General features: G+C 71.3%; 52 protein-coding genes and 1 pseudogene (1 of these 53 running past the window's edge). 32 read left to right on the plus strand and 21 right to left on the minus strand.

Annotated elements, in window-relative coordinates:
- The 3 genes from ACIQAC_RS27935 to ACIQAC_RS27945 form a co-directional block, all read right to left on the minus strand.
- Positions 1–424, minus strand: the 5' portion of a protein-coding gene (locus ACIQAC_RS27935; RefSeq protein WP_402195431.1) for a futalosine hydrolase. It extends 287 nt beyond the left edge of the window; the window shows 424 of its 711 coding nt (coding positions 1–424); the start codon lies at positions 422–424; its stop codon lies off the left edge, out of view.
- A gap of 14 nt (positions 425–438) precedes the next feature.
- Complete coding sequence (locus ACIQAC_RS27940) at positions 439–936, minus strand: DUF2771 domain-containing protein (protein ID WP_402195432.1); 498 nt, start codon at positions 934–936, stop codon at positions 439–441.
- A gap of 577 nt (positions 937–1513) precedes the next feature.
- Positions 1514–2938, minus strand: a complete 1425-nt coding sequence (locus ACIQAC_RS27945; protein ID WP_402195434.1) for an MFS transporter — start codon at positions 2936–2938, stop codon at positions 1514–1516.
- A 348-nt stretch (positions 2939–3286) separates the two neighbouring features.
- On the opposite strand from ACIQAC_RS27945, the gene ACIQAC_RS27950 reads away from it, so the two are divergent.
- Positions 3287–4213: a DUF3027 domain-containing protein gene (locus tag ACIQAC_RS27950; protein ID WP_402195435.1), complete on the plus strand. Its 927-nt coding sequence runs from the start codon at positions 3287–3289 to the stop codon at positions 4211–4213.
- Between the two features lie 219 nt (positions 4214–4432).
- Positions 4433–7558 carry a sacsin N-terminal ATP-binding-like domain-containing protein gene (locus tag ACIQAC_RS27955; RefSeq protein WP_402195436.1) on the plus strand — a complete coding sequence of 1042 codons (3126 nt, stop codon included), beginning with the start codon at positions 4433–4435 and terminating at the stop codon, positions 7556–7558.
- 40 nt (positions 7559–7598) lie between these two features.
- Here the strand turns inward: ACIQAC_RS27955 and ACIQAC_RS27960 are convergent, their stop codons facing one another.
- Positions 7599–7955 (minus strand): DUF6086 family protein, encoded by a 357-nt coding sequence (locus tag ACIQAC_RS27960; protein WP_402195438.1) that lies wholly within the window; start codon positions 7953–7955, stop codon positions 7599–7601.
- The gene (locus tag ACIQAC_RS27965) at positions 7952–8173 is read right to left on the minus strand and encodes a hypothetical protein (protein WP_402195440.1); all 222 of its coding nucleotides are present in this window, start codon (positions 8171–8173) and stop codon (positions 7952–7954) included. Before ACIQAC_RS27965 ends, ACIQAC_RS27960 begins: the two co-directional genes overlap by 4 nt.
- A gap of 138 nt (positions 8174–8311) precedes the next feature.
- Here ACIQAC_RS27965 and ACIQAC_RS27970 point away from each other — a divergent pair, with 138 nt between their 5' ends.
- Entirely contained in the window at positions 8312–9244 is a 933-nt protein-coding gene (locus ACIQAC_RS27970; RefSeq protein ID WP_402195443.1) for a hypothetical protein, read from the plus strand.
- Positions 9245–9370: 126 nt separating this feature from the next.
- On the opposite strand, the gene ACIQAC_RS27975 is transcribed toward ACIQAC_RS27970, so the two are convergent.
- Both ACIQAC_RS27975 and ACIQAC_RS27980 read right to left on the minus strand, forming a co-directional pair.
- The gene (locus tag ACIQAC_RS27975; protein ID WP_402195445.1) at positions 9371–11764 is read right to left on the minus strand and encodes an HAD-IC family P-type ATPase; all 2394 of its coding nucleotides are present in this window, start codon (positions 11762–11764) and stop codon (positions 9371–9373) included.
- A gap of 98 nt (positions 11765–11862) precedes the next feature.
- Positions 11863–12141, minus strand: a complete 279-nt coding sequence (locus ACIQAC_RS27980; protein WP_402195447.1) for a DUF2530 domain-containing protein — start codon at positions 12139–12141, stop codon at positions 11863–11865.
- 132 nt (positions 12142–12273) lie between these two features.
- On the opposite strand from ACIQAC_RS27980, the gene ACIQAC_RS27985 reads away from it, so the two are divergent.
- The gene (locus tag ACIQAC_RS27985; RefSeq protein WP_402195449.1) at positions 12274–13671 is read left to right on the plus strand and encodes an NCS2 family permease; all 1398 of its coding nucleotides are present in this window, start codon (positions 12274–12276) and stop codon (positions 13669–13671) included.
- Between the two features lie 91 nt (positions 13672–13762).
- Here the strand turns inward: ACIQAC_RS27985 and ACIQAC_RS27990 are convergent, their stop codons facing one another.
- Positions 13763–13945, minus strand: a complete 183-nt coding sequence (locus ACIQAC_RS27990) for a ribbon-helix-helix protein, CopG family (protein ID WP_402195451.1) — start codon at positions 13943–13945, stop codon at positions 13763–13765.
- Positions 13946–14100: 155 nt separating this feature from the next.
- Here ACIQAC_RS27990 and ACIQAC_RS27995 point away from each other — a divergent pair, with 155 nt between their 5' ends.
- Genes ACIQAC_RS27995 through thpR form a run of 3 tightly spaced genes read left to right on the plus strand, consistent with a single transcriptional unit; the run spans position 14101 to position 16609 of the window.
- Complete coding sequence (locus tag ACIQAC_RS27995; protein ID WP_402195454.1) at positions 14101–14538, plus strand: MarR family winged helix-turn-helix transcriptional regulator; 438 nt, start codon at positions 14101–14103, stop codon at positions 14536–14538.
- A 51-nt stretch (positions 14539–14589) separates the two neighbouring features.
- Complete coding sequence (locus ACIQAC_RS28000; protein WP_402195456.1) at positions 14590–15978, plus strand: MFS transporter; 1389 nt, start codon at positions 14590–14592, stop codon at positions 15976–15978.
- 58 nt (positions 15979–16036) lie between these two features.
- The gene (thpR, locus tag ACIQAC_RS28005; RefSeq protein ID WP_402195459.1) at positions 16037–16609 is read left to right on the plus strand and encodes an RNA 2',3'-cyclic phosphodiesterase; all 573 of its coding nucleotides are present in this window, start codon (positions 16037–16039) and stop codon (positions 16607–16609) included.
- A 159-nt stretch (positions 16610–16768) separates the two neighbouring features.
- Here thpR and ACIQAC_RS28010 read toward each other — a convergent pair whose 3' ends face one another.
- Positions 16769–17761, minus strand: coding sequence for an aldo/keto reductase (locus ACIQAC_RS28010; protein WP_402195461.1), 993 nt, complete (start codon positions 17759–17761; stop codon positions 16769–16771).
- A 53-nt stretch (positions 17762–17814) separates the two neighbouring features.
- Entirely contained in the window at positions 17815–18453 is a 639-nt protein-coding gene (locus ACIQAC_RS28015) for a 1,4-alpha-glucan branching protein (protein WP_402195463.1), read from the minus strand.
- A 213-nt stretch (positions 18454–18666) separates the two neighbouring features.
- On the opposite strand from ACIQAC_RS28015, the gene ACIQAC_RS28020 reads away from it, so the two are divergent.
- Together ACIQAC_RS28020 and ACIQAC_RS28025 are read left to right on the plus strand one after the other, a co-directional pair.
- Positions 18667–21237 carry a DUF6185 family protein gene (locus ACIQAC_RS28020; RefSeq protein WP_402195464.1) on the plus strand — a complete coding sequence of 857 codons (2571 nt, stop codon included), beginning with the start codon at positions 18667–18669 and terminating at the stop codon, positions 21235–21237.
- 88 nt (positions 21238–21325) lie between these two features.
- Entirely contained in the window at positions 21326–22066 is a 741-nt protein-coding gene (locus tag ACIQAC_RS28025) for an aminoglycoside adenylyltransferase domain-containing protein (RefSeq protein ID WP_402195466.1), read from the plus strand.
- A 57-nt stretch (positions 22067–22123) separates the two neighbouring features.
- Here the strand turns inward: ACIQAC_RS28025 and ACIQAC_RS28030 are convergent, their stop codons facing one another.
- Positions 22124–22807: an SGNH/GDSL hydrolase family protein gene (locus ACIQAC_RS28030; RefSeq protein WP_402195468.1), complete on the minus strand. Its 684-nt coding sequence runs from the start codon at positions 22805–22807 to the stop codon at positions 22124–22126.
- A gap of 156 nt (positions 22808–22963) precedes the next feature.
- On the opposite strand from ACIQAC_RS28030, the gene ACIQAC_RS28035 reads away from it, so the two are divergent.
- Positions 22964–23953 (plus strand): WD40 repeat domain-containing protein, encoded by a 990-nt coding sequence (locus ACIQAC_RS28035; protein WP_402195471.1) that lies wholly within the window; start codon positions 22964–22966, stop codon positions 23951–23953.
- Here ACIQAC_RS28035 and ACIQAC_RS28040 read toward each other — a convergent pair.
- Positions 23950–24777: a TetR/AcrR family transcriptional regulator gene (locus tag ACIQAC_RS28040; protein WP_402195472.1), complete on the minus strand. Its 828-nt coding sequence runs from the start codon at positions 24775–24777 to the stop codon at positions 23950–23952. The genes ACIQAC_RS28035 and ACIQAC_RS28040 overlap by 4 nt on opposite strands.
- Before the next feature lie 120 nt (positions 24778–24897).
- On the opposite strand from ACIQAC_RS28040, the gene ACIQAC_RS28045 reads away from it, so the two are divergent.
- A complete protein-coding gene (locus ACIQAC_RS28045; RefSeq protein ID WP_402195475.1) occupies positions 24898–25857 on the plus strand; it encodes an ATP-binding cassette domain-containing protein in 960 nt (319 codons plus the stop codon).
- Positions 25854–26675, plus strand: coding sequence for an ABC transporter permease (locus ACIQAC_RS28050; protein WP_402195476.1), 822 nt, complete (start codon positions 25854–25856; stop codon positions 26673–26675). Before ACIQAC_RS28045 ends, ACIQAC_RS28050 begins: the two co-directional genes overlap by 4 nt.
- On the opposite strand, the gene ACIQAC_RS28055 is transcribed toward ACIQAC_RS28050, so the two are convergent.
- Both ACIQAC_RS28055 and ACIQAC_RS28060 read right to left on the minus strand, forming a co-directional pair.
- Complete coding sequence (locus ACIQAC_RS28055) at positions 26665–27147, minus strand: hypothetical protein (protein ID WP_402195479.1); 483 nt, start codon at positions 27145–27147, stop codon at positions 26665–26667. The two genes, ACIQAC_RS28050 and ACIQAC_RS28055, sit on opposite strands and share 11 nt — an antisense overlap.
- Positions 27148–27208: 61 nt before the next feature.
- Positions 27209–27442 carry a DUF397 domain-containing protein gene (locus ACIQAC_RS28060; protein WP_402195481.1) on the minus strand — a complete coding sequence of 78 codons (234 nt, stop codon included), beginning with the start codon at positions 27440–27442 and terminating at the stop codon, positions 27209–27211.
- Positions 27443–27624: 182 nt separating this feature from the next.
- Here ACIQAC_RS28060 and ACIQAC_RS28065 point away from each other — a divergent pair, with 182 nt between their 5' ends.
- Positions 27625–28377: a DUF6879 family protein gene (locus tag ACIQAC_RS28065; RefSeq protein WP_402195482.1), complete on the plus strand. Its 753-nt coding sequence runs from the start codon at positions 27625–27627 to the stop codon at positions 28375–28377.
- Between the two features lie 18 nt (positions 28378–28395).
- A complete protein-coding gene (locus ACIQAC_RS28070; RefSeq protein WP_402195483.1) occupies positions 28396–29244 on the plus strand; it encodes a helix-turn-helix domain-containing protein in 849 nt (282 codons plus the stop codon).
- On the opposite strand, the gene ACIQAC_RS28075 is transcribed toward ACIQAC_RS28070, so the two are convergent.
- Together ACIQAC_RS28075 and ACIQAC_RS28080 are read right to left on the minus strand one after the other, a co-directional pair.
- Complete coding sequence (locus ACIQAC_RS28075) at positions 29234–29521, minus strand: hypothetical protein (RefSeq protein ID WP_402195485.1); 288 nt, start codon at positions 29519–29521, stop codon at positions 29234–29236. The two genes, ACIQAC_RS28070 and ACIQAC_RS28075, sit on opposite strands and share 11 nt — an antisense overlap.
- Positions 29502–29927, minus strand: a complete 426-nt coding sequence (locus tag ACIQAC_RS28080) for an ATP-binding protein (protein WP_402195486.1) — start codon at positions 29925–29927, stop codon at positions 29502–29504. Before ACIQAC_RS28080 ends, ACIQAC_RS28075 begins: the two co-directional genes overlap by 20 nt.
- Positions 29928–30100: 173 nt before the next feature.
- Between ACIQAC_RS28080 and ACIQAC_RS28085 the strand changes: the two genes are divergently transcribed.
- The 3 genes from ACIQAC_RS28085 to ACIQAC_RS28095 all read left to right on the plus strand — a co-directional run bounded on the left by ACIQAC_RS28085 (position 30101) and on the right by ACIQAC_RS28095 (position 31689).
- Positions 30101–30970: a helix-turn-helix domain-containing protein gene (locus tag ACIQAC_RS28085; protein ID WP_402195489.1), complete on the plus strand. Its 870-nt coding sequence runs from the start codon at positions 30101–30103 to the stop codon at positions 30968–30970.
- Positions 30967–31149, plus strand: a complete 183-nt coding sequence (locus ACIQAC_RS28090; RefSeq protein ID WP_402195491.1) for a DUF397 domain-containing protein — start codon at positions 30967–30969, stop codon at positions 31147–31149. Before ACIQAC_RS28085 ends, ACIQAC_RS28090 begins: the two co-directional genes overlap by 4 nt.
- Positions 31150–31323: 174 nt before the next feature.
- Positions 31324–31689 carry a hypothetical protein gene (locus tag ACIQAC_RS28095; protein ID WP_402195494.1) on the plus strand — a complete coding sequence of 122 codons (366 nt, stop codon included), beginning with the start codon at positions 31324–31326 and terminating at the stop codon, positions 31687–31689.
- Positions 31690–31750: 61 nt separating this feature from the next.
- On the opposite strand, the gene serC is transcribed toward ACIQAC_RS28095, so the two are convergent.
- Positions 31751–32869 (minus strand): phosphoserine transaminase, encoded by a 1119-nt coding sequence (serC, locus tag ACIQAC_RS28100; protein WP_402195495.1) that lies wholly within the window; start codon positions 32867–32869, stop codon positions 31751–31753.
- A 468-nt stretch (positions 32870–33337) separates the two neighbouring features.
- On the opposite strand from serC, the gene ACIQAC_RS28105 reads away from it, so the two are divergent.
- From ACIQAC_RS28105 to ACIQAC_RS28160, 12 genes and pseudogenes are all read left to right on the plus strand, one after another.
- A complete protein-coding gene (locus ACIQAC_RS28105) occupies positions 33338–36235 on the plus strand; it encodes an FAD-binding and (Fe-S)-binding domain-containing protein (RefSeq protein ID WP_402195497.1) in 2898 nt (965 codons plus the stop codon).
- 163 nt (positions 36236–36398) lie between these two features.
- A complete protein-coding gene (locus ACIQAC_RS28110; RefSeq protein WP_402195498.1) occupies positions 36399–37343 on the plus strand; it encodes an EamA family transporter in 945 nt (314 codons plus the stop codon).
- A 74-nt stretch (positions 37344–37417) separates the two neighbouring features.
- Positions 37418–37594, plus strand: a pseudogene (locus tag ACIQAC_RS28115) (type II toxin-antitoxin system RelE/ParE family toxin); the annotation flags it as partial.
- Positions 37591–37905: a multiprotein-bridging factor 1 family protein gene (locus ACIQAC_RS28120; protein ID WP_402195500.1), complete on the plus strand. Its 315-nt coding sequence runs from the start codon at positions 37591–37593 to the stop codon at positions 37903–37905. The pseudogene ACIQAC_RS28115 and the gene ACIQAC_RS28120, both read left to right, overlap by 4 nt.
- 178 nt (positions 37906–38083) lie before the next feature.
- Positions 38084–38878: a TIGR03084 family metal-binding protein gene (locus tag ACIQAC_RS28125; protein WP_402195502.1), complete on the plus strand. Its 795-nt coding sequence runs from the start codon at positions 38084–38086 to the stop codon at positions 38876–38878.
- Between the two features lie 100 nt (positions 38879–38978).
- Positions 38979–40724, plus strand: coding sequence for an acyclic terpene utilization AtuA family protein (locus ACIQAC_RS28130; RefSeq protein ID WP_402195505.1), 1746 nt, complete (start codon positions 38979–38981; stop codon positions 40722–40724).
- A complete protein-coding gene (locus tag ACIQAC_RS28135; RefSeq protein ID WP_402195507.1) occupies positions 40721–42319 on the plus strand; it encodes an acyl-CoA carboxylase subunit beta in 1599 nt (532 codons plus the stop codon). Before ACIQAC_RS28130 ends, ACIQAC_RS28135 begins: the two co-directional genes overlap by 4 nt.
- Positions 42320–42330: 11 nt before the next feature.
- Positions 42331–44178 (plus strand): acetyl/propionyl/methylcrotonyl-CoA carboxylase subunit alpha, encoded by a 1848-nt coding sequence (locus ACIQAC_RS28140; RefSeq protein WP_402195508.1) that lies wholly within the window; start codon positions 42331–42333, stop codon positions 44176–44178.
- Between the two features lie 44 nt (positions 44179–44222).
- Positions 44223–45380: an acyl-CoA dehydrogenase family protein gene (locus tag ACIQAC_RS28145; protein ID WP_402195511.1), complete on the plus strand. Its 1158-nt coding sequence runs from the start codon at positions 44223–44225 to the stop codon at positions 45378–45380.
- A 55-nt stretch (positions 45381–45435) separates the two neighbouring features.
- Positions 45436–47028 carry a 4-coumarate--CoA ligase family protein gene (locus ACIQAC_RS28150; protein ID WP_402195513.1) on the plus strand — a complete coding sequence of 531 codons (1593 nt, stop codon included), beginning with the start codon at positions 45436–45438 and terminating at the stop codon, positions 47026–47028.
- Positions 47025–47759: an enoyl-CoA hydratase family protein gene (locus tag ACIQAC_RS28155; protein ID WP_402195515.1), complete on the plus strand. Its 735-nt coding sequence runs from the start codon at positions 47025–47027 to the stop codon at positions 47757–47759. Before ACIQAC_RS28150 ends, ACIQAC_RS28155 begins: the two co-directional genes overlap by 4 nt.
- A 37-nt stretch (positions 47760–47796) precedes the next feature.
- A complete protein-coding gene (locus ACIQAC_RS28160) occupies positions 47797–48405 on the plus strand; it encodes a TetR/AcrR family transcriptional regulator (protein WP_402195518.1) in 609 nt (202 codons plus the stop codon).
- A 52-nt stretch (positions 48406–48457) separates the two neighbouring features.
- On the opposite strand, the gene pdxH is transcribed toward ACIQAC_RS28160, so the two are convergent.
- On the minus strand, positions 48458–49162 hold the full coding sequence (pdxH, locus tag ACIQAC_RS28165) for a pyridoxamine 5'-phosphate oxidase (RefSeq protein ID WP_402195521.1): 705 nt from the start codon (positions 49160–49162) through the stop codon (positions 48458–48460).
- A 266-nt stretch (positions 49163–49428) separates the two neighbouring features.
- Here pdxH and ACIQAC_RS28170 point away from each other — a divergent pair, with 266 nt between their 5' ends.
- Positions 49429–50529 (plus strand): citrate synthase 2, encoded by a 1101-nt coding sequence (locus tag ACIQAC_RS28170; protein ID WP_402195523.1) that lies wholly within the window; start codon positions 49429–49431, stop codon positions 50527–50529.
- A 325-nt stretch (positions 50530–50854) separates the two neighbouring features.
- On the opposite strand, the gene ACIQAC_RS28175 is transcribed toward ACIQAC_RS28170, so the two are convergent.
- The 3 genes from ACIQAC_RS28175 to ACIQAC_RS28185 form a co-directional block, all read right to left on the minus strand.
- Entirely contained in the window at positions 50855–52012 is a 1158-nt protein-coding gene (locus ACIQAC_RS28175) for an L-dopachrome tautomerase-related protein (protein WP_402195525.1), read from the minus strand.
- 71 nt (positions 52013–52083) lie between these two features.
- A complete protein-coding gene (locus tag ACIQAC_RS28180) occupies positions 52084–53037 on the minus strand; it encodes a zinc-dependent alcohol dehydrogenase family protein (protein ID WP_402195527.1) in 954 nt (317 codons plus the stop codon).
- A 47-nt stretch (positions 53038–53084) separates the two neighbouring features.
- Positions 53085–53975: a hypothetical protein gene (locus ACIQAC_RS28185; RefSeq protein ID WP_402195529.1), complete on the minus strand. Its 891-nt coding sequence runs from the start codon at positions 53973–53975 to the stop codon at positions 53085–53087.
- Between the two features lie 109 nt (positions 53976–54084).
- Between ACIQAC_RS28185 and ACIQAC_RS28190 the strand changes: the two genes are divergently transcribed.
- Both ACIQAC_RS28190 and ACIQAC_RS28195 read left to right on the plus strand, forming a co-directional pair.
- Entirely contained in the window at positions 54085–54675 is a 591-nt protein-coding gene (locus tag ACIQAC_RS28190) for a TetR family transcriptional regulator (protein ID WP_402195532.1), read from the plus strand.
- A 95-nt stretch (positions 54676–54770) separates the two neighbouring features.
- Entirely contained in the window at positions 54771–55616 is an 846-nt protein-coding gene (locus ACIQAC_RS28195) for a GNAT family N-acetyltransferase (RefSeq protein WP_402195534.1), read from the plus strand.
- Positions 55617–55652 lie beyond the last annotated feature (36 nt).

Consider the following 55652-nt stretch of genomic DNA (forward strand, 5'->3'; position numbering starts at 1 on the left):
GGGCGCCGGTCGCGGCGGCCACGGCGGCCACCAGGGCGGCGGGCGGCCGGTGGGTGACCGTACCGAAGCCCAGCTCGGTGACCGGCAGGAAACCGTCGGGTGTCTCGGCGCCCAGATCGGCCGCGGTGATCTCGTCGGCGACGACCAGCGAGCCGACGGGCGCCCCGGGTGCGAAACCGCCGCCGATACCGGCGCTGACCACCAGGTCGTACGGCCGGCCGGCGAGCGCCGCGGCGGTCAGCGCGGTCGCCGTGCAGGCGGCGGCGAGAGCGGGGCCGACACCGGCCGCGAGGAGATCCGGGCCGGCGGGGACGCGGTGCAGAGCCGTGGTGCCTGGGAGGGGGACCTCCGTCGCCGGGCCGGGGAACGCCCGTGCCACCGCGTCCCGTTCGGCGGGGACGGCGGTGGCCACCAGGACACGCACGGACGCGGACGTGGTCAGGCGTCCTTCTTCAGCTTGAACGACCACAGACCCGTGGTCTGTGTCTCGCCCTCCTTGATGGACACCGTGGTGGTGTTGCCGCTCGCGCCGTACTGCTCGTTGAAGAAGACGCTGCCCGGGATCGTCCGGTACGTCTTGGTGCTCTCGTCGGTCAGCGGCTGACCGTTCATCAGGATGGTCCAGCCCTTGTCCGCGATGTCGGGGTCGACGCCGAAGCGGACGGTCTCGTCCGGGTCCACGCTGATGGACTTGACGTCCTTGTCCTGCAAGCACTTCACCAGGTCGGCCGACTTCACGGCGTCGCCGTCGTTGTAGCAGGTCGCCTCGGCGTTGACCGAGTTCGAACCGACGGTGATCGTCGAGATCGGTGTCGGCTTGTCGCAGGCCGACAGGGCGAGCAGGCCGGCGGAGACGGCGCCGGCAGCGGCGGCGGCGCGGCGGCGGCGCACAGCGCGGTGCGCAGGAGCGGCGGCGCCGCGGGGCATCGTGGTCATGTCCGAAGGCTATCGGCCCGGACGCCGAACCACCCCAGCCGGGGTGCGCTGCGCGCGGCGATCCGGGTGTCCGCCTGCGGCTGGTGGGGGCTGGTCGCGCAGTTCCCCGCGCCCCTGGGGCGTTGCTGCCCGGCTGGGCGTCGGGGGAGCTTGGCGGGCTGTCCGGGTGCGGGCCCGTCGTGGCTTGTCGCGCAGTTCCCCGCGCCCCTGGGGTGTTGCTGCCCGGCTGGGCGTCGGGGGAGCCTGGCGGGCTGTCCGGGTGCGGGTCCGTCGTGGCTTGTCGCGCAGTTCCCCGCGCGCCTGGGGTGTTGCTGCCCGGCTGGGCGTCGGGGGAGCTTGGCGGGCTGTCCGGGTGCGGGTCCGTCGTGGCTTGTCGCGCAGTTCCCCGCGCCCCTGAGGTGGGTCACCTGGCAGCCGACCGAGCAGCAACCCCCTGGGGGCGCGGGGAACTGCGCGACCAGCCACGATGCACCCGCATGCTCACACGCCCCCGCACCAATCGATCAAGGGGCGCGGGGAACTGCGCGAACGGCCACGACGCGGCCGCACCCGCAGATGCACCCGCACCCGCGCCGACCTACTCCACCCGCGCCCGGCCACGGGCCCCGCGGCGGGCCGAGCCCAGCAGACCGCGCACCGTCGTCAGCCAACCCGTCGCCACGATCCCCGCGGCCACCGTCAGCCCCAACGGCCCGTTCAACGGCAGCGCAATCCCCACGGCCCCACCCAGCACCCACGCCACCTGCAACAACGTCTCCGACCGCGCGAACGCCGACGTCCGCACAGTCTCCGGCACGTCCCGCTGGATCAGCGCGTCCAGCGACAGCTTCGCCAGCGCCTGCGAGAACCCCGCCACCGCCGCCAGACACGTCACCAGGAACGCCCCGAAGAACACCGCCGCCACGATCGCCGCGCCCAGCACCACCGCCACCACCGTCACGATGATGATCTCCGGCCGGCGCGATCTCAGCCACGCCCCGACCGCCGTACCGATCGCGTTGCCCGCGCCCGCCGCCACCGCGACCATGCCCAGCGACACCGCCGCGCTCTGCCCGGTCAGCGGATGCTCGCGCAGCAGAAACGCCAGGAAGAAGATCAGGAAGCCGGAGAGACAGCGCAGGCCGGCGTTGGCGCCGAGCGCGTGGGTGACCGCCAGGCCGACCGTCCGCAGCCCCGGCCGCTTCACCGGCTTGAGATGCGGCCCGTGCAGATGATCCGCGTCCGCCGCGAGCAGCGCGGTGTCCTCGCCCTTCGCCGAGTCCACCTTCGGCGGCAGCGACAGCGACAGGAACATCCCCACGATGAAGATGGCGAACGCCCCGAACAGCGGCCAGCGCGGTCCGATCGCCTGTAGCCCCGCCGCGATCGGCGCGGCCACACCGGTGGCGAGAAGCCCACCCAGCGTCACCCGGGAGTTCGCCTTGACCAGCGAGAACTTCGGTGGCAGCAGCCGTGGCACCACCGCACTGCGGACCACGCCGTACGCCTTCGACGCCACCAGCACGCCGAGCGCCGCCGGATACAGCTCGATACTGCCGCTGATCACCGCGCCGGACAGCACCAGGGCGAGCATCGCCCGCGCCAGCATCGCGCACGACATCGCCAGCCGGCGGCCGTGCGGGATGCGGTCGAGCAGCGGGCCGATCACGGGCGCCAGCAGGGTGAACGGCGCCATGGTGATCGCCAGGTACAGGGCGACCCGGCCGCGCGCCTCGTCCGTGGGCACCGAGAAGAACACCGTGGACGCCAGCGCGACGGTGATCATGACATCGCCGGCGCCGTTCACCCCGTGCAGCTCGATCAGCTTGCCGAGGCCCGACTCGCCGGCGCCGTGCGCGTGGGTCGCCTTGCGGATGCCGCGGGCCGTCCCGGTCACCGGCAGATGCAGGGCACGCCCCACCGAGCGGACGGGTCCGCTCAACCGGCCCGAACCGCCACCTCGCCTGCCCCCTTTGACCCCACCGACCCCGGTGGCGCCCTGGGGCGACCTTGCGGCTGCCACGTCGTTCATAGTGCCCTGAGATGGGGGGTGGTAGTGCGGATCTGACGCGTATGGGTTTTTGCGGAGGGAGGTTTCCTGTTCTTTCCGACGTCATTCAGCGGCGGCGCGGAGCGCCGAAGAGAGCGCCGGTGTAGGCCAAGCGCCGACGAAGAGGTAGCGTGCGTAGCGCGCCGTGGCGAACGTTCTCGGCCGCGCTCCTCTCGGTCATCCCGCAGAATGGATGACGTAGGTGTGCCCGAGCGCGACAGGACACGGACGTCGACGCGGCCCGTTGGTCCGCTCCGTCCGCCGCCCCAACCGCCGGAGGCAGGCGCACTCGAGCGACGGCGTAGGAGAGAAGCGATACCTGTGAGCGCAGCGACAACGCGAAGCCGCACCCCCGACCGTCTGTGTGCCGAGGCCGTCGACCTCGCCCGTGGCGCCGCCGAGGAGGCCGCCGCGCCCGGGGTCGTCGGGGAGCACTCGGGCCTGGTGTCCGAGGGCGACCGGGTTGTCACGCACTACTTCGAGTGCAAGGAGCTCGGGTACCGCGGCTGGCGCTGGGCGGTGACCGTGGCCCGCGCCTCACGGGCGAAGTTCGTCACGCTCGACGAGGTCGTCCTGCTGCCCGGCGCGGACGCCCTGCTGGCACCCGAGTGGGTGCCCTGGAGCGAGCGGCTGCGCCCGGGTGACATGGGCCCCGGCGACCTGCTGCCCACCGACGCCGAGGACCTGCGGCTGGAGCCCGGCCTGTCCGGCGAGGACGAGCCGCCGCCGAACTCCGCGATCTCGGACGACATGGCCGAGCTGGTGGACGCGGAGGACGCCGAGGTCAGCGCCGGCACCCCCGCGCATCTGCCGGTAGTGCCGACGAGGGGTTCGATCGCCGCGGTCGCCGAGGAGCTCGGCATGCGCCGCGCCCGGGTGCTGTCCCGCTACGGACTCCATGTGGCCGCCGACCGCTGGGAGGACACGTACGGGCCGAAGACCCCCATGGCGCAGGCCGCCCCCGCCGCCTGTGTGAGCTGCGGCTTCCTGGTGGCGATCGGCGGCTCCCTGGGCCAGGCCTTCGGGGTGTGCGCGAACGAGTTCTCACCGGCCGACGGCCGGATGGTGTCGCTGGCGTACGGCTGCGGCGGTCACTCCGAGGCCGCGGTCATGCCCGCCCCGCCCCGTCCGGCCCCGCCGGTGATCGACGAGACCCGCGTGGACGACTTCCCGCTGCGCCCGGCCCGCGACTCCGGTTCCGTCCCGGAGACGTCCGACGAGGACACGGCGGAACTCGGCCACTCCTAGCCGGCCTCCTGACCAGTCTCCTGGCCACCACCTCCTGACCGACCTGCTGGCCACTTCCTGACCAGCCTCCTGACCGATCTCCTGGCCACCTCCTGACCGGCCTCCCGGCCGCCCCTCCCGGACCCCGTCCACGGGCCCGTTCCCGCCCCGGCCGGTGCCGGAACCCGGGGGCTTCCGCAGCGCGATACCTTCATCCTCACGCCGATGAGGAGAGTGAACGTGAGCAAGTTCGTGCGGCCGGCCGCCGAGGGGGCCGACCCGTTCGGGACGGCCCGGTTGCGACGTGGGGTTCTCGACGCGTGGGCCACCAGTCCGGCGCGGTTCCGGGAGGACGCCAACGCCGAGGAGGACCTGGTCCTCGGCGGTTACCGGGACCGGCTCGTCGTCGAGCTCGCGCAGAACGCCGCCGACGCGGCGGCCCGCGCCGGGGTGCCCGGCCGGCTCCGGCTCACCCTCCGCGACGGTGTGCTCGTCGCCGCCAACACCGGCGCCCCCCTGGACGCGGCCGGTGTCGAGTCGCTCTCGACCCTGCGCGCCTCCGCCAAACGGGACGCCGAGGAGGAGACCGGGACCGTCGGCCGGTTCGGCGTGGGCTTCTCCGCCGTCCTCGCCGTCACCGACGAACCCGCCGTGGTCGGCCGGCACGGCGGGGTGCGCTGGTCGCTCGCCGAGGCCCGCGACCTGGCGGCCGACGCCGCCCGCAACGCCCCCGGTCTCGGCGACGAGATCCGCCGGCGCGACGGCCATGTGCCGCTGCTGCGGCTGCCGTTCGCCGCCGAGGGCACCGCGCCCGACCCGTACGACACCGCCGTCATCCTGCCGCTGCGCGACACGGCCGCCGCCGATCTCACCGAACGGCTCCTCGCCTCCGTCGACGACGCCCTGCTGCTCGCCCTGCCGGGCCTGGCGGAGGTCGTCGTCGACGTCGGCGACCAGGCCCCGCGCACGCTGCGGCGCGGCACGGACGAGGACCTCACCGTCGTAGAGGACTCGCGGGACGGCACCACCCGCTGGCGTACCGTCGCCGCGCACGGGCCGCTCACGCCCGAGCTGCTGGCCGACCGGCCGGTCGAGGAGCGGCTTCGGCCGCACTGGTCGGTGACCTGGGCGGTGCCCGTGGACACCGACGGCACCCCCGCCGCACCCCGCACCAGCCCGGTGCTGCACGCCCCGACCCCCAGCGACGAACCGCTCGGCGTCCCCGCCCTGCTCATCGCGTCCTTCCCGCTGGACACCACCCGCCGCCACACCGCGCCCGGCCCGCTCACCGACTTCCTCGTGCAGCGCGCCGCCGACGCCTACGCCGAACTCCTCGCCGGCTGGCGGCCGGTGACGGACGGAATCATCGGCCTCGTCCCCGGCCCGCTCGGCAAGGGCGAACTGGACGGCGCCCTGCGCCAGGCCGTCCTCGACCGGCTGCCGCGCACCTCGTTCCTGCCGCCGGCCGTCCCGCCCGTCGTCGAGGACGACCCCGAGTCGCTGCGCCCGCGCGACGCCGAGGTCGTCGAGGGCGCGGGCGCCGACACCGTACGGGTCCTCGCGGAGGTCCTGCCGACCCTGCTCCCCGGCGGTCTGGAGCGCCGCGTGGAGCTGCGCACGCTGGGCGTGGCCCGGGTCCCGCTGACCGACGCGATCGACCGTCTCGCGGGCCTGGAGAAGGCCCCCGACTGGTGGCGGCGGCTCTACGACAGCCTCGCGGGCGTCGACCCCGACCGGCTCTCGGGGCTTCCGGTGCCGCTGGCCGACGGCCGTACGACGATCGGGCCCCGGCAGGTGCTGCTGCCGACCCCCGACGACGCCCGGATCGACCCGGAGACCCTCGCCCGGCTCGGTCTGAAGGTCGCCCACCCGGACGCCGCGCACCCGCTCCTGGAGAAGCTCGGCGCGCTGCCCGCGACGCCCCGCGCGGTCCTCACCACCCCCCAGGTCCGGGCAGCCGTAGCGGCCTCCCTCGACGACGACGGCGGCGCCAACTGGGAGGAGGAGGCCCCCGACGCGGAGGAGCTGGCGGACACCGTGCTGGCGCTGGTGCGGGACGCGGGCCTCGAACCCGGTGACGAGCCCTGGCTCGGCGCCCTCGCCCTGCCCGACGAGGACGGCGAACTCGCCCCCGCCGGTGAGCTGGTACTCCCCGGCAGCCCCTTCGCCGAGGTCATGCGGGAGGGTGAACTGGCCGCGGTCGACACCGAACTGGCCGAGCGTTACGGCGAACAGCCCCTCGCCGCCTGCGGAGTCCTGTCGACCTTCGCCCTGATCCGCGCCGCCGACGTCGTCCTCGACCCCGACGAACTGGAGCCCCGCGAGGGCGACTTCGCCGAGCCCGACGACGCAGGGCTGCTGGACGCCGTGGACGTGTGGTGCGAGGACATCCTCGACCGCTTCCCGGACACCCCGGTCCCGCCCGTCGCGACGGAACTCATCGCCGTACGCGATCTGGACCTGGTGGACGACGACAAGTGGCCCCAGGCCCTCGCCCTGCTCGCCCAGCCGCCCCTGCGCGACGCCCTCACCCAGCAGGTCCGCGTCCTGCTCCCGGACGGCACCCACGAGGTCGTACGCCCCTACACGGCATGGTGGCTCCGCGGAAACCCGGTCCTGGCCGGCCGCCGCCCGGCCGGCTTGCTGGCATCCGGTGGCGACCCCCTCCTCCGAGGCCTCTACGACGAGGCGGACGCCACCGGATTCGACGACGAACAGGTGCTGCGCGCACTGGGTGTCCGTACGTCGGTGGCGGCGCTGCTGGACGAACCGGGCGGCGCGGCCGAACTCCTTGACCGCCTGGCAGACCCGGACCGCGAGGTGACGGGCGCCCAACTGCACGCCCTTTACAGCGCCTTGGCCGACCTCGACCCGGAGCAGGTCACGTTGCCGGACGACCTGCGGGCGGTGGTGGACGGCGAGGCGGTCGTGGTGGACGCGTCCGAAGCGGTCGTGGTCGACTCCCCGGACCTCTTGCCCTTCACCGGCGGTGTGCCGTTGCTGCCCGTACGCCCCTCCCGCGCCGCCGAACTGGCGGAACTCTTCCAGGTCCGCCGCCTGAGCGAGTCCGTCACGGGTTCGGTGGACTCCCAGGGCACGGAACACGACGTACCGGACTCGGTCCGCGTCCTCCTGGGCGCGCGCACGCCCAAGTCCTACGTCGAACACGACGAACTGGTCGTGGACGGCACCGAAATCGACTGGCGCCTGACGGAAGACGGAATCCTCCACGCATCCACCCTGGAGGGCGTGGCAGCAGGCCTCGCCTGGGCCGCCCGCCAGTGGCCCCGCCGCTTCGAGGTGGCCGCACTCCTGGAGGACGCGTCCCGCACAGAGGAACTGGCCAGGGACCGCTGGTTCGACTGAGGGCGGTCCGGCGCAGTGGCTCGGCACCAGACCTGGTGTCTCAAGCCATCGACCGCGCGAGCGCGGCGACCTCCTTACCGAGTGCAGCCTCGTCCTGCGGTCGGAGTTCGACTGTGCCGCCTGCACGGTTCAGCAGGACGAGTGAGGTGGTCAGAACACCGTGCGCCAGACCCAGCAGAACTTCATTGCTGGTCGAGGAGAAGAGCTGGTACAGGCGTTCCACGAATTCCTGGAACACGGGTGGAGACACCTGGCAGCCGCCCTCCGGGCTCGCGGTGAGCCCGGACGGAATCCCGAGCATGTCGGCCGCACCGCGGGCGAGGGAGGCGTACAGCAGTCCGCTGTGGTGGCCCGCTTCCCACAGCGTCTCGTCGCCGTACGCGAAGGGGTAGCTCAATCTGCAATCTCCAGTCTGAGGTCGAGATCCGGATGGGCCCGCCGGAGTTCTTTGAACCGCTCTTGCAGCGCTGCCCGGAAGTGAGAATCCATCCCCGACGTCGTGAAACGGAAGCCGATGGGTGCGTTCTCGTAGCCCGGTAGAAGGCGGCGGCACTTGAGGTAGTTGGCCAGCTTCGCGTCGATGTGTTTGTTCGTCCAGGATCGCAATATCTTCATGAATGTGTACAACCATTCATCTCCGTCGCGCATCTGATCACATGAGCCAACAGGCTCCGTGATCATTTGGGCCCCGCGCGTGACCGCGCGCCTCTCGCTGCGCGACCGGGCGGGGCCCCATCTCCCTTGGGGAAACACATGCACAAGCGGGTCACTCTCGGCGTCGTCGTCAGCGGCGCCCTGGCCCTGTCTGCCCTCGCCGTCCCGGCCGCCCAGGCCAACGGTTCTTTCAGCCCGGAGGATCTCTCCAAGGTCACCCAGGCCGCGCGTGAAGCGTCCGCGAACGCCGACGGCAAGAGCGCGTTCCGTGCTGCCGCGGCCGACGAGCCCTACGCCCTGGACATCAAGTTCTCCGGGGTGAAGGTCAACAACGGCAAGCCGATCGTTGCCGGTGCGTCCGCGAAGGTCAGCGTGCCCGTCACGTACAAGGTGACGCACTCCGCTGACATCGACATCAAGGACGACCAGCTCTTCATCAACGTCGAGATCTACCGCGGTTCGTTCGCGGCCCCGACGAAGACTCTCTACGGTGACGACCTCCACACCTGCACCCGGGCCTCGTCGACCACCGCCAACTGCAAGGGGAAGATCGACGTCTACCCCGACATCGAACTGGTCAACGCCGACGCCACCAGCTGGAAGGGCGCCGGTTACGCCGTCGACCTGAACGGCGAGGACCCGCTCTCCGAGAACGTCGACTGGAGCAAGATCGGCTACGCCGAGCAGGACAAGGTCACCACCACCAAGCTCCAGCGCCTCTCCAAGCTCACCGTCAACGCCGCCCCCGAGCCCGTGAAGAAGGGCAAGACCATCACGGTCACCGGGAAGCTGACGCGGGCCAACTGGGAGACCAACAAGTACGCCGGGTACGCCACGCAGCCCGTCAAGCTTCAGTTCCGTAAGAAGAGCGCCAGCACCTACACCACGGTCAAGACCATCAAGACCAACTCCAAGGGTGACCTGAAGACCACCGTGAAGGCGACCCAGGACGGGTACTTCCGCTACAGCTTCGCGGGTACGACGAGCACGCCGGCGGTCGCCGCCGCGGGTGACTACGTCGACGTGAAGTAGGGGGCCGGAGAAAGGGGGACCTGCGGGGCCTTCGTGGCTGGTCGCGCAGTTCCCCGCGCCCCTGGGTGGGTTTCCTTGGCCTGCGTCAGCAGTCCCGGTCCCAAACTCCGCGCCCCAACCCCCGCCCTACGCCGGGAACCTGCGGTCCACCAACCGCCACAGGATCTCCAGTACCGCTGATGCCGCCGCCGCGATGCCCACCGCTATCCACGGCATCGTCGTGCCGACCAGTTTTAGGGCGAAGAAGTTCTGGAGCCAGGGGACTGCGAGGACCAGGACGAAGGAGCCGGCCATTGCGGCCACCAGGGCGATACGCCACCAGGTGTACGGGCGGGCGATGATCGCCAGTACCCACATCGCGATGAGGAAGAGCGTCAGGGTCGCCGCGCTCGTCTCCGCGTCCAGCGCGCCCGCGCCCGTGTAGTGGTGCCGGGCGATCAGGTACGTCGTGAAGGTCGCCACCGCTGCCAGGACTCCGCCCGGGATCGAGTAACGCATCACCCGGCGGACGAAGTTCGGCTTCGCTCGTTCCTTGTTCGGGGCCAGCGCGAGGAAGAACGCCGGGATGCCGATCGTCAGGGTGGACAGCAGCGTCAGGTGGCGGGGGAGGAACGGGTACTCCACCTGCCAGCAGACCACCAGGACGGCCAGGAGGACCGAGTAGACGGTCTTGACCAGGAACAGCGTCGCCACCCGCGTGATGTTGCCGATGACCCTGCGGCCCTCCGCCACCACCGACGGCAGCGTCGCGAAGCTGTTGTTCAGCAGCACGATCTGCGCCACCGCCCGGGTCGCCTCCGAGCCGGAGCCCATCGCCACGCCGATGTCGGCGTCCTTCAGCGCCAGGACGTCGTTCACACCGTCGCCCGTCATCGCGACCGTGTGCCCACGGGACTGCAACGCGCCCACCATGTCCCGCTTCTGCTGCGGAGTGACCCGGCCGAAGACCGTTCCGTCGTCCAGGGCGGACGCCATCTCGTCGCGCTCGGCAGGGAGTTGGCGGGCGTCCACCACCGCGCCTGTCAGACCCAGTTTCCCGGCCACCGCGCCCACCGACACCGCGTTGTCGCCCGAGATCACCTTGGCGTGCACGTCCTGCTCGGCGAAGTAGCGGAGGGTGTCGGCGGCGTCGGGGCGCAGTCGTTGTTCCAGCACGACGAGGGCGGTGGGGCGGGCGCCGACCGTGACCTCGGTGTGGTCCAGGTCGTGGGCCGCGCGGGCCAGCAGGAGCACCCGCAGGCCCTGTTCGTTCAGGCGGTCCGTCTCCTCCAGGGCCGGGTCGTCCGCCGGGAGCAGGACGTCGGGCGCGCCCAGCAGCCACGTACTGCTCTCGCCGTCCGGCTCGCTGAAGGACGCCCCGCTGTACTTGCGGGCCGAGGAGAACGGCAGCGACTCCGTGCAGCGCCACTCCTCGCTGTCCGGATACGCGGCGATGATCGCCTGGAGGGAGGCGTTGGGCCGCGGGTCGGACTCGCCGAGGGCGCCGAGCACCTTGCGTACGTACGTCTCGTCGTTGCCGTCGAGGGGGCGCAGCTCGGTGACGTCCATGCCGCCCTCGGTGAGGGTGCCGGTCTTGTCCAGGCAGACCGTGTCGACGCGGGCCAGGCCCTCGATGGCGGGGAGTTCCTGCACGAGGCACTGTTTCCGGCCAAGGCGGATGACGCCGATCGCGAAGGCCACGGAGGTCAGCAGGACCAGGCCCTCGGGGACCATCGGGACGATGCCGCCGACGGTGCGGGCGACGGAGTCCTTGAAGTCGTTCTCCTTGACCACCAGTTGGCTGATGATCAGGCCGATCGCGGTCGGGACCATCATCCACGTCACGTACTTCAGGATCGTGGAGATGCCCGTACGCAGCTCCGAGTGGACCAGCGTGAAGCGGGACGCCTCCTCGGCGAGCTGTGCCGCGTACGCCTCCCGCCCCACCTTGGTCGCCTGGAACGCCCCGCCGCCCGCGACCACGAAGCTGCCGGACATGACCTGGTCGCCGGGGTGTTTCACCACCGGGTCGGCCTCGCCGGTGAGCAGCGACTCGTCGATCTCCAGCCCGTCGGCCTCGACGCACACGCCGTCCACGACGACCTTGTCGCCGGGCCCGATCTCCAGGACGTCGTCCAGCACGATCTCGGACGTGCCGACCTCGCCGGCCGTGCCGTCGCGCCGCACGGTCGGGCGGACCTCGCCGATCAGCGCGAGCGAGTCCAGGGTCTTCTTGGCCCGCCACTCCTGGAAGATCCCGATGCCGGTGTTGGCGAGGATCACAAAGCCGAACAGGCTGTCCTGGATGGGCGCGACGGCCAGCATGATCACCCAGAGCACGCCGATGATCGCGTTGAAGCGGGTGAGGACGTTGGCGCGGACGATCTCGGTCATCGACCGGCTGCTGCGCACCGGGATGTCGTTGACCTGCCCCCGCGCGACCCGTTCGGCGACCTCGGCGGAGGTCAGTCCGCGCGTCCCGGACGGTACGGGAAGGGGGTGCACAGGATCGAGGTCGGCGCCCGTGTCGATGTGCGTCATGCATTCGACGGTACGTGCGGATCTGGGCGTTCACCCCCCGAGTGGGGTGAAGATCCGACTACGGGAGGAGGTCCGTAGTGCCGTGGTACTACGGGGTGTTACGAGGGCTTCGTCGACGTCGTTCCCGCCGCCGATGCGGCCGCCCGCCTGATCGCCCGGTCGCGTCCGCGCACGTACCAGATGCCGATCAGTCCGAGGCCGCCGCCGGCCAGGCACGTCCACACCCACCAGGTGTGCCCGTGGTCGTCGAACCAGCCGTAGAACGGCAGCTGCACCAGGAAGAGGACGAACCACAGGACCGTGAGGCCCGTGATGGTCGCGACCACCGGGCCCTCCAGGGGCTCCGGTGCCTCGTGTGTTGGGGTCCACTTCGCCATGGTCACAGCTTACGAGGTGGCCGCACGGCGCCACCGCCCCGCCGGTCTACGCGCGGAGATCGCGCGGGCGGCCTTATATGTTCATACTGAAGCGGTTTTGGGTCTGTCCACTTCTGCTCGTAGGAACATCCAATGGCCATCGGCATGCTCGACCGCTTCTTCCGGATCTCCGAGCGCGGCTCCACGCTGCCCCGCGAGATCCGCGGCGGTTTCGCCACCTTCTTCGCGATGGCCTACATCATCGTGCTGAACCCGATCATCCTCGGCAGCGCCAAGGACATGTACGGCCACCAGCTCGACAACGGCCAGCTCGTGACGGCGACCGCCCTGACCGCCGCCTTCACCACCCTGCTGATGGGGGTCATCGGCAACGTCCCGATCGCGCTCGCCGCCGGGCTCGGCGTGAACTCCGTCGTCGCGCTCCAGCTCGCCCCGCGGATGTCCTGGCCGGACGCCATGGGCATGGTCGTGCTCGCCGGGTTCATCGTGATGCTGCTGGTCGCCACCGGACTGCGCGAGCGCGTGATGAACGCCGTGCCCTACGGGCTGCGCAAGGCGATCTCCATCGGTATCGGCCTGTTCATCATGCTGATCGGTCTGGTCGACGCCGGTTTCGTCTCCCGGATCCCGGACGCCGCCCAGACCACCGTGCCGCTCCAGCTCGGCGGCGACGGGCACCTCAACGGCTGGCCGGTGCTGGTCTTCGTCCTCGGCGTGCTGCTGACCCTCGCGCTGATCGTGCGCAGGGTGTCCGGCGCGATCCTGATCTCGATCGTCGCCATGACCGGCCTCGCGCTGATCATCAACGCGGTCGCGGACATCCCCTCCTGGGGCCTGACCACCCCGACCTGGCCGGGCAACCCGGTCGCCACCCCCGACTTCGGGCTGATCGGCGAGTTCAGCCTGTTCGGCGGCTTCGCCAAGGTCGGGGTCCTGACCGGCGTCCTCTTCGTCTTCACCGTGCTGCTGTCCTGCTTCTTCGACGCCATGGGCACGATCATGGGCGTCAGCGACGAGGCGAAGCTGACCGACGCCCAGGGGCAGATGCCCGGCATCAACAAGGTCCTCTTCGTCGACGGCATCGCCGTCGCGGCCGGCGGCGCCAGCTCCTCCTCGGCCACCACCTGCTTCGTGGAGTCCACGGCCGGTGTCGGCGAGGGCGCGCGCACCGGCTTCGCCAACGTCGTCACCGGCGCGCTGTTCGCCGTGGCCCTGTTCCTGACGCCCGTCGCCACGATGGTGCCGTCCCAGGCCGCCACCCCCGCCCTGCTGGCGGTCGGCTTCCTGATCCTGGCCGGCTCGGTCGGGGAGATCGACTGGACCGACCACACGATCGCCATCCCGGCCTTCGTGACGATGCTGATGATGCCGTTCACCTACTCGATCACCAACGGCATCGGGATGGGCTTCCTCACCTTCGTCGTGCTGCGCCTCGCGGCCGGGCGGGCGAAGGAGGTGCCGGTGGCGATGTACGTCGTCTCGGCGGTGTTCGCGTTCTACTACCTGATGCCGGCGCTGGGACTGACGTAGACCGACCCGGGGTCACGAGACCCGTGGCGCGCCCGCCGACCGACCCGTCACGCGACCCTCACCTGACCCGGGGCGAGCGCGCGGGCCGCCGTCACGGCACCCCGTAGAACCGCTCCGTCTCCTCGACGGCGGTCTGGAACCGCTCGTCGAAGTCGTCTCGAACGAGCGTCCGGACCACATAGTCCTGGACGCTCATTCCCCTTTTCGCCGCATGGTCCCGGAGCCGGTCGAGCAGCTCCCCGTCTATCCGCAGGCTGAGCACGCTGGTCCCCATGGACACGAGGGTCACCGCACAGGGGCGGCCGATGCGTCACTTTCCGGAACCGGCTCACCCGTACGGGTGATGTGCGGGGGTCCGTGGCGGGCGTCACGGGTATGGGTGTGTGTCACGGGTGGTCTTTAGAGAGAGTAATGAGTTACGCTAAGGATATGTCGGACCTCAGCCATGGCGACGACGCTGCCGCCGTGAACTCCCTTCGCTCCGCCGTGATGCGGCTGTCCCGTCGGCTCAAGCACCAGCGAGTCGACGAGTCACTGAGCCCGACCGAGATGTCGGTCCTGGGCACCCTCGCTCGTTGCGGCACGGCCACTCCGGGCGAGCTCGCCCGCAAGGAGCATGTGCAGCCGCCGTCGATGACCCGCATCGTCGCGCTGCTGGAGGCCAAGGGGCTGGTCCGGCTGGAGCCGCACCCCGAGGACCGGCGCCAGAAGGTCGTCACGCAGACCGAGCAGGCCGAGGCGATGCTCGAGGAGAGCCGCCGCAAGCGCAACGCCTTCCTGGCCGTACTGACCGAGGGCCTCGACGAGGACGAGTGGGCCAAACTGCGCGCCGCCGCCCCCGTACTGGAGAAGCTCGCCCATCTGTGACCACATCGAGCGGCGGTGGCCGCACCGCACGACGCAAGGAGGCGAACGCTCTTGAGTACGGGAACCGGAGCACATTCCGCACCCGCACCTGATTCCGACCCCACCCCCGCAGATCCCGTCGACGGCCTCCGCGAGAAGCGCCGGTCGTCGATGTTCAGCTCGCTCTCCATCCGCAACTACCGCCTCTTCTTCCTCGGCCAGGTCGTCTCCAACACCGGCACGTGGATGCAGCGCATCGCCCAGGACTGGCTGGTGCTCAGCCTCACCGGCTCCGCCACCGCCGTAGGTGTCACCACGGCCCTGCAATTCCTGCCGATGCTCCTCTTCGGTCTCTACGGCGGAGTCCTCGTCGACCGGCTTCCCAAGCGGCCGACCCTGCTCTTCACCCAGGTCTCGATGGCCCTCACCGGGCTGGCGCTCGCCGCGCTGACCCTCTCCGGGCACGTCCAGGTCTGGCACGTCTACCTCGTCGCCTTCGTCGTCGGTCTCGCGACCGTCATCGACAACCCGGCCCGGCAGTCCTTCGTCGCCGAGATGGTCGGCCCCGACCAGCTCCAGAACGCGGTCAGTCTGAACTCCGCGAACTTCCAGTCCGCCCGCATGATCGGCCCGGCCGTCGCCGGACTGCTGATCACCGGCGTCGGCACCGGCTGGGCGTTCCTGCTCAACGGTCTCTCGTTCGTCGCGCCGATCACCGGTCTGCTGCTGATGCGCGCCCGCGAACTGCATGTCGTCGAGCGGGCGCCGCGCGGCAAGGGCCAGCTCCGCGAGGGGCTGCGCTATGTCGCCGGACGGCCCGAACTGATCTGGCCGATCGTCCTGGTCGGCTTCATCGGCACCTTCGCCTTCAACTTCCCCGTCTACCTCTCGGCCTTCGCCGACGACGTCTTCCACGCGGGCGCCGGCTCCTACAGCCTCTTCAACACCCTGATGGCGGTCGGCTCCGTGACCGGCGCGCTCCTCGCGGCCCGGCGCGGCACGGCCCGGCTGCGGGTGCTGAGCGGAGCGGCGCTGCTCTTCGGCGCACTGGAGATCGTGGCCGCGGCGACACCGTCGCTGTGGATGTTCGCGCTGCTGATGATCCCGCTCGGTGTCTTCGGCATGACGGTCAACGTGACGGCGAACACCAGCATCCAGATGACCACCGAACCGGCCATGCGGGGCCGGGTGATGGCCCTGTACATGATGGTCTTCCTGGGCGGTTCGCCGGTCGGCGCCCCGATCGTCGGCTGGATCACCGACGCCTACGGCGCCCGCGTCGGCCTCGCGGCCGGCGGCACGGTGGCGGCGCTGGCCGCGCTCACCATCGGCCTCGTCCTCGCCAGGGTCGGCGGCCTGCGCCTCTCCGTCGGCTGGAACTCCGGCCACCCGCGCCTGCGGTTCGTCCCCCGGGAGGAAGAGCCGCGCAAGGAGCGGGAGGAACTGGCGGCGGCCGCGTAGGCCGTCGCCCGTACCGCGACCCGCCTCCCGACATGGGCGGACGGGACAGAATGGCGGCATGAGACTCTTCGCCGCCGTACTGCCCCCCGACGACGTCACCGGCGAACTCGCCGAGGTGGTCGACGAGTTGCGGAAGTTCCCCGGCGCGCAGGAGCTGCGCTGGACCGGCCGCCCCGGCTGGCACTACACCCTCGCCTTCTACGGCGAGGTCGACGACGCCCTCGTACCGGAGCTGTCGGTGCGGCTCGAGCGGGCCGCGCACCGTACGGCGCCGTTCGCGCTGGCGGTGCGCGGCGGTGGGCAGTTCGGGCACGGGCGGGCGCTGTGGGCCGGTGCCGAGGGGGACGTGGACACCCTGGGACGGCTGGCCGAGCGGGCCGGGGCGGCGGGCCGGGAGGCCGGCGTGGACCGGGAGGAGCACCGGCGCTACCAGCCGCACCTCACGGTGGCCCGCGCCCGGGACGCGGTGGACGTGGCGGCATACGTCGAGCGGCTGGACGGTTTCACGGGCTCCACCTGGACCGTGGGCGAGCTGGCCCTGGTGCGCAGCAACCTGCCGGTGCCCGGTGTGCCCGGCGAACAGCCCCGCTACGAGGCGGTCGCCTCCTGGCCGCTCGGCGGCGCCGGTTAGGCTCCTTGCCGTGGACCCGAAAACCCGGAACCGGATCATGGCCGGTGCGCTTGTGCTGTTGTTCGTCGCCGTCGCGTTGGCCTCGGCGGTCGGCAGGTAGCGAGGAGAACCGCGCGGGCACCGCCCGTCCGCGGTTCCCCCGCTCCTGACCGGCGGTTCCTACCAGGCGAACGCCTCGGGCGAGGGACCCGGGCCCGGGAAGACCTCGTCCAGACCGCTGAGCACGTCCTGCGACAGCTCCAGCTCCACCGCCCGCAGCGCCGACGCCAACTGCTCCGCGGTGCGCGGGCCGACGATCGGGCCGGTCACGCCAGGCCGGGTCAGCAGCCAGGCCAGCGCCACCTCGCCGGGCTCCAGACCGTGCTTGTCGAGCAGGTCCTCGTACGCCTGGATCTGTGCCCGCTGGGTCGGGTCGGCCAGGGCGTCGGCGGCGCGTCCGGAGGCACGGCGGCCGCCCTGGACCTCCTTCTTGATGACACCGCCGAGCAGTCCGCCGTGCAGCGGCGACCACGGGATGACACCGAGGCCGTAGTCCTGCGCGGCCGGGATGACCTCCATCTCGGCGCGGCGCTCGGCGAGGTTGTAGAGGCACTGCTCGCTGACCAGGCCGATGGTGCCGCCGCGGCGGGCGGCGATCTCCTGGGCCTGCGCGATCTTGTAGCCGGGGAAGTTGGACGATCCGACGTAGAGGATCTTCCCCTGCTGCACGAGGACGTCGATGGCCTGCCAGATCTCGTCGAACGGGGTGTTCCGGTCGATGTGGTGGAACTGGTAGACGTCGATGTAGTCGGTCTGTAGCCGCTTCAGGCTGGCCTCGACGGCCCGCCGGATGTTCAGCGCGGAGAGCTTGTCGTGGTTCGGCCAGGCGGGGCCGTCGGCGCCCATGTACCCGTTGACCTTGGTGGCGAGCACCACCTTGTCGCGCCGCTCGCCGCCCTTGGCGAACCAGTTGCCGATGATCGATTCGGTACGGCCCTTGTTGGCGCCCCAGCCGTACACGTTCGCCGTGTCGAAGAAGTTGATGCCGGCGTCCAGTGCCGCGTCCATGATGGCGTGGCTGTCCGGCTCGTCGGTCTGCGGGCCGAAGTTCATGGTCCCGAGAACGAGCCGGCTTACCTTGAGTCCCGTGCGTCCGAGCTGCGTGTACTCCATGACTCCCTAGCCAACGATGTCGAGTGCGCTCTAGGCAAGTGCCCGCCGGGGGGTCATGGCCCGGGCCGGAGCGTGGCGAACACGACCGGCACGCGGGTACCGTCCGGCGCCTCCCGGACGCCCGCGACATGGCCGACGGCGCCCTCGGGGGCCTCGGTGCCGGGCAGTGGGAGCCGGTGCAGGCGCAGGGCGGTGCCGTCGGGCAGGAGCAGCTCGGTGCCGTCCTCGTCGTCGGTCGCCGTGGCCGTGGAGGGGAGGTCCGCGCGGGAGCAGGAGCGGGTGATGTCGTGGTCGGGGGTGTCGCTGAGGCTCTGGGCCTGCGCCTGGACGCGGCCCTCGACCAGGGCGAGGAGCTGGGCGACCAGCACCGGGTCGTGGCAGCCGTCGTAGGCCCAGCGCTTGCCGAGCACACCGTGTTCCATCGTGCCGACGAGGGCGTGTCCGGCACCGGGGAGCGGGGCGGAGCGGTACGTCAGCGGCACGAGGTAGGCGGCCGGCCTCGGCCCGCTGTCATCGGCGACGACCATGAACTCGATGCCGACCTCGCCCTCCGGATCGTCCAGCCGGAACCCACCGGCCTTCGCCAACTCCGGCGCACCCGCCCCGCCTTCGTACCAGGGACGGGTGGGCAGCCAGGCGGCGAGCAGCTCCAGTTTGGTCGGTGTGACGGTGGTGCGGTGGATGAGCGCCATACGCCGGATTCTGTCAGTCGCGGGGAAACCTGGCGGTGTCGAGGGTCAGGTCGAGGAGGGGCGCGCCAGGGCGCGGGGAGTGTGATGTTCCGACCGGGGTTCTGGTGGTCATGATGTGAGGACGGGTTACCCGTCGGGGGGCGGGTCGGTACCGGGGGCGGGGTGCGGCAGGTGAGAAGGCGTTCTTCTGCGTGGCTGTTGGCAGTACTTTCCGTGATCTTGTGGTTACCGGGTGCGTCCGCGCCGGTGCGGGCGGCGGACGACGATCCGTGCCGCTCCACCGGTCTCGCGGACGCCGAGGTCAGCACCTCGTTGCGGATGGAGCACGACGACACCACGTATACGAGGATCACGGCCGAGCTGAAGATCGACCTTCCCGCCGGCTGGCCGCTCGCGCACGATCTGCTGCTCAGTGCCGACAGCCGGGCGTACATCAGGGCCATGCGCTGCCTCACCGGCGCGGACGACGACGATCCCAACTGGGGTGAGCGGCGCAGCCGGAAGCCGGTGATCACCTCGAAGGGCGGGCGCGTCCGGGTCGACCACGAGGCGTACGGCTGGGTGGACGAGTACCGGGGCAGCACCGTGGTGGGGCTGTGGTCGGTCCAGCCGCGCGGGGTGCACGAGTGGCAGGTGGGCCTTTCGCCACCGCCCGCCCTCCTGGACGCCCGCTGGAACCGGATCGGCCTGGATCCCGGGCGGCCCGGGGTCGAGAGCGCGCAGCCCGAACCCGAGGCGCGCGAGGGTGCGACGGGGGTGGTCTGGCGACCGGGGGAGGGGAAGCCGAACGCCGCGCACTCCTACGAGGATCTCGCCGTGACCGGCATCGTCCGGCCGGCCTGGTGGCGGGCCTGGCCGGCGTGGAGCGCCCATCCGGTCGCGGTGGTCATGGACTTCGTCGGCGCGCTGCTCTGGGGGTCCGTCATCGGCGCGCTGCTGCTGGTGGCGGTACGGCGGTACGGGCGCCGGCCCGGCACCCCGACCGGGTACCAGCTGCGCACGCTGGGCGGTCTGCGGCGCTGGGCCGTGGGCGGTGTGGTCCTGCTGGGGCTCACTCTCGTGAAGGGGCCGGTCGGACGGATCCTGGAGGAGTCGGGAGTGGCCGGCATCGACGCCCTCCAGATGTTCCTGGAGCACGGTGCTGTTGTGGGGTGCGCCCTCGTGCTTCTCCACCTGGCCCGTCCCGGGCCGCGCGTCAAGCGGCTGGCCTACGTGTTCGTCGTCGTCGACGCGCTGATGTTCCTGGCCATGCTGTCGGTGATGGGGTCGGGGACGCTGCCGTTCTCCTGGGGCCCGTACACCGACGAAGACGCCGGGGTCGCCATACAGGCTGTCGACTCGATGTGTCTGGTGGCCCTGCTGCTGCTGGCCGCCGTCCTGGCCGCCTGGCGGCTCGCGTCCGAAGGACGGCTGCTGCCACCGAGCCGTCGCCGCCCCGGACACGACCGTCGGCTGCGGCTCCGGGTCGCCGGGCCGGCCGTCCTCGCCGCCACCCTGTTCATGGCCGTGTGTCTCGCGCTGACCGAGGAGCGCAACTGGCAGCAGGCCAGCTGGCTGATCGACCCTGCCGACTCCGGGTACGGCGTGCAGCACCGGTGGGACTTCTTCTGGGAGGCACTGTGGTCGGTCTCCTACGTCAGTGACTGGCTGCTGTCCACGAACGGCTGGTGGCTCACCAGCCTGGCCGTGATCGCCGCACTGCGCGCATGGCACAACCCGGCCGCCCTCTCCCCACTGGACGACCCGGCCGACCGTGTCCTCCTCCTCGCGTTCTTCCCGCTCACCGTCGGCCTGGACACCCAGAACCACCTGGACAACTCGCTGCTGGAGTTCCTCTGGCCGCCCCTGTACATCCTGGCCCTGTACGGCATCACGACCGCCCTGGCCCACCGGTCCGTGCTGGCCCAGCCGTTCGAGATCTCCCGTCGGCCGCTGTCGACGGTGGCCGGCCCGGCGGGGCGCCGGAGGCTGCTGGCCAAGGCGCGCTCGTACCGCGAGATCCACGCCGAGCTGCGCCGCCTCGACCAGGGGCTGTTCGGCGACGTACCGCCCAAACGGGAGGACCTGGAGCGGCGGTTGGTCAGGCTGCACGAGTGGGCGGTGAATCCCGCGCGCAACGCGGCGCCCGACCGGCTGCCGGCGAGGGTGTCGGTCGTCGACGCCGCGCTGGCGCTGGGGCCGCGCGACGACTGGTGGGGCAACGGGGTGCGCGGCGCCCGTCTCGCGCTCGTCCCGGGGATCCCGGCCGCCGTCCTCAACACCTGGTCGCAGGGCGTCCGGGGCGAGGGCTGGCGGAACACCTTCACCGAACTGCTCGGCTTCCCCGGCCTGGTGTCCACCCTCGTCTCCTGGACCGTGACCTTCGCCGGGGCGGGCTTCGTTCTCGGCGCACTGTGGCGGGTGCTGCCCGGACGCCGGGGCGCGGTCAAGGCCCTTCCGGTCGCCGCCGCCTTCGCCCTGCCGGTCGGGGCCGACGTGCTCGTGGCACGCCTCCTGCGGGAGAGCGCGGCCAATCTGGCGCTGCACGTGGTGACGATGCTGTTCGTGTTCACGGTGACCGCGATCATGCTGGACCTGGACACCTTCGGCGGCGAACGGCGTTACTGGCAGAGCCGGTTCGGGCTGCTCCTGTCCGTCTACCAGATGCGCTACTACTCGCTCCAGGTCGCCTACCTGATCGGCCAGGTGATCGCCATCATCACCATCTGGCAGTTCTTCGCCGAACCGGACTCCCTGCCGGGCGGCGGCGAGTCACCACCGCCACCGAACGACGGCGGTGGCTGAGCTGCCGACGGGCGGGCGTCGGTCGCGGGGCCCTCGGGGTGGTCCGCTCAAGATACGCACGGTGACGAGGACACGAGGAGAGACGCAGATGCCCGACGACCCGACAGGCCCGCTCGTGGGGCTGTTGCACCGCCTCCTCGGTGGCAACGTCCTCGGCATCCACCTCCACGGCTCCGCCGTGCTCGCCGGGCTCCGGCCGCACAGTGACGTCGATGTGCTGGTTGTGGTGCGGGACGGGCTGCCAGGCGATCAACGGTCGGTGCTCGTGCGGGAGTTGATGAAAGTGTCCGGGGGGCCTGGGCGGCGGCCCGTCGAGCTGGTCGTGGTGCGGCATCGCGCCGTGCGTCCCTGGCGGTATCCGCCCGCGTGCGAGTTCCTGTACGGGGAGTGGCTGCGGGAGGAGTACGAGCGCGGGTACGTGCCCGTCCCCGGGCCCATGCCCGATCTCGCGCCGCTGATCACGATGGCCCGCGACGGCGACACGTCCCTGTACGGTCCGTCGCCCCGGGAGCTGCTCGATGCCGTACCGCCCGCGGATCTGCGGAGGGCGATCGCCGCGGGCGTGCCGGAGCTGCTGGCCGAGCTGGGGACGGACACCCGCAATGTGCTGCTGACCCTCGCGCGGATCCGCACCACCCTCGCCACCGGGGCGATCGTGTCGAAGGACGCCGCCGCCGACTGGGCGCTCCCGCGGCTGGCACCCGGGCTCCGGGCCCCGCTGGAGTGGGCCCGTGCGGGGTATCTCGGGGTGGAGGTGGGGGCGGCGCCGGAAGGGGTGGCGGGGTGCGCGGAGGCGCTCGTGCGGGGGATGGGGGAGCAGGGAGCCTAGGCGGCTCCGCCGTCAGCGACCCTGCCGTCAGCGACCCCGCCGTCAGGAGCAGCCGGCTCAGTCGGTGCCGCCCTCGTACGGGCCGCCCATCCCCCACCCCTGGTACAGCGCCTCCGCGAACGTCTCCGCGATCTTGTGCTCGCCGTACGCGTTGGGGTGGGTGCCGTCGTAGGTGTCCGTGTCGACGTCGTACGCGTGCGGGGTGGACGCCAGGAGGAGGGGGGAGCGGGGTTCGTCCAGGTCGGCGACGGCCTTGGCCAGGAGTTCGTTGAAGGCGGTGACCTGGGTGGCGAAGGCGGGGTCCGAGGTGGCGCGGATGTTCGGGATCACCGGGAGGATCGCCATGCGGATCTTCGGGCGGGCGGCGCGGGCCTCGGCGACGAAGGCGCGCACGTTCTCCGCGGTCTGCTCGGCGTCGGTGTAGAAGCCGAGGTCGATCAGGCCCAGGGAGACCAGCAGGACGTCCGCGCGGTACTGCCGTACCGTCTCGCCGATCAGCGGGGCCATGTGCTGCCAGCCCTCGCCCCAGCCGGCGAGGTGGGCGGTGGGGAAGCCGGGTTCGGCGTAGGCGTACGAGACCGGCTCGCCGGCCGCCTTGTCGTAGAGCGTGTCGCGGGGGCCGACCAGGGCGAACGGGCCGCCGTAGGTCTCGCACAGGTGCCGCCACATCCGGTAGCGCCAGGTGTGGTCGCCTGCGCTGCCGATGGTCATGGAGTCGCCTACGCACATCAACCTGAGCATCCGCACATGATGGACGATCGGCGCGACGGGCGGGGTGTGAGGCCCACCACGCGGCCCGGAACGGGCGGTGGCGCGGCACGGACGGCGCCCGGAACCGGCGGGTCGCGCGGCAGGGACGGCGCCCGGAACAGGCGTACGAGGTGGCAGTCTTGGGGCATGCGCCGACCCGCAGTCCTTCTCGCCGCCGTCCTCCTCACGGGGGCGCTCGCCGTGCCGCCCGCCTCCGCCGCCGACGGCGACGACGGATTCACGATCAAGGACCCGCGGATCACCGAGTCCAGCGGCCTCGCCGCGTCCCACCAGCACCCGGGCATCTACTGGACCCACAACGACAGCGACGACGGCGCCTTCCTCTACGCCGTCGACAGCGCCACCGGCGAGACCGTCGCCACCCTCACCCTGACCGGCGTCGGCACCCCCCGGGACGTCGAGGCCATCTCCATCGGCCCCGACAACCAGATCTACGTCGGTGACATCGGCGACAACCTCGGCGGCACCTGGGACCACGTCTGGATCTACCAGCTGCCCGAGCCGAAGGAGCTGAAGGACCGGACGATCCGGGCCACGCAGTACGTCGTGAAGTACTCCGACGGCGCCCGCGACGCCGAGTCCCTCGTGGTGCACCCCAAGACCGGGCGGGTCTACATCGTCGACAAGAACAGCGAGGGCGGCCGTCTGTACGAGGGCCCCGCGCAGCTCTCCCCCTCCGGCACCAACGTCTTCAGGCCCATCGCCGACGTCCCCGACCTGGAGGCCACCGACGCGGCCCTGTCCCCGGACGCCCAACACCTCGTGGTCCGCAGCTACTTCGGCGCGATCGACTACGACTGGAACGGCGGGAAGATCAAGAAGCTGGAGCGGCTGAGCGTGCCCACCGGCTTCGCGCAGGGCGAGTCCGTCACGTACACCGCCGACGGGAAGAAGCTGATGTACGGCGCCGAGGGCGAGGACAGCCCGGTGCTGCCCGAGGACGCGCCCGGCGCCTCCGGCGAGGGCTCCGGCTCCTCGTCCGGGAGCAGCGGTTCCTCGTCCGCGGGGGAGGACGGGGGCGGCGGGCGGAACCTCTCCGTCGGCGCGGGCGCGCTCGCCGTGGCCGTCGTGGGCCTGCTGCTCCTGGGGATGCGCAGGAAGCGGCGCCAGGGCTAGGCGCTAGGCGTCCCCGGGGCCGGGGTCACAGGGTCGGACCGTCCCTCCGGGGGCCCGTTCCGCTTCTCCAGCATCGCCTCCAGGCCGTCCAGGATGCGCTGGAGGCCGTACTCGAAGTGGTCGAAGTCGCGGGCCCAGGTGTTGTCGTCCAGGGACGCGATGAGCGGGAAGCGGCCGGTGGACAGGACCTTCTCCAGGACCGGCACCTGGGCCTCCCAGAACTCGTCGTCGGTCAGGCCGGTGCGGTGCTCCACCTCCGCCTGGTACACCTGCGAGCGCACCGCCCCGACGACATAGCTGTCGACCAGGATGATCGCCGAGACCAGCTCGCGGTCGGGCAGGCCCATCGGCTTGATCAGGGACAGCACCTGCTCCATGCCCTCGAGTGCGCTCGGGCCGAGGATCGGGCGGGACTGGTTGACCTGGAGCAGCCAGGGGTGGCGGCGGTAGAGGGCGAGTGTGGTGCGGCCGAGCGCCTCCAGGGCGGAGCGCCAGCCGCCGTCGCCCAGCTCGGCCGGGTTCCCGGAGGGGCGCTGGACGCGGTCCAGCATCAGGTCGAGCAGCTCGCCCTTGCCGGGGACGTACCGGTACAGCGACATCGCGCCGGTGCCGAGCTCGGCGGCGACGCGGCGCATCGAGACCGCCTCCAGCCCCTCGCCGTCCGCGACCCGGACGGCGACTTCCACGATCCGGTCGAGTGTGAGCCCCGGTTTGGGGCCCCGGCTGGGCCGGTGGCCGGTCTCCCAGAGCAGTTCGAGGGTGCGGGCGACGTCTCCGCTGCCACTGGATTCCGTACCGCCGCCGGCCTTCTTGCCACTCGTCATACGGCTCAGCTTAGTTGTCCGGAGAAAAATTGGGTACGGCGTACGCGTAATCGGGTACGCTGTACTCAGTTAGGCGATGACGAGTCGGACGACGAGTCACACGACCAAGGGGGCACAGCCATGGGCGGATACGCGGTGAAGGCCGAAGGGCTGGAGAAGCGGTACGGCGAGAAGCGCGCACTGGACGGCTTCGACCTCGTCGTGCGCGAGGGCACCGTGCACGGACTGCTCGGTCCGAACGGCGCGGGCAAGACCACCGCCGTACGGATCCTGTCCACGCTGCTCAAGCTGGACGGCGGACAGGCCACGGTCGCCGGTCTCGACGTGGCCCGGCAGCCGCGCGAGGTACGCGCCAGGATCGGCCTCACCGGGCAGTACGCGGCGGTGGACGAGGTGCTCACCGGCCGGCAGAACCTGGAGATGTTCGGCCGCCTCTTCCACCTCGGTGGCCGCCGCGCCCGCAGCCGGGCCACCGAACTGCTGGAACAGTTCGACCTCGCCGACGCCGGCGACAAGGGCGTCGGCGGCTACAGCGGCGGTATGCGGCGCCGGCTCGACCTCGCCGCCTCGATGATCCTCGCCCCGGCGGTGCTCTTCCTCGACGAGCCGACGACCGGGCTCGACCCCCGCAGCCGCGGCGAGGTCTGGGAATCCGTACGCGCGCTGGTCGCGGGCGGTACGACCGTGCTGCTGACCACGCAGTATCTGGAGGAGGCCGACAAGCTCGCCTCCCGGATCACCGTCATCGACCAGGGCCGGTCCATCGCGGACGACACCCCGGACGGACTGAAGAACCTCGTCGGCGGCGACCGGATCGAGGTCGTCGTCGCCGAGCGGTCCGACATCGCGCGGGCCGTGAAGGTGGTCTCCCGGGTCTCCGACGGCGAACCCGAGACCGACGAGACCGAGTTGCGCGTCCACGCTCCGGTCACCGACCGGGTCTCCGCCCTCACCGACGTCGCCCGCACCCTCCAGGAGGAGGGCATCCACGTCGAGGACATCGGGCTGCGCAGGCCCAGCCTCGACGACGTCTTCCTGCGTCTGACCGGACACCGCACCGAGAAGGAGAACGCGGCATGACCACCGTAGACGTGACCGAACTGCCTGTTCGCGGCACCACGTACTGGCTGCTCTCCGACGTCTGGAACATCGTCCGGCGCGGCCTCACCCACTACCGGCGCCAGCCCGTCAACATCGCCTGGCAGCTGGGCTTCCCGATCCTCTCCGTCCTGCTCTACGGCTATGTCTTCGGCAGCGCGATGAAGGTGCCGGGCGGCGGCAACTACCAGGACTTCCTGATGCCGGGCATGTTCGTGATGACCATGGCCTTCGGCTTCATCAACACCGCCACGGTCATGGTGTACGACTCCACCAAGGGCGTCATCGACCGGTTCCGCTCGATGCCGATGTCCTCGTCCGCGGTGGTCGCCGGACGCGGCGTGACCGATCTCCTCGTCGCCTGCGCGGAGTTGGCCATCATGATGCTGACCGCCCTCGCCATGGGCTGGCGGCCGGACGGCGGCCTCGGCTTCCTCGCCGCGTTCGGACTGCTGCTGTGGCTGCGGTTCTCGCTGATCTGGATCGGCGTCTGGCTGGGGCTGCTGGTGCCGAACCCGGAGGCCGCGGGCGGGCTGTTCGCGGTGGCCTTCCCGCTCACGATGATCTCCAGCATCTACGTCGCCCCGCAGCTGATGCCGGACTGGCTGGGCTGGGTCGCCGCCTGGAACCCCATCTCCTCCACGGCCGCCGCCGCCCGCGAACTCTTCGGCGCGCCGGGCGCCGCCGGGGACTCCTGGATCGAACAGCACGCCCTGCTGATGTCGGTGGCGTGGCCGGTGGTCCTGACGGCGATCTTCCTGCCGCTGGCCGTTCGGCGATTCCAGAGGCTCAGTCGGTAACCCCCTCCAAGGGGCAGGGCAGCGCGCGAAGCCCGAGTCTCGGGGAGCAACACACCAGGGCGAGGGAGAGGAACGCGGGGCGTTCGAGGTAGTAGCCGAGCGACACGTCCCCGTGCCACCTCAGTCGTGCCTCCACCGAGCCGACGACGGCGGTCAGCCGGTCGAGGTCACGCTGGTCGCCGGACGCGAACCGGGGGGCGTACTCGGCCAGCCGGTCGCGGAGCCACGCCGCGGCGTCCCGCGGGTCCGCCCAGGTGCCCCGCACCTGGGCGGACGGTTTCCGCAGCCAGTTCCGTGTCTCCAGCGGAGGCAGATCGCAGGTCGGGAACGCGGCCGCCACCTCCCGGTACCGCTGGACCAGTTCCGGCCGCCCGCCGGGCGGCGGCGGGTCGGGACACGGGGGCCGCCGCAGCGCTTCCTGGTCGAAGCGGTCCTTGGGTCCGGTCCACACATAGCCGTGATGATGATGCACCAACTGCCCTTCTCCGTGCGCCCTCCCCGGCCGGGGAGGGCGTGACCCCCGGTGGGGTCACTCAGAGGGCAAGGCCGAACCGGGCCGGGTCGATCCCGGCCACGCGAAGCTCCGCCGAGGTGAACCGCAGCGGCTCGGTGCCCGGACGTTTGCTGTCCCCGAGGGCCCAGGCGCCGTCGCCGATCCTGGCCAGGGTCACGCACGATTCGCCGTCGGGGTGGGTGTTGCCCCCACAGACCCTCACGAACGAGGCCCCGCTGAGGTCGAGTGCGTACAGGTCGATGCCGTTCGCCATGACGTCCGCCTTCCTGCTCGGTTGATGGGGAGTTCGGGACGACCGTAGGGAGCGGGAGGGCGGGTACGGGGAGAATATTCGCCGTTATTCTCGCGCGGTCACTCTGGATGCATGGACATTCACTCAGAGAGACGGGCAGGGTGATGGGGCAACATCATCTAGGGCCAGGGGAGTTGCCGTTCATGGTGCGTAGGTTGCGGTTCAACGGGACGGGGAGTGGCGAGGACGGGTGTCCGTCCGTGCACGAGGACCTGGACAGCGGGGAGGTGATCGTTCACGGTCCACCGCTCACAGACCCTGAGGACGTCGCGCAGCTTCAACGTCTGTCGGAGGGGGAGGTCGCCGTTGTGGTACCGCGTGATGTCCTGGTGGACTGGACCCCGAAGGAGAGGACGAGGCAAGTGCGGACAATTGGGCTGGAGGAGTTCGGCGGCCTGTTCGGCAAGTTCGAGCACACTGCGTGGCGCTTAGAGACGCGTCGGCGCTACGCAAGTGACGAAGGCACCGAGACGTACCGGCAATTCGTGGAGACGGGCAAAGCCAACTGGACGTACGACCACCCGTTTTGCCAGACGATCCTTAAGCAAACGGCTGAGGGTAAGCGTGTTGAGCGGGTGCGCATCGTGGATGAGTCGCCGACCACCGGCCAGCTCTATCTCCTCGACAACGCGAAGCGGAACAGCGGCATGGGCGAGGACATCCGCAACCTGTGGCGTGCCGACGCCGAGCGACTGACCCTCCCCGCTGAGGACTTCTGGCTGTTCGACAGCCGCCTCGTCGCGCTCCTTCAGTTTGATGACGACGACCAGCTCACCCACGTGGACCTCATCACGGAACCGGCGGAGGTGGTGCGTTGCGCCATGATCCGGGATGCTGCATGGCACCACGCCGTACCGTGGCAGAAATTCACCGCGGAGATGCACGGCGACGCGTAGGAGCCTGAACGGGAACCGGTGAGCACGGACTATCAGAGAGCACGCGCAGAACTGGGGCACAGGCTCAGGGAGTTACGCGTTGAAAGCCCTGATGGCCGGCTCACCGGTACCGAGCTGGCCAGGCGGCTGGGGTGGCCGCAGTCGAAGGTCAGCAAGCTGGAGAACGGCAGACAGACCCCCACGGGCGAGGACCTCCAGGCGTGGGCAGAGGCCGTGGGCCGGCCCGCTGCGTTCGGGGAATTGCACGCGCGACTCAAGGGTTTCGAAAGCCACATCCGTTCCTGGCGGCGCAAGCTGGCGGCGGGGCACGGTCCAGTACAGGAGGAGTGGAACACCCTCGTCGCAGAGTCGCGGACGTTGCACGTCTGGGACACCTTCGCCGTCAACGGCATGCTCCAAACCGCTGACTACGCCCGCAGTCTCTTTGAGCGCTACGCGGAATTCCGTGGCACTCCACGGGACGCGGAGAACGCGGTGCGAGCCCGTATGAAGCGACAGGAATGGCTGTATCGGCCGGGTAAGCAGTTGTGCACGCTCATGTGGGAGGGAGCGCTAAGGGCTCACGTATGTCCGCCGCACGTGCTCGCAGCTCAGCTTGACCGACTGCTCGGGGTCGTAGGAATGGACACCGTCCATCTGGGAATCGTGCCCTGGGATGCAGCGTTGGATCTGCCGCCAGGAAACGGGTTCTGGATCCTGGACGACCGGCTGGTGACGGTCGAAGATTGGCACGCTGCGCTCTGGCTCGACGATGCTGAAACGATCGCTCTGTATCGCCGGGTCTGGAACACCTTCGCCGAAGCCGCCGTCTACGGCCCCGAAGCCCAGCAGGTCATCGCCCGCGTACGGCGCGGTATCAAGGTCTGAGGACGTACGCCCGTACGACGTCGTCGGACGTCTCCCAGCGTGGCTCCCGTGCGGGAGGCTCGCACACCCAGCACTCCTCGTCCCGCGGGAACGCCAGCCGGTAACCGGCCGCGCGGGACCGCCGTGCCCAGCGGCGCCAGCGGGCGGCGTACGGGTCCGGCAGCCGCCACACGTACGGGTCCGGCGTCCGTACCTCGCCGGCGAGGTCCCGGTCGTCGTCCACCGGCCGGGGCCGCCCCAACAGTCCCGCGACCGCGTCATAAAGCCGTCGGAACATGGGCCTCCGTCCTCGTCCCGGTGAGCGCGAACCGGGCCCACACGCACTTCGTGTACGGGCCCTGCCGGTGGCCCCAGGCATCGGCCAGCAGCCCCACGAGCGCCAGGCCGCGTCCGTTCTCCTCGTCCGGGGCGGAGGCGTGGGGCAGGGGGAGTCTGTCCCTGTCCGGGTCCGAGACCTCAAGCAGCAACTCGGTACCCAGGTGCGTCAGCGTGACCCTGACCTCGGCGGACGGCACCCGGCAGTGGGTCACGGCGTTCGTGACGAGTTCGTTCGCCAACAGGGTCACGGTGTCGGCGAGTTCGCCGGTGACGCCCCAGTCGGCGAGCGCCTTGCGGACCCGGTTGCGGGCGGTGGGCACGTGCCTTCGCTGTTTGGGGATGCGGAAGGTTTTGGTTTCGGACACGAGATGCCGTACCTCCTGACGGAGCGTCAAGGGCGCGCCGGTTGCTGGCGTTGCCTGTGAGGCTAGGGCCCCAACAGGCAATTCAGCAACATGAAAGTCAGCATGCATGCTGTCGCGTGCATGTGCGATTCTCGTCTTGCTCTAAGGTTCTCTGCGAACGAGAGGGGTTTGCGATGCCCACAGGTGGCCGACCGACCGTACGTAGCAGGCGACTTGGAACCGCGCTCCGGAGGTACCGGCAGGCGGCCAAGCTCGATCAGCCGCAGGCCGCGGAGGTGATCGCGGCACATCAGACCAGAGTCAGCCGCATCGAGACCGGACACGTCATCGCACGCCCCATTGAGATCCGGGCGATGCTCAAGGCGTACGGGATCGATGACCCCGAAGTCCGGGAGAAACTGGAGGACTTGGCCAAGCATTCCAAGAACCGCGGCTGGTGGCTCGAACACTCGGAGCATCTGAGGCCGGACTACGTCGACCACATCGCGATGGAGGATGACGCCTCGTACATCCGGGAATGGCAGCCCCTCATGGTGCCGGGTCTGCTGCAAACTCCGGCCTATGCGGAGGCGGTTATCGCCGGTGGTCCACACCACATTGAACCGGAGAGGGCCGCCGAGTTGGTGAAGGTGCGCGTGGGGCGGCAGGCGAAGATCGCGGAGGGCGGAGCGTCGTACACAGCCATCCTCTGGGAGTCGGTCATTACGTACCCGCTCGTCAGCGTCGGGATTCATCGCAGCCAGTTGTCCGCGATCCTGGAGATCGGCAAACGGAAGAACGTCACTGTCCAAGTGCTGCCGTTCAGCGCGGGCGCACTGGGCGGTTCCACCTCAGCCTTCTCTTCCTTCAGTTTTGACGAAGAGCCGACGGTCGAAGCGGTCACCTTGGACAACCTGCGAGGCACGTCGGTGCTTGAAGGCTCCGAAGACCTCATGGCTTACGCCAATATGTACGACCTACTACGATCGGCCGCACTGGCACCCGAGGCGAGCGCCGAGCTCATCCGGGGCGTACTGCGGAGTTTGAAGGAAGACACATCGTGACCGAGGTCGTAAGCCCCTTCTGGAAGTCCTCGTACTCCGGGCAGGAGAACAACTGCGTCGAGGTCGCCGACACGGCGCCCGGTGGTCGGGCCGTCCGCGACAGCAAGCAGCAGGACGGTCCCCTCATCACTCTCTCCCGCGATGCCTGGGCCGCCTTCCTGGGGCAGTTCGACCAGTAGACGGCGGCCGGCACAGGCCGACGGCATGATGCCCTGCATCGGATCTTCCGGGCTCGATCGCGGTGTACTGCGGGAAACCGATGCCCGCGCGCGGGCAGAAGCCGGGCGAACAGTCCTGGATCCGCCCGTCCCCTGGACACCGATCTCACTGAGATCAGACCACTTGAGCGTCGAGTGGACAGTGTGTTCCGGGTCTACACGGCCGGTGACGACGGCGGGGGCGTGGACCGTGTCGACTGGGCGGAGATCGTCGAGATCGGGCTGGGTGAGGGCCCGGGTCGTGACTACTGGAGGCATCTGATGGCCACGTACACCCCGAACTTTCCGGGCAGTCACACGATCGTCGAGGAGTCCTGGCTCGAAGGCCGCGCCAAGGGACAGGCCGAGGCTGTTCTGCACATTCTCGAAGTGCGGGGTATCGAGATCCCCGACTCCGTCCGGGAGCGGGTTACCGACTGCACCGACCTCGACACGCTGGTTACCTGGCTAGACCGCTCCCTTGGCGTGACGCACGCCGAGGAGTTGTTCGCCGAGGAGTAGAGCGTACGAAGGCGCCCGGCGGACGATACGCCGGGCGCCTTCCATGTCGGGGTGAGGGGGACTACAGCTTCTCGATGACGTAGTCCACGCACTTGGTGAGGGCCTCGACGTCCGACGGGTCGATCGCCGGGAACATCGCGACCCGCAGCTGGTTGCGGCCGAGCTTGCGGTAGGGCTCGGTGTCGACGATGCCGTTGGCGCGCAGCACCTTGGCGACGGCCGCCGCGTCCACCTCGTCGGTGAAGTCGATCGTGCCGATGACCTGCGAGCGCTTGGCCGGGTCGGTGACGAACGGGTTCGCGAACTTCACGTCCTCCGCCCAGCCGTACAGGTTGCGCGCGGAGGTGGCGGTGCGGCGCACGGACCAGTCCAGGCCGCCCTGGCCGTTGATCCAGTCCAGCTGCTCACCCAGCAGGAAGAGCGTGGCGAGGGCCGGGGTGTTGTACGTCTGGTTCTTGCGCGAGTTGTCGATCGCCGTCGGCAGGCTGAAGAACTCCGGCACGTGCCGCCCGCTCGCGTGCACACGCTCGGCACGCTCGATCGCCGCCGGCGAGAACACGCCGATCCACAGGCCGCCGTCGGAGGCGAACGACTTCTGCGGGGCGAAGTAGTACACGTCCGTCTCGGCGATGTCGACGGGCAGACCGCCCGCGCCGGAGGTCGCGTCCACGAGGACGAGCGCGCCCTCGTCGGCGCCCTCCACGCGCTTGATCGGCATCGCGACGCCGGTCGAGGTCTCGTTGTGCGTGAACGCGTAGACGTCCACACCGGCCACGGCGACCGGCTCGGGGTGCGTGCCCGGGTCGGCGGTGATGACGTCCGGCTCCGCCAGCCAGGGCGCCAGCTTGGACGCCTTGGCGAACTTGGAGCTGAACTCGCCGAAGCTCAGGTGCTGCGACCTGTTCTCGATCAGGCCGTGCGTCGCGACGTCCCAGAACGCGGTGGAGCCGCCGTTGCCGAGGACGACCTCGTAGCCCTCGGGGAGCCCGAAGAGGTCGCTGATGCCGTCGCGCACCTTGCCGACCAGGTTCTTGACCGGGGCCTGGCGATGGGAGGTGCCCAGCAGGGACGTACCGGTGGCGGCCAGGGCGTCCAGCGCCTCCGTCCGCACCTTGGAGGGACCCGCGCCGAAACGACCGTCGGCGGGCTTGATGTCAGCAGGAATCCGGATCTCAGCCACGGGGTGAGGTTAGCCGGTGGAGCCGTGGTCGGTGCAACGCCGTTCGTTGCGTGAGACGCGGGGGGTCGGGGTGCGGGTCCGTCGGCCCGAACGGCCTCGTCCTCACACGCCGGACGGGCTGGATGGGGTGGCTGCCCCGAGGATGGCCGGCTGCGGGCCGGTGGGGGCCGACCGCGCAGTTCCCCGCGCCCCCAAAACCCCCCGGAACCACAATGCCCCGCCAGCCAAAGCCCCGGCGTCACCCCCTTGAGGGGCGCGGGGAACTGCGCGACCAACCACGACGGCGCGGCAGCCAAAGGCCCGGCGTGACCCCCCTGAGGGGCGCGGGGAACTGCGCGACCAACCACGATGGCGCGGCAGCCAAAGGACCGGCCTGCCCCTCAGGGGCGCGGGGAACTGCGCGATCACCCCCACCCCGCCGCACCCAACACCATGGCCCCCCACCCCCCACCCTGATTTCCTAGCCATATGGATGATCTGGAAGCGGAGCTGCGGAAGGCCGTTCGGGGCGACGTCGGGTTCGGGGTGACCCCACGCGCCCTGGTCACCATGGACGCCTCCAACTACCGCCGAGTCCCACAGGGCACCGTCGCCCCCAGGGACGCCGACGACGTGGAAGCCACCCTGAACGTGTGCCGAGCACACACCGTGCCGGTGGTGCCCCGCGGCGGCGGCACCTCCATCGCCGGCCAGGCGACCGGCGTAGGCGTCGTCCTCGACTTCACGCGGTACATGAACCGCCTGGTGTCCCTGGACGCCGAGACCGCCACCGCCGTCGTCCAGCCGGGCCTCGTCCTCGACCGCCTCCAGGAGGCCGCCGCCCCGCACGGCCTGCGCTTCGGCCCCGACCCCTCGACACACTCCCGCTGCACGCTCGGCGGCATGATCGGGAACAACTCCTGCGGCTCCCACTCGGTCGCCTGGGGCACCACGGCGGACAGCGTGCGCGAGCTGACCGTGCTCACCGCGCGCGGACAGCACCTGCGCCTCGGGCCGGACTGGGCGGGCGCGCCCGACGGCCTGCGCGCACTCGCCGAGGGCGAACTCGCCCGGCTGCGCACGGCGTTCCGCACCGACCTGCCCCGCCGTATCTCCGGCTACGCGCTGGACGCGCTGCTGCCCGAGCGCGGCGCCGACGTCGCCCGCTCCTTCTGCGGCTCGGAGGGCACCCTCGGTGTGCTCACGGAGGCCGCCGTACAGCTGGTCAAAGCCCCGCGCGCCCGCGCCCTCGCCGTGCTCGGGTACGCCGACGAGAGCGTCGCCGCCGAGGCCGCGGCCGGGCTGCTGCCGTACCGGCCGCTGACCGTCGAGGGCATGGCCGCCGACCTGGTGCCGGAACCGGCCGGGCTGCCGCGCGGCGGGGCCTGGCTGTTCGTGGAGACGGGCGGGGACAGCGAGGGCGAGGCACGCGCGCGTGCCGAGGAGATCGTCCGCGCGGCCGACGTACTGGACGCGCGCGTCGTCACCGACCCGGCCGGACAGCGGCTGCTGTGGCGGATCCGCGAGGACGCCAGCGGTACGGCGACCCGGATGCCGGACGGCAGCGAGGCCTGGCCCGGCTGGGAGGACTGCGCGGTGCCGCCCGCCCGGCTCGGCGCCTACTTGCGGGACTTCCGCAAGCTGCTCGCCGCGCACGCCCTGCGCGGAACCCCGTACGGACACTTCGGGGACGGCTGTATCCACGTACGGATCGACTTCGACCTGCTCAGCGCGGCGGGCGTGGCACGGTTCCGGCGGTTCTCCGAGGAACTCGCCGACCTCGTCGTCGCGCACGGCGGTTCGCTGTCCGGGGAGCACGGCGACGGACAGGCCCGCGCGGAGCTGCTGCCGAGGATGTACGGCGCCGAGGTCGTCGCCCTGTTCGAGCGCGCCAAGGGCGTCTGGGACCCGGACGACCTGCTCAACCCCGGCATTCTGGTGCGCCCCGCACCGCTCGACGCCGATCTGCGGTTCGCCGTGCTGCCCCGCACCCCGGTCGACGTCGAGTTCGGCTACCCGGCCGACGGCGGCGACTTCTCGGCCGCCGTCCGCCGCTGCGTCGGGGTCGCCAAGTGCCGTACGACGACGGCGACCGGGCCCGCCGTGATGTGCCCGTCCTTCCGCGCGACCGGCGAGGAGGAACACTCCACCCGCGGGCGCGCCCGGCTGCTGCACGAGATGCTCGCCGGCGAGGTGGTCACCGACGGCTGGCGCTCCACGGAGGTCCGGGACGCCCTCGACCTGTGCCTGTCCTGCAAGGGCTGCCGGTCCGACTGTCCCGTCGGCGTCGACATGGCCACGTACAAGGCGGAGTTCCTGCACCACCACTACGCGGGGCGCCGGCGTCCGGCCGCGCACTACGCGATGGGCCGGCTGCCGCAGTGGCTGCGCTGGGTGTCCCGTACCCGCACGGCCCGGCTCGCCAACGCGCTGGCGTCGGTGCGGCCCCTCGCGCGCGTGGCGAAACGGCTCGGCGGGATCGCGCCCGAGCGGGACATCCCCCGGCTGGCGCCCCGGACCTTCAGCCAGTGGTGGGAGGGGCGGAAGGGGGATTCGCGGGCGACCGGCGACGAGATCGTCATCCTGTGGCCGGACACCTTCACCGAGCATCTCTCGCCGTCCGTCGGGCAGGCGGCCGTACGCGTCCTTGAGGCGGCCGGGCTGCGCGTCGCGCTCCCGCCGACCGTGCACTTCACCCGCCCCGCCGTCGGGGACGGCGTGTCCGTCGCCATGGACCCGCGGTCCCTGCTGCGCGGCCGGGGCCGGGTCTGCTGCGGCCTGACGTACGTCTCCACGGGACAGCTGGACCGTGCCCGCGCGGTGCTGCGCCGCACCCTCGACCTGATGGAACCGGTACTGGAGACCGCCGCCCCCGTCGTTGTCCTGGAACCCAGCTGCGCCGCCGCCCTCCGTACCGACCTGCCCGAACTGCTGCACGACGACCCCCGTGCCGCGCGCCTCGCCGCCCGCGTCCTGACCTTCGCGGAGACCCTGGAACGGCACGCCCCGCACTGGACACCGCCCCGCATCGACCGGCCCGCGGTCGGCCAGACCCACTGCCACCAGCACGCGGTACTCGGCGACGCGGCCGACCGCCGGCTGCGTACGGCCGCCGGTCTGACCGGCGAGCTGGCCGGCGGCTGCTGCGGCCTCGCGGGGAACTTCGGCTTCGAACGCGGCCACTTCGAGGTGTCCGGCGCCTGCGCGGAGGAACAGCTCCTGCCGGCCCTGCGGGAGGCGCCCGACGGCTCGGTGGTCCTGGCGGACGGTTTCTCCTGCCGTACGCAGATGGAGCAGCTGGCGGGGGAGCGGGGGCGGCATCTGGCGGAGGTGCTGGCAGAAACGTTGGGGGAGGCGTTGGGGGAGGAGGGGGAGCGGGGGAAGTGACGCGGGTGACAGCGACGTCAGAGGCATAAGCGGTTCACACGCCTGACGTGGTCCATTACCCTGGACTGGCAAGTGCATGGAAGTGAACGGCGTCCGCTGCCGTACGCATGCCCCAACGCTCCAACGCCCCAACGGAATTCGTGCCGAGCCCCTGGACCGCCCTGTGACCACCCCCGAAGCCGCCACCTCGAAGCCGTCCGCGTCGACCGCCGCCACCTCCGGCACCTCCGATGCCGCTCCGGGGCGCGGCGGCTCACTCGGCCCCGTCGGCCTGGTGCTCGCCGGCGGGCTCTCGGTGCAGTTCGGCGGGGCGCTCGCGGTCAGCCTGATGCCACGGGCCGGCGCGCTGGGCATCGTCACCCTGCGCCTGGCCGTTGCCGCGATCGTGCTGCTGGTGATCTGCCGGCCCCGGCTGCGCGGGCACTCCCGTACCGACTGGGGCACGGTCCTCGTCTTCGGCGTCACCATGGGCGCGATGAACGGCCTCTTCTACCAGGCCGTCGACCGCATCCCGCTCGGCCCGGCCGTCACCCTGGAAGTCCTCGGCCCGCTCGCCCTGTCCGTCGTCGCCTCCCGCCGCGCGATCAACTTCGTCTGGGCGGGCCTCGCCCTGGCCGGTGTCTTCCTGCTCGGAGGCGGCGGCTTCGAGAGCCTCGACCCGGCCGGGGTGGCCTTCGCGCTGTCCGCGGGCGCGATGTGGGCGGCGTACATCGTCTTCAGCGCGCGCACCGGCCGCCGCTTCCCGCAGGCCGACGGGCTCGCCCTCGCGATGGTGGTCGCGGCGGTGCTGTTCCTTCCGCTGGGCATCGCCGAGTCCGGTACGAAGCTGCTGGACCCGGTGGTGCTGGGACTCGGTGCGGCGGTGGCCGTGATGTCGTCGGTGCTGCCGTACACGCTGGAACTGCTGGCCTTGCGGCGGATGCCCGCGCCGACGTTCGCGATCATGATGAGCCTGGAGCCGGCGATCGCGGCCACGGCCGGTTTCCTGGTCCTCGACCAGGCCCTCAACGCCATGGAGGCGGCGGCGATCGCCCTGGTCATCGCGGCAAGCATGGGCGCGGTACGCACGCAGACGCGCCGGGGACGCGCGATGGGAACGGCAGCATGAGCGTGCAGCACAGCCGAAGCTTCGGGTGACGAACCGCTGATCCCCCCGTCCGGAGCCGACTCCGGATGCTCTACTACTGGCTCGCACCCGGTCGACGTGTCGTCCTGCTGACCGTCTTCCGTAAGACGAAGACGCGCGAGAAGGCCGAGGTCGACCGAGCCCGCGAGGTCCAGGCCGCATGTGAGGCCGGCCATGCGCCGGCCGCCGAGCACAACATCTACAGCCGCCCGATCAAGGAGGAACTGCCGTGAACCACGCCGAGTGGAAGACCCGCCGCCACCGCAAGCTCCTCGGCGAGACGGTCGAGGAGGACACCGAGTACGACCGCCTCTACGAGGAGGCCGAAATTGCCCACGACCTCGGTCAGCTCGTCTACGACCGGCGCACCGCCCTGGGGCTGTCCCAGACCGAACTGGCCGAACGTTGCGGGATGAAGCAGCCTCAGATTTCCCGGATCGAAGGCGGCGGCACCGTACCGACCATCCCCCTCCTGCGGCGACTTGCGCGTGCCATGGACGCCGACCTGATCATCGAACTCACCCCGCACGACCAGGCGGCCTGAGCAACCGCCCGACGCCTGTCGCGTCGAGTTCCTCGTCGGCTCCAAGTCGCACCCGACCCCTCGTGAGGGCCCCCTCCGAGGCCGCCGCCACGAAGGCCGTGCACGCCTCGCCCTTGTGGAAACCAAAAATCATGCAAGCGTGCTTGATTTGTTCTGGTGGCCCTGACAGGCTCGGGCCATGGTTGACCCCACCCCCGTGTTCGACGACCTGCGCGACGAAAGCGCGGATCTCGACGCGATCGTGGCCGAGCTGAGCCCGGAGCAGTGGGCCCTGCCCACCCCCGCGCCCCGCTGGACCATCGCCCACCAGATCGCCCACCTCACCTGGACCGACCACTCGTCCCTCCTCGCCGTCACGGACGAGGACGGCTTCCGCGCGGTCGTCGAGAAGGCGCTGACCTCGCCGGACTCCTTCGTGGACGAGGGCGCCGAAGAGGGCGCGGCCCACCCGCCCGCCGAGCTTCTCGCGCGCTGGCGCGCCGGTCGCGCCGCGCTGGAGACCGCCCTGCGCGCCTCCGCCCCCGGCGCCCGTTTCCCCTGGTACGGCCCGCCCATGGCCGCCGCCTCCATGGCCACGGCCCGGATCATGGAGACCTGGGCCCACGGGCAGGACATCGCGGACACGCTGGGTGTGGTGCGCGCACCCACGGACCGGCTGAAGCATGTGGCCCGTATCGGGGTCAGGGCCCGTGACTACGCCTTCGGCGTGCACGGCGAGCCCCCGCCCTCGGAGGAGTTCCGCGTCGAACTGACCGCCCCCTCGGGCGAGTTGTGGACCTACGGTCCCGAGGGCGCCGCCCAGCGCGTCACCGGCCCGGGGCACGACTTCTGTCTCCTCGTCACCCAGCGCGCCCACCGCGACGACCTCGACCTGCGCGCCGACGGCCACGACGCCGACCGCTGGCTCGACCTCGCCCAGGCCTTCGCGGGCCCACCGGGCACCGGCCGCCCCGCGAAGGGACCGGGTCAATGACGACTCCGCGCCCCGGCAACGCCCCGGCGGCCGGCACTCGGCTGGACCACACCCCCGCTTTCGTCGGCCCGTCCGGCACCCCTGTGAAAGGGGCCCGTCAGTGACCCTGCGGATCGGCAACGCCTCCGGCTTCTACGGCGATCGCTTCGACGCCATGCGGGAGATGCTCGTCGGGGGTGAGCTGGACGTCCTGACCGGCGACTACCTCGCCGAGCTGACCATGCTCATCCTCGGCCGGGACCGGCTGAAGGACCCCGGCGCCGGGTACGCCCGTACCTTCCTGCGGCAGTTGGAGGAGTGCCTCGGGCTCGCCCACGAGCGGGGCGTGCGGATCGTCAGCAACGCCGGGGGGCTCAATCCGGCCGGGCTCGCCGACGCCGTACGGAAACTGGCCGGCCGGCTCGGCATCCCGGTGCGGGTCGCGCACGTCGAGGGCGACGACCTCACCGCCGCCCACCCCGGCAGCCTCGCCGCGCACGCCTACCTCGGCGGCTTCGGCATCGCGGCCGCCCTGCGCGAGGGCGCCGACATCGTGGTCACCGGGCGGGTGACCGACGCGGCCCTGGTCACCGGGCCCGCCGCCGCCCACTTCGGCTGGCAGCCGGGGGAGTACGACCGGCTCGCGGGGGCGGTCGTCGCCGGGCATGTGCTGGAGTGCGGCACCCAGGCCACCGGCGGCAACTACGCCTTCTTCGCCGACGGAGACGTCCGCCGCCCCGGCTTCCCGCTCGCCGAGATCCACGCCGACGGCACCAGTGTCATCACCAAGCACCCCGGCACCGGCGGCTTCGTCGACGTCGGCACGGTCACCGCCCAGCTGCTCTACGAGACCGGCGGCGCCCGGTACGCCGGCCCCGACGTCACCGCCCGCCTCGACACCGTACGGCTCACCCAGGACGGCCCCGACCGCGTCCGTGTCGAGGACGTCCGCGGCGAGGCCCCGCCCCCGACCCTCAAGGTCGGCCGCAACCGGCTCGGCGGCTTCCGCAACGAGGTCGTCTACGTCCTCACCGGCCTCGACATCGAGGCCAAGGCGGCGCTGGTACGCGCCCAGATGACCAGCGCGCTCGCCAAGTCGCCGCCCGCCGAGGTCCGTTGGGAGCTCGCCCGCACCGACCACCCCGACGCCGCCACCGAGGAGACCGCCAGTGCGCTGCTGCGGCTCGTGGTGCGGGACGCGGACGAGGCGAAGGTCGGGAGGGCGCTCAGTGGGGCCGCCGTAGAGCTGGCACTCGGCAGCTATCCCGGGTTCCATGTGGTCGCGCCCCCTGGAAAAGGCTCGCCCTATGGGGTGTTCGAGGATGTGTACGTCCCCCATGGCTCCGTAGACCATGTGGTCGTCCTCCACGACGGGCGGCGGATCAGTGTGGTGCCGCCCGACCAGACGCGTGTACTCGAACCCCTTGCCGAGCCGCCCCTTCCCCGGCCGCTGCCGGCCGGGCCCGTACGGCGGGCACCCCTGGGCCTTGTCGCCGGCGCCCGCAGTGGGGACAAGGGCGGGAGCGCCAACGTCGGGGTGTGGGCACGGACCGAGGACGGCTGGCGGTGGCTCGCGCACGAGCTGACCGTGGCCCGGTTCCGGGAGCTGCTGCCCGAGACCCGCGACCTGCCCGTCACCCGGCACCCCCTGCCCCGGCTGCGCGCGCTCAACTTCGTCGTCGAGGGCATCCTCGGCGAGGGCGTCGCCGCGCAGGCCCGTTTCGACCCGCAGGCCAAGGCCCTCGGCGAATGGCTGCGCTCCCGCCACCTGGACGTCCCGGAGGCCCTGTTGCCGACCGCACCCGGCCCCGGCTCCATGGAGGCGTCCGCCGTGACCACCGACACCCCCACGGAGGCCCCGTCGTGACCGTCCTCTCCTCCGCGCTCGACCCGGGCGGCCCCGACTTCACGGCGAACCGCGACGCCATGACCGCGAGGCTCGCCGAACTCGACGCCGAACACGCCAAGGCCCTCGCGGGCGGCGGCGAGAAGTACGTGGCCCGGCACAAGAAGCGCGGCAAGCTCCTCGCGCGCGAGCGGATCGAACTGCTCCTCGACCCCGACACGCCGTTCCTGGAGCTGTCCCCGCTCGCCGCGTGGGGCAGCGACTTCGCCGTCGGCGCCTCGCTCGTCACCGGCATCGGGGTCGTCGAGGGCGTCGAGTGCCTGATCACCGCCAACGACCCCACCGTGCGCGGCGGCGCCAGCAACCCGTGGAGCTTGAAGAAGGCCCTGCGCGCCAACGACATCGCCCTCGCCAACCGGCTGCCCTGCATCAGCCTCGTCGAGTCCGGAGGTGCCGATCTCCCGTCCCAGAAGGAGATCTTCATCCCGGGCGGCGCCATCTTCCGCGACCTGACCCGGCTCTCGGCCGCCGGCATCCCCACGATCGCCGTCGTCTTCGGCAACTCCACCGCGGGCGGCGCCTACATCCCCGGCATGTCGGACCACGTCATCATGGTCAAGGAACGCGCCAAGGTGTTCCTCGGCGGCCCTCCCCTGGTCAAGATGGCCACCGGCGAGGAGAGCGACGACGAGTCCCTCGGCGGCGCCGAGATGCACGCGCGCGTGTCGGGCCTCGCCGACTACTTCGCCGTCGACGAACCCGACGCCCTGCGCCAGGCCCGGCGTGTCGTCGCCCGCCTCAACCACCGCAAGGCGTACGCCGACCCGCCGCTCGCCGAGCCCCCCAAGTACGACCCCGAGGAACTCCTCGGCATCGTCCCCGGCGACCTCAAGATCCCCTACGACCCGCGCGAGGTCATCGCCCGGATCGTCGACGCCTCCGACTTCGACGAGTTCAAACCGCTCTACGGCAGCAGCCTGGCCACCGGTTGGGCGTCCCTGCACGGCTATCCCGTCGGCATCCTCGCCAACGCGCAGGGTGTGCTGTTCAGCCAGGAGTCCCAGAAGGCCGCCCAGTTCATCCAACTCGCCAACCAGCGGGACATCCCCCTGCTCTTCCTGCACAACACCACCGGCTACATGGTCGGCAAGGAGTACGAGCAGGGCGGCATCATCAAACACGGCTCGATGATGATCAACGCGGTCAGCAACAGCCGCGTCCCGCACCTCTCCGTCCTCATGGGCGCCTCCTACGGCGCCGGCCACTACGGCATGTGCGGCCGCGCCTACGACCCGCGCTTCCTCTTCTCCTGGCCCAGCGCCAAGTCCGCCGTCATGGGCCCGCAGCAGCTCGCCGGCGTCCTGTCCATCGTCGCCCGCCAGTCCGCCGCCGCGAAGGGACAGCCCTACGACGAGGACGCCGACGCCGCCATGCGCGCCATGGTCGAGCAGCAGATCGAGTCCGAGTCCCTGCCGATGTTCCTGTCCGGACGGCTCTACGACGACGGCGTCATCGACCCCCGCGACACCCGAACCGTCCTCGGCCTGTGCCTGTCCGCCCTCCACAACGCGCCCTACGAGGGCGTCCGTGGCGGCTTCGGCGTCTTCCGGATGTGAGGTAGCCCGACGTGATCACCACCCTTCTTGTCGCCAACCGGGGCGAGATCGCCTGCCGGATCTTCCGCACCTGCCGTGAGCTGGGGATCCGGACGGTGGCCGTGTACTCGGACGCCGACGAAAACGCCCTCCACGCGCGCGAGGCCGACGACGCCGTCCGCCTGCCGGGCACGGCGCCCTCCGACACGTACCTGCGCGGGGACCTGATCGTGAAGGCGGCCCTCGCGGCCGGCGCCGACGCCGTGCACCCCGGCTACGGCTTCCTCTCCGAGAACCCCGCCTTCGCGCGCGAGGTACGGGACGCGGGCCTGCTGTGGATCGGCCCGCCGCCGTCCGCGATCGAGGCCATGGCGTCCAAGACCCGCGCCAAGGAACTCATGGGCGTCGCGCCCCTCACCGACCCCACCGAGGCCGACCTGCCCGTCCTGGTCAAGGCGGCGGCGGGCGGCGGCGGACGCGGCATGCGGATCGTACGGCGCCTCGACGAACTGCCCGCCGCCCTGGAGGGCGCCCGCGCGGAGGCCACCAGTGCCTTCGGCGACGGCGAGGTCTTCGTCGAGCCCTACATCGAGAACGGCCGCCACGTCGAGGTCCAGATCCTCGCCGACACCCACGGCACCGTCTGGGCCCTCGGCACCCGCGACTGCTCCCTCCAGCGCCGCCACCAGAAGGTCGTCGAGGAAGCCCCGGCCCCCGGACTCTCCGCCGGACTCACCGACGAACTGTGCGCACAGGCCGTACGCGCCGCCCGCGCGGTCGACTACGTGGGCGCCGGCACCGTCGAGTTCCTCGTCGCCGACGGCAGGGCCCAGTTCCTGGAGATGAACACCCGCCTCCAGGTCGAACACCCCGTCACCGAGGCCGTGTTCGACGTCGACCTCGTCGCCCTGCAACTCCGCGTCGCCGAGGGCCACGCCCTCGACACCGACCCGCCCACCCCGCGCGGCCACGCCGTCGAGGCCCGCCTCTACGCCGAGGACCCCGCCCGCGACTGGGCCCCGCAGACCGGCACCCTGCACCGCCTCGCCGTCCCCGCGGGCGTCCGCCTGGACACCGGCTTCACGGACGGCGACGAGATCTCCGTCCACTACGACCCCATGCTCGCCAAGGTCGTCGCCCACGCCCCCACCCGCGCGGAGGCCGTCCGCAGACTCGCCGGCGCCCTCGAAGCCACCGCCCTGCACGGCCCGGTCACCAACCGCGACCTCCTCGTCCGCTCCCTGCGCCACGAGGACTTCACCACCGCCCGGATGGACACCGGCTTCTACGACCGCCACCTGGCCGCCCTCACGGAAGCCGCCCCCGACCCGCACGCCCCGCTCGCCGCAGCCCTCGCCGCCGCCTCCCACGCGCCCTCCCGCTTCGGCGGCTGGCGCAACCTCCCCTCCCAGCCCCAGACCAGGCGCTACCTGATGGCGGGCGAGGAACACGAGATCCACTACCGGCACGCGCGCGGGGGCGCCCTGGAGGCGGACACCGCCCGCGTCCTGCACGCCGACGCCCACACGGTCGTACTCGAAGTGGACGGCGTACGCCGCAAGTTCAAGGTGACGGGCTACGGCGACCAGGTCTTCGTCAACAACACCACCCTCCGCGCCCTGCCCCGCTTCCCCGACCCCGCGGCCCAACACGCCCTCGGCTCCCTCCTGGCCCCCATGCCGGGCACGGTCGTCCGCGTGGCGGAGGGCCTGACGGTGGGAGCGGAGGTAAAGGCCGGAGAACCCCTGCTCTGGCTGGAGGCGATGAAGATGGAACACAAGATCACCGCCCCGGCCACGGGAACGGTGAGCGCTGTGCATGTCTCTCCGGGACAACAGGTGCAGGTCGACACGCTATTGGCAGTAGTGCAACCCACCTGAAGGGGCGCGGGGAACTGCGCGACCAGCCACAACGAAGGAGCCACATGACCACGACCGAAACCGCGGAGCACGCCGCGCTCCGCGCGGCCGTATCCACCCTCGGCAAGCGCTACGGCCGCGAATACCTGCAACGCGTGGTCGCTGAGGGCCGCCACCCCCAGGAACTCTGGACAGAGGCCGGCAAACTCGGCTACCTCGGCGTGAACCTGCCAGAGGCATACGGCGGCGGCGGAGAAGGAATCACCGAACTCTCCATAGTCCTCGAAGAACTGGGCGCAGCCGGCAGCCCCCTCCTCATGCTCGTGGTCTCCCCGGCGATCTGCGGCACGGTGATCGCCCGCTTCGGCACGGACGCCCAGAAACAGCACTGGCTCCCGAGCCTGGCCGACGGCACCAGGACCATGGCCTTCGGCATCACCGAACCCGACGCCGGCTCCAACAGCCACCGCATCACCACCACCGCCCGCCGCGACGGCGAGGACTGGCTGCTCACCGGCCGCAAGGTCTTCATCTCCGGCGTCGACTTCGCGGACGCCACGCTGATCGTCGGCCGCACCGAGGACGCCCGCACCGGACGCCTCAAGCCCTGCCTGTTCATCGTCCCGCGCGACGCGGACGGCTTCACACACCGGCCCATCGACATGGAACTCAACGCCGCCGAGAAGCAGTTCGAGCTGACCCTCGACGACGTACGGCTGCCCGCCGACGCGCTCGTCGGCGACGAGGACGCCGGACTGCTCCAGTTGTTCGCCGGACTCAACCCCGAACGCATCATGACGGCCGCGTTCGCGATCGGCATGGGCCGCTACGCGCTGTCCAGGGCCGTCGAGTACGCGCGCGAGCGCAACGTCTGGAACACCCCCATCGGCGCCCACCAGGCCATCGCCCACCCCCTCGCCCAGGCCCACATCGAACTCGAACTGGCCCGCCTGATGATGCAGAAGGCCGCCCGGCTCTACGACGCCGGAGACGACGCCGGCGCGGGCGAGGCTGCCAACATGGCCAAGTACGCCGCCGGAGAGGCCTGCGTGAAGGCCGTCGACCAGGCCGTACACACCCTCGGCGGCAACGGCCTCACCCGCGAGTTCGGCCTCGCCTCGCTCATCACGGCCTCGCGCGTGGCTCGTATCGCACCCGTCAGCCGGGAGATGATCCTCAACTACGTGTCCCACCAGACCCTGGGCCTGCCCAAGTCGTACTGATCAGCGAGCGCGCACAGCCTGCACGGCCTGCGTGGCCTCGTGCGAGGAGGAACCGATGTTCCGCAGCGAGTACGCCGACGTCCCACCCGTCGAACTGCCCATCCACGAGGCCGTACTGGGCGGGGCCGCCGCCTTCGGTGACGCGCCCGCGCTCATCGACGCCCTCGACGGCACCACCCTCACGTACGAGCAACTGGACCGGTTCCACCGGCGCATCGCCGCCGCCCTCGCGGAGGCCGGTGTGCGCAAGGGGGACGTCGTCGCCCTGCACAGCCCCAACACCATCGCGTACCCCACCGCGTTCTACGCCGCCACGCGCGCGGGTGCCTCGGTCACCACCGTGCACCCGCTCGCCACGCCCGAGGAGTTCGCGAAGCAGCTGAGCGACTGCTCCGCGCGGTGGATCATCACCGTGTCACCGCTGCTCGACGCCGCACGCCGCGCCGCCGAACTCGCCGGCGGGGTCCAGGAGATCCTCGTCTGCGACAGCGCCCCCGGACACCGCTCCCTGATCGACATGCTGGCGTCCACCGCACCGGAACCGGCCGTCGACATCGACCCCGTCGACATCGACCCCGTCGACGACATCGCCGTCCTGCCCTACTCCTCGGGCACCACCGGCACCCCCAAGGGCGTGATGCTCACCCACCGGCAGATCGCCACCAACCTCGCCCAGCTGGCCCCCGCGATCTCCGCCCGCCCCGGCGAACGCGTCCTCGCCGTACTGCCGTTCTTCCACATCTACGGCCTCACCGCCCTGATGAACCTCCCACTCAGCCAGGGCGCCACCGTCGTCGTACTGCCCCGCTTCGACCTCGACACCTTCCTCGCAGCCATCCAGAACCACCGCATCACGGCCCTGTACGTCGCCCCGCCCATCGTCCTCGCCCTCGCCAAGCACCCGGCGGTCGCCCATTACGACCTGTCGTCCCTGCGCTACGTCATCAGCGCCGCCGCGCCCCTGGACGCCCGCCTCGCCGCCGCCTGCGCCCACCGGCTGAACCTCCCGCCGGTGGGCCAGGCCTACGGCATGACCGAACTCTCCCCGGGCACCCACGTCGTCCCCCTCGACGCCATGCACACCGCCCCGCCCGGCACCGTCGGCAAACTCGTCGCCGGCACACAGATGCGCATCGTCTCCCTCGACGACCCCGGCCGCGACATCGGACCCAACGAGTCCGGCGAGATCCTCATCCGCGGCCCCCAGGTCATGAAGGGCTACCTCGGCCGCCCCGACGCCACCGCCGAGATGATCGACACCGACGGCTGGGTCCACACCGGCGACGTCGGACACGTCGACGACAACGGCTGGCTCTACGTCGTCGACCGCCTCAAGGAACTCATCAAGTACAAGGGCTTCCAGGTCGCACCCGCCGAACTCGAAGCCCTCCTGCTCACCCACCCCGGCATCGCCGACGCCGCCGTCATCGGCGTCCCCGACGACAACGGCAACGAGATCCCGCACGCCCACGTCGTGCCCCAGCCGCACGCCACCGACCTCTCCGAGGGCGAGGTCATGATGTTCGTCGCCGAACGCGTCGCCCCCTACAAACGCGTCCGCGCGGTGACCTTCATCGACGAAGTGCCCCGTGCCGCCTCCGGCAAGATCCTCCGCCGCGAACTCCGGGACTCCAGGAAGAAGCCATGACCCTGATCGCCCGCACGCGCGAGAGGGGCGTCGAAACCCTCGCCCTCGACTCGCCCGACACCCGCAACGCGCTCTCCGCCGCGCTCGTCGACGCCCTCGCGGGCGCCCTCGCCGACTGCGCCAAGGACGACGACGTACGCGCCGTCGTCCTCACCCACACCGGCAACACCTTCAGCGCCGGCGCCGACCTGCGCGACCCACCCGCACCCGACGCCCTCGTGGGCCTCCTGCGCGCCCTCGTTGGACTCCCCAAACCCGTCGTCGCCCGCGTCACCGGACACGTCCGCGCGGGCGGCCTCGGCCTCCTCGCCGCCTGCGACATCGCCGCCGCCTCCACCACCGCGACCTTCGCCTTCACCGAGGTCCGCATCGGCGTCGCCCCCGCCGTCATCTCCATGCCCGTACTGCCCCGCACCGACCCGCGCGCCGTCGCCCGCTACTACCTCACCGGCGAACGCCTCGACGCCGCCGAAGCCACCCGCATCGGCCTCCTCACCGCCCACGGCGACGACGTCGACGCCGTACTCGAACCCGTCCTCGACGGACTGCGCCGCTCCGCCCCACACGCCCTGGCGGAGACGAAACGGCTGCTCACAGCTAGGGTGCTGGAGGCCTTCGACCGGGACGCGGACCACCTGACCGCACTCTCGGCCCGGCTGTTCGCCGCCCCGCAGGCCCGCGAGGGAATGACGGCCTTCCTCGAACGACGCGACCCCTCCTGGGCCCTGTGACCACGCACCACGCACCAGACGAAAGAGCGGTACGGCGATGAGCGACACCGGCACCCAAGCGGTCGACCGCGTCCCCAAGCAGGACCGCAGCCGCGCCACCCGGCAACGCCTCCTGGAGGCCGCCGTCGCCTGCCTCGCCGAACACGGCTGGGCCGGCTCCACGGTCTCCGTGGTCGCCGAACGCGCCGGAGTCTCCCGCGGCGCCGCACAACACCACTTCCCGACCCGCGAGGACCTCTTCACCGCCGCCGTCGAGTACGTCGCCGAGGAGCGCTCCACGGCCCTGCGCGCCCTCTTCCCCGGCGGCGCGGCGGGCGACCGGCACGCGGTCGTCGCCGCCCTCGTCGACCTCTACACCGGCCCCCTCTTCCGCGCCGCCCTCCACCTCTGGGTCGCCGCCTCCAACGAGGACCAGCTCCGCACCCGCGTGACGGAACTCGAAGCCCGCGTCGGCCGCGAGACCCACCGCATAGCGGTCGACCTCCTCGCCGCCGACGAGACCCGCCCCGGCGTCCGCGAAACCGTCCAGGGACTCCTCGACATGGCCCGCGGCCTCGGCCTCGCCAACCTCCTCACCGACGACGGCCCCCGCCGCGACCGGGTCGTGGCCCAGTGGGCGGCGATGGTGGAACGCGCGCTGGAGTGACGTGCGCCGGAGTGACGGCGGGCGTGGGTGGGGTCCGGTTCGGGCGGGCGCCTCAGGGCGCCAGCCGTTCCACCCGCCAGCCGCCGTCCGGCTCCACCGCGTACCGCAACCGGTCGTGGAGCCGGTTCTCCCGCCCCTGCCAGAACTCCACCGACTCCGGCGCCACCCGGAAACCACCCCAGTGCGGCGGTACCGGCACCTGCTCGCCCTCCGGATACCGGCCCGCCAGCTCCGCGTACGACACGTCCAGCTCCGCACGACCGGCGATCACCGACGACTGCCCGCTCGCCCACGCCCCCAGCTGCGAACCATGCGGACGCGTCCGGAAATAGGCCGCCGTCTCGTCCCGCCCGGTCCGCCGCGCCACACCCGACACGATCACCTGCCGGGCCATCGGATGCCACGGGAACAGCAGCGACACATACGGATTCGCGCCCAGCTCACGGGCCTTCCGCGACCCGTAGTTGGTGTAGAAGACAAAACCCCGCTCGTCGAAGCTCTTCAGCAGGACCGTCCGCGCACTGGGCCGTCCGTCCGCGTCCGCCGTCGACACGATCATCGCGTTCGGCTCGAACAGATGCGCCTCCGTCGCCGCCTGCCGGAACCAGCGCGCGAACTGCTCCACCGGCGTCGCGGCCAGCTCCCCCTCGGCCAGCCCCTCCGCCCGGTACTGCCTGCGCATCGCGGCGGGATCAAGGGCCGGGGCAGCATCGACGTGCACGGCGTCTCGGTCGGTCACCCTGTCATCCTGCCGCATCGAGGACCGTCACCCATACGGTGTCCTTGGTCACCGCCTGGCACTCAGTGCCGCGAAACCTCCCCAACGGTGGCACTCAGGGATATTGTTCTGTTGCCATTCGTTTGGATGACCTCCGACCACACGGGGCATGACCAGGGTGCACCCAGGACCGCGAGTCTCGGACGACCGTGGATCCCACGGGTGTACGCCTGCCTCAGCACCCTTGCCCGAGCACTTCAGCACCTCATCACGCATCCGTCGCACACATCTTGAGGAGCCGCCTGATGTCCGACTTCGTACCCGGACTCGAAGGAGTCATCGCGTTCGAGACGGAGATCGCCGAACCGGACAAGGAGGGTGGCGCCCTCCGCTACCGCGGTGTCGACATCGAGGACCTGGTTGGCCACGTCTCGTTCGGCAACGTCTGGGGCCTGCTCGTCGACGGCGCCTTCAACCCCGGCCTGCCGCCCGCCGAACCCTTCCCCATCCCCGTCCACTCCGGCGACATCCGCGTCGACGTCCAGTCCGCCCTCGCCATGCTCGCCCCCGTCTGGGGCCTCAGGCCCCTCCTCGACATCGACGAGGCCCAGGCCCGCGCCGACCTCGCCCGCGCCGCCGTCATGGCCCTCTCCTACGTCGCCCAGTCCGCCCGCGGCCAGGGCCTCCCCATGGTTCCGCAGCGCGAGATCGACAAGGCCCAGTCCGTCGTCGAACGCTTTATGATCCGCTGGCGCGGCGAACCCGACCCCAAGCACGTCGCGGCCGTCGACGCCTACTGGACGTCCGCCGCCGAACACGGCATGAACGCCTCCACCTTCACCGCGCGGGTCATCGCCTCCACCGGCGCCGACGTCGCCGCCGCCCTCTCCGGTGCCGTGGGCGCCATGTCCGGCCCCCTGCACGGCGGCGCGCCCTCCCGTGTCCTGCACATGATCGAGGAGATCGAACGCACCGGGGACGCCGAGGCCTACGTACGCAAGACCCTCGACAAGGGCGAACGCCTCATGGGCTTCGGCCACCGCGTCTACCGCGCGGAGGACCCCCGCGCCCGTGTCCTGCGCCGCACCGCCCGCGAACTGGGCGCCCCCCGCTTCGAGGTCGCGGAAGCGCTGGAGAAGGCGGCCCTGGCGGAACTCCACAGCCGCCGCCCCGACCGCGTCCTGGCGACCAACGTCGAGTTCTGGGCGGCCATCATGCTGGACTTCGCCGAGGTCCCGGCCCACATGTTCACGTCGATGTTCACCTGCGCGCGCACGGCCGGCTGGTCGGCCCACATCCTCGAACAGAAGCGCACCGGCCGCCTGGTCCGCCCCTCGGCCCGCTACGTCGGCCCGGGCACCCGCTCGGCCCGCGAGTTCGAGGGCTACGAGGACATCGCCCACTGACCCACGCGGGTCCCCCGAAACGCAGGCGACCCGCGAGTCTGGTTCCTCCCGTGGGAGGAGCCGGCCGGACGTACCGGCGACTCGCGGGTCGGGTGACTGCGTGGAACTGGCCGGCTGCGTGTATCTCGCACACGCTGGCTCGGCACCGCGCGGTTCGTGGTGACGGGCCGCTAGCCCGCAGCCACCTCTTCCGTCCGGTTTCCATACATCTGCCGAACCACCTCCTCTCCGAAGTAAGTGCAACCCTAAGAACCACTCGATCCACGATCAACCGATTTTCCGGGACTTTGACGAAGTCGGTTCCGACCGCGTCGCGTACCCCCGGTCACCGGTGGCTGGATGCCGGGTCCGCGTTGATGGGCAGGCGGATCAGGAGGTAGGGCTTCTGGCGGAGGTCCTTGCCGTTGTGGAAGGCACCCTGGCGGTCGAACTGGTTCACGATGGCGTAGAGGTGTCGGTCGGCGGCCACGGACAGGGTGTCGATCCAGTGGAGCCCGTCGTTCTGGACGAGGGTGTGGAACGTGCCGTCCGGGTTCCGGCGCCAGATGGAGTTCCGCTCCTCGTCGGCGCCGTAGACGCGGCCCTTCGCGTCGCTCTCCAGGCCGTCGGCCTGCGGCTTGTACCCCAGGTTCCGCACCGTCGCCGCGACCTGGGCGTCGGAGGCGCGCGGGTCGGCGAGGGCGTCCGCGGAGACGCTGTACAGACGGTGGCTGGACAGCGGCGAGTACGTGATGCGCTTGCCGTCGGGGCTGATGGCGATGCCGTCCACGCCGAACTCGTTGGGCACGAGCCCGCCGTCCAGGTGTGAGACGAAGCCCTTGTCCGGAGCCGTCGAGGGGTCGCCGGCCAGCCGCCGCCAGGAGTGTCCGGAGGCGAGGTCGACCACGATGATGCCGGTCGTGCCGAGCGGGTCGGTGATGTACGCGGTTCCGGCGGCGCCGCGCCGCAGGTCGAAACGTATGTCGTTGAGGTAGCTGTTCCCCGGCACCACGTCACGCGGGAAGAGGATCTTCTTCACGACGCGGTTGGTGTGCAGGTCGATCGCGACGAGCTTGGGGCCGCCGTACGAGGACCCGGCGAAACCCGGGCTTCCGGAGTCGAGGACCCACAGCCGGTCGGCGGCGTCGACGACCACGCTGTGCACCGACTGGAAGTGCCCGGCCTGGTCGGCGGGGTCCTGGCGGTTCACCTCGGCGTCGGGGTAGGCGACCGGCTTGCCGTCGCGGATCTCGGCGACGGTGAAGGGGACGTTGTCGCCCAGGCGGGGGAAGGAGACGAAGGTGCGGCCGTGGCGCGAGACCGTGATGCCGGTCGGCATCGCGTCCCCGAACCGGGTGACGACCTGGTACTTCCCGTCGGCCGGGCGGGCGGGGTGGTGGGCGGACGTGTGGGCGGTCGCGGTGGGGCCGGCGAGCTGGGTGCCCGCCAGGGCTGCGGCGGCCACCGCGAGGGCGGTCGCGTTGCGGATCGTGCTGCGCTTCATCGGGGTTTCTCCTGTGGGTGGGCCGGTGCGGCGGGGGCCGCGTTGTTCCGGTCGGGGTGCATGGCGGGGTGTCAGTCCTGGACGCGGAGCAGGATCTTGCCGCCGCGTACGAGGTGGGCGAGGGCGGCGTTGATGTCCGCGAGGTCGTAGACGGCCTCGACCGGGACCCTGAGGTCGCCGGCGCTGAGCAGCGGGACCGTTTCGGCGATGACCGGCGCGATCTTCGTGGCGTGGTCGAAGGCGGCGACGAACAGGAACTCGACCTTGATGTCCTTCGCGGCACCGCGGCCGTCCTGGTCGATGTCGTCGTTCGCGCTGTAGCGGACCAGGGCGCCGCCGGGTGCGAGGACCTCGATGAGCGCGTCCGCGGTACGGCCTCCGACGCTCTCGATCGCGAGGCGTACGGTCGCGTCGCCGATCGCCGTGGTGATACGGGCGGCGAGGTCCGGGCCGTCGAGCAGGACCACGTCGGCGCCCGCGGCGAGGAGTTCGTCGACCAGTTCGGGCCTGCGTACGACGCTCGCGGTGCGCAGGCCGCGTGCCCTTGCCAGGGCGATGACGTTGCGGCCGACTCCGCCGTTGCCGCTGGACTGCACGACCCAGTCGCCCTTGGCGAGGGGCACGTACTCGGAGAGGGCGAGTCCCGCGGTGGGGGTGTTGCTGCCGAGCATCGCGTACTGCCGGAGGTCGCCGGCGGGCAGCGGGATCATGCCCGCGGCCGGGGCCACGAGCCGTTCGCGCCAGGTGCCGAGCAGCAGGGGCAGGACGACGATGTCGCCGGGCGCGAGTCCGGTCACCTCGTCGCCCACCGCCGCCACCCGGGCCACGCCCTCGTTGCCGGCCACCGCGGGCAGCGCCGGCGGCGCCACGTGGCCGCCGATGCGCAGCAGGTCGTGGAAGTTGAGGGGCGCGTACAGGACTTCGACGAGGACCTCGCCCGGTCCGGGGGCGTCGGGTTCGGGCAGTTCGACCAGGTTGAGCACCTGCCGGGCGTCGCCGAACAGGTCGTACTGGAGTGCTTTCATGGCTTGCCTCGTGTGTGGGGTGCGGGTGGGCGGTTGCCGGTGCGGGGTCAGTGGACGGAGGCGTTGGCGACGTCGAGGCTGATCCGGACCAGGGAGCGGTCGGGTGTGTTGTCCGCGTTGCGGCCGAAGATCTCGTGCCTGGTGGTGATCACGGCGCCGTCGAAGGCGGCCCGCCGTGGCTGGTAGTGCGCGGTGGGGGCGGACCCGTTGATCTCGGGTGCGTAGTCCAGGCGGACCAGGTGGGCGTCGGCGTCGAAGTAGTACTGCTGGTCGCGGCTGTGGGTGTCGATACCGGCGGGGAAGGTGACGTTCAGGACGCGCCAGGTCCGGCCGTTCTCGTGCCAGGGCTCGATCTCGGTGATCCTGACGCCGGGGTGGGTGAGGACGAAGGCCTCGACGAGGTAGAGCCAGGTGGCGTAGGCGCGGAAGTAGCCGGCCTGCGCGACGCTCCACCGGCTCTCGCCGGTGTAGCCGTCGAAGGTGGCGCGGGGGTGCCGGAGGCGTTCGAGGCGTCCGCCGGGTTCGGTGACGGTCACGAGGTCGCGGCTCTTGTCGAACTCGATGACGCGGCCTGAGGGCTGGGTCAGCCGGATGTGCTGGCGGTGGATGTCGGCGACGACGTGGTCGGTGCCGACGAAGGCGGGGACGCCCTTGAAGGCCCAGAAGGGGCCGCCGTAGGTGACGTCCGCCTTGATGTGCCGCGCGTCGCGCCAAAGTCGCAGGCCGCCGTGGGCCCGGTGGATCCGTTCGACGAGGGCGGCGGTGCTCCGCCTGTCGTGGGGGCGGTCCGTCCCGTCGGGGCGACCGTCCGTTCCGTGGTGGTGGCCGGCCGCCGTGGCGGTGCCGGTCAGCTGGGTCTCGGCCAGCGCGGCGGTGGCCGCCACGGCGGTGGCGGCGCGCAGGAAGTCGCGTCGCCCTCGGGAGTGGTGAGCGTTCATGCTGTGAAGTATGACCAGTCGTCTCGTTATTCGTCAATCGCCTCCCGGGCCAGCTCCGCGACGGTGGCACAATAGTGAGACGACCGGTCAGACGAGACGAGGGATCACCGTGGCCCGCACAAAGAACGCCGCGTCGTTCGACACCAGGCAGCGCATCCTCGAGGCCGCCCTGGACCAGTTCCATCTCCGGGGCTACACCGGCACGAGCGTGCAGGACCTGATGAACGCGGCCGGATCCCCCAAGGGCACCTTCTACAACCACTTCTCCAGCAAGGAGGATCTGGCGGTCGCGGCCCTGAACCTCTACGTCGACGGCATCGGCCTCGCCTCGCTCGCCGGCCCGACCGAGGGCAGCCCCCTGGAACGGATCGAGAGACACCTCGACCACATCGTCGGCCTCGGGCTGGCGGTCTTCGCGGAGCGCGGCTGTCTGATGGGCAACTTCGCGGGCGAGGTCCGCGCCCACAGCCCCGTCGTCGCGTCCGCTGTCGGGCTGTACCTCGACGACTGGGTGGTGAACCTGGCCAGGCTGATCGACGAGGCGAAGGAGGCCGGCGAGCTGACCACCGGCATCGCCTCCACCGACCTGGCGGAGCTGATCGTGGACGCCTTCGAGGGGGGCGCCGTGAAGGCCAAGGCCACGTCCTCGGCCGAGCCGATGCTCCGCTTCCGACGCACGGTGGCGCAGCTGCTGCGCTGATCCGCGCGGAGTGTGGCGCAGAAGCTGCGCCGACCCGTGCGGGGGCGGCGCAAAGGTTTGGACGTGCCGGGGTGGGCGCCTCTAGCGTCGCCCGCATGGGCGACTTCATGCGGCGGCGCGCGGTTTCCAGCGGGTCCGTCTTCGAGGAGCGGATCGGGTACGCGCGGGCCGTCGTGGACGGGGACCGGGTGCATGTGTCGGGGACCACCGGGTTCGACTACCGGGCGATGACGATCTCCGGCGACGTGGTGGAGCAGGCCGGGCAGTGTCTGCGGAACATCGGGGACGCGCTGGCGGAGGCCGGGTGCACGTTCGGCGATGTGGTGCGGGTGCGTTATCTGCTGCCCGCGCGGGAGGACTTCGAGCCGTGCTGGCCGGTGCTGCGGGCCGCGTTCGGCCAGGTGCGGCCGGCGGCCACGATGATGGTGTGCGGGCTCGCGGACGAACGTATGAGGATCGAGATCGAGGTGGACGCGCGGCGCGGGCCCGTCGGGGACGGGGTGCGGGTGGTGGGGGTCGACGGGGACGCGATGGTGGAGGAGTGGCGGCACGTGCACAACGCCGTGGTGCCGGCCGCCGCCATGTCGCTCGACGACGCCCGGGCGCGGGTCGGCCGGTATCGGCTGGTCAACGCCTATCTGGGGGAGGTGCTGGTGGGGTGTTCCACCGTGCGGCCGCCGGCGGGGGAGGAGCGGGTGGCCACGGTGATCGCCCGGGTGCTGCCCGCGTTCCGGGGGCGGGGGATCGGGCGGGTGCTGTACGACGACGGACTCGCGCACGCGCGCGGGCTGGGTGCCGGGGCGGTGGAGACGGTGGTGCTGGCGGCCAACGGGGACGGGCTGCGGTTCGCCGCCGCGCGGGGGTTCGCCGAGAGTGAGCGCTATGTGCTGCCCGGTGAGAGCGACGAGTGGGTCGATCTGCGGCTGACGGACCCCGCGTGAGGACGGCGGAGCTGGTTTCCGGCCTACAACGATTCC

Source organism: Streptomyces sp. NPDC088387 (genome assembly GCF_044753385.1).
Classification (GTDB): Bacteria; Actinomycetota; Actinomycetes; order Streptomycetales; family Streptomycetaceae; genus Streptomyces.

What these genes read in the sequence shown, in the direction of transcription:
- ACIQAC_RS27940 (WP_402195432.1), bottom strand. Translation starts at nt 936, where the DNA reads ATGACCACGATGCCCCGCGGCGCCGCCGCTCCTGCGCACCGCGCTGTG.
- ACIQAC_RS27965 (WP_402195440.1), bottom strand. Translation starts at nt 8,173, where the DNA reads ATGAAGATATTGCGATCCTGGACGAACAAACACATCGACGCGAAGCTG.
- ACIQAC_RS27970 (WP_402195443.1), top strand. Translation starts at nt 8,312, where the DNA reads ATGCACAAGCGGGTCACTCTCGGCGTCGTCGTCAGCGGCGCCCTGGCC.
- ACIQAC_RS27975 (WP_402195445.1), bottom strand. Translation starts at nt 11,764, where the DNA reads ATGACGCACATCGACACGGGCGCCGACCTCGATCCTGTGCACCCCCTT.
- ACIQAC_RS27980 (WP_402195447.1), bottom strand. Translation starts at nt 12,141, where the DNA reads ATGGCGAAGTGGACCCCAACACACGAGGCACCGGAGCCCCTGGAGGGC.
- ACIQAC_RS27985 (WP_402195449.1), top strand. Translation starts at nt 12,274, where the DNA reads ATGGCCATCGGCATGCTCGACCGCTTCTTCCGGATCTCCGAGCGCGGC.
- ACIQAC_RS27990 (WP_402195451.1), bottom strand. Translation starts at nt 13,945, where the DNA reads ATGGGGACCAGCGTGCTCAGCCTGCGGATAGACGGGGAGCTGCTCGAC.
- ACIQAC_RS27995 (WP_402195454.1), top strand. Translation starts at nt 14,101, where the DNA reads ATGTCGGACCTCAGCCATGGCGACGACGCTGCCGCCGTGAACTCCCTT.
- thpR (WP_402195459.1), top strand. Translation starts at nt 16,037, where the DNA reads ATGAGACTCTTCGCCGCCGTACTGCCCCCCGACGACGTCACCGGCGAA.
- ACIQAC_RS28010 (WP_402195461.1), bottom strand. Translation starts at nt 17,761, where the DNA reads ATGGAGTACACGCAGCTCGGACGCACGGGACTCAAGGTAAGCCGGCTC.
- ACIQAC_RS28015 (WP_402195463.1), bottom strand. Translation starts at nt 18,453, where the DNA reads ATGGCGCTCATCCACCGCACCACCGTCACACCGACCAAACTGGAGCTG.
- ACIQAC_RS28025 (WP_402195466.1), top strand. Translation starts at nt 21,326, where the DNA reads ATGCCCGACGACCCGACAGGCCCGCTCGTGGGGCTGTTGCACCGCCTC.
- ACIQAC_RS28030 (WP_402195468.1), bottom strand. Translation starts at nt 22,807, where the DNA reads ATGCTCAGGTTGATGTGCGTAGGCGACTCCATGACCATCGGCAGCGCA.
- ACIQAC_RS28035 (WP_402195471.1), top strand. Translation starts at nt 22,964, where the DNA reads ATGCGCCGACCCGCAGTCCTTCTCGCCGCCGTCCTCCTCACGGGGGCG.
- ACIQAC_RS28040 (WP_402195472.1), bottom strand. Translation starts at nt 24,777, where the DNA reads ATGACGAGTGGCAAGAAGGCCGGCGGCGGTACGGAATCCAGTGGCAGC.
- ACIQAC_RS28045 (WP_402195475.1), top strand. Translation starts at nt 24,898, where the DNA reads ATGGGCGGATACGCGGTGAAGGCCGAAGGGCTGGAGAAGCGGTACGGC.
- ACIQAC_RS28050 (WP_402195476.1), top strand. Translation starts at nt 25,854, where the DNA reads ATGACCACCGTAGACGTGACCGAACTGCCTGTTCGCGGCACCACGTAC.
- ACIQAC_RS28060 (WP_402195481.1), bottom strand. Translation starts at nt 27,442, where the DNA reads ATGGCGAACGGCATCGACCTGTACGCACTCGACCTCAGCGGGGCCTCG.
- ACIQAC_RS28065 (WP_402195482.1), top strand. Translation starts at nt 27,625, where the DNA reads ATGGTGCGTAGGTTGCGGTTCAACGGGACGGGGAGTGGCGAGGACGGG.
- ACIQAC_RS28075 (WP_402195485.1), bottom strand. Translation starts at nt 29,521, where the DNA reads ATGTTCCGACGGCTTTATGACGCGGTCGCGGGACTGTTGGGGCGGCCC.
- ACIQAC_RS28085 (WP_402195489.1), top strand. Translation starts at nt 30,101, where the DNA reads ATGCCCACAGGTGGCCGACCGACCGTACGTAGCAGGCGACTTGGAACC.
- ACIQAC_RS28105 (WP_402195497.1), top strand. Translation starts at nt 33,338, where the DNA reads ATGGATGATCTGGAAGCGGAGCTGCGGAAGGCCGTTCGGGGCGACGTC.
- ACIQAC_RS28125 (WP_402195502.1), top strand. Translation starts at nt 38,084, where the DNA reads ATGGTTGACCCCACCCCCGTGTTCGACGACCTGCGCGACGAAAGCGCG.
- ACIQAC_RS28145 (WP_402195511.1), top strand. Translation starts at nt 44,223, where the DNA reads ATGACCACGACCGAAACCGCGGAGCACGCCGCGCTCCGCGCGGCCGTA.
- ACIQAC_RS28150 (WP_402195513.1), top strand. Translation starts at nt 45,436, where the DNA reads ATGTTCCGCAGCGAGTACGCCGACGTCCCACCCGTCGAACTGCCCATC.
- ACIQAC_RS28155 (WP_402195515.1), top strand. Translation starts at nt 47,025, where the DNA reads ATGACCCTGATCGCCCGCACGCGCGAGAGGGGCGTCGAAACCCTCGCC.
- ACIQAC_RS28160 (WP_402195518.1), top strand. Translation starts at nt 47,797, where the DNA reads ATGAGCGACACCGGCACCCAAGCGGTCGACCGCGTCCCCAAGCAGGAC.
- pdxH (WP_402195521.1), bottom strand. Translation starts at nt 49,162, where the DNA reads ATGCGGCAGGATGACAGGGTGACCGACCGAGACGCCGTGCACGTCGAT.
- ACIQAC_RS28170 (WP_402195523.1), top strand. Translation starts at nt 49,429, where the DNA reads ATGTCCGACTTCGTACCCGGACTCGAAGGAGTCATCGCGTTCGAGACG.
- ACIQAC_RS28175 (WP_402195525.1), bottom strand. Translation starts at nt 52,012, where the DNA reads ATGAAGCGCAGCACGATCCGCAACGCGACCGCCCTCGCGGTGGCCGCC.
- ACIQAC_RS28180 (WP_402195527.1), bottom strand. Translation starts at nt 53,037, where the DNA reads ATGAAAGCACTCCAGTACGACCTGTTCGGCGACGCCCGGCAGGTGCTC.
- ACIQAC_RS28185 (WP_402195529.1), bottom strand. Translation starts at nt 53,975, where the DNA reads ATGAACGCTCACCACTCCCGAGGGCGACGCGACTTCCTGCGCGCCGCC.
- ACIQAC_RS28195 (WP_402195534.1), top strand. Translation starts at nt 54,771, where the DNA reads ATGGGCGACTTCATGCGGCGGCGCGCGGTTTCCAGCGGGTCCGTCTTC.